This is a genomic window from Streptomyces sp. NPDC006235 (assembly GCF_040613735.1).
Taxonomy (GTDB): domain Bacteria; phylum Actinomycetota; class Actinomycetes; order Streptomycetales; family Streptomycetaceae; genus Streptomyces.
In genome coordinates this window covers 1-56,549 of record NZ_JBEXSR010000053.1, presented here as the reverse complement: position 1 = coordinate 56,549, position 56,549 = coordinate 1, and the positions used below count along the sequence as shown (strand labels likewise).

Genomic DNA, 56,549 nt, shown 5'->3' with positions numbered 1-56,549 from the left:
GGCGGCGGCGCAGGCGCGGCCATGGGCTGCGGCGCCGGGACCGGCGCCGGCTGGGGCATGGGCTGGGGCGCAGGCTGCGGCTGCGGCACAGCCTGCGGCACCGGCTGAGGGACAGGCTGGGGCACAGCCTGCGGCATCTGCTGCTGCCCCATCTGCCCGACGTGGCCCATCTGCCCGGCCTGCCCGACCTGTGCGGCCGCCGGCATCGGCATGCCGGTACCGGGGCCCGGGGCCGACGGCCCCGGGCCCCCCGCACCGACGGCCTGAGCGGCAAGGCCTCGCATACCGGATCCGTTGGTCTCGCTCACCAGACGGTCCACTGCCGCCGTACCCGAGCTGTAGCTGGTCCCGTTGCCCAGCTCGGGTACGGCGGCTCCCCTCCTGGACGTCCCGTAGAGCACCTGTTCCAGGCCGGACACCAGGCGACGCACGTCCACCTGGGGGCGCACGACGAGACGCAGGAAGCGGCTGGACGAACCGATCTTGTTGCCGCACTCGCGGACCAGGATCCGGTGCTCGGTGAGCATCCGGTCCCGGACCACGGTGCCCTCGGCGCCCACGGGGAGGCGCACGAAGAGGAAGTTGCCCTGCGACGGGTAGACCGTCAGCCCGGGCAGGGCCGACAGCTGGCTGGCCATGTCGAGGCGGTCGCGCCGGACCTGCTGGAGGCTCTGCGCGTACTCGGCGCCGTGCTCCTTCAGCATGAAGACGACATGCTCGGCGAAGGAGTTGAGGTTCCACTTGGGCAGCATGGAACGGACGCGCCCGGCGAGCGCCGGGTTGGCGACCAGGTAGCCGAAGCGGATGCCGTGCAGGCCGAAGTTCTTGCCGAGGCTGCGCAGCACGATGACGTTGGGCCGCAGCATCGCCTCCTGCACGACACTCGGCTCGGCCTCGGCGTCCGCGAACTCCAGGAACGACTCGTCGATGACGACCAGGTCGAGGTCGGCCATGGCGTCCATGAACTGGACGATGGCGTGCTTGTGCAGGAAGCCGCCGTCGGGGTTGTTGGGGTTGCAGATGACGGCGACGCGCGTGCCCCGCGCGCGGATGAACTCGGCGTACTGCGCGAGGTCGAGGGCGAAGCCGCTGGACTCCTGGAGCGGGAACATGTCGACCCGCTTGCCGGTCTCCATGGGCTGGTCGGTCCAGCGGCCGAAGGTGGGGACGGGGATGGCGAGCGACTCGCGCACCAGCAGGTGGTCGATCCAGGTGATCAGCTCGGTGGAGCCGTTGCCCATCGCCACGCACTGCGGCGGCAGCTGGAGCAGGCTGCACAGCTCGGCCGTGATGGTGTCGGCGCTGGACGGGTAGTACGTGATGATGTCGCGCAGTCTGGCCGACATGTCGTCGAACATGGCCGGGGTGGGGAAGTACGGGTTGCAGGGGATGCAGAAGTCCACCGGTCCCGCGCCTTCGCCGCCCTCACGTGTCAACGCCGCCATCGACGGGCTGTGCGCCGCGGTGCTGCGGAACAGCGACGTGACGTTGTCGGCCATGGAACCTCCGTATAGGGCGGATCCGCTGGGGACGACCGGACCCGACGTTTAAGGGCGGCCCGCGCGGGGGAGCGCGGGCCGCCCTTAGATACGGAGGCTGCGGTGACACTGTTCAACCACTGAGGTTTCCCTCAGGAAAATGTGTGCCACCTGTGAAGACGGTCAGCAGCCGAACGTGTGGACCGTCGTCGTCCGGTACGTCTGCCCGGGCCGCAGCACCGTCGACGGGAACGACGGCTTGTTCGGCGAGTCCGGGAAGTGCTGCGTCTCCAGGCAGAGCGCGTCACCCTGCCGGTAGGTGCGGCCCGACGGGCCGGTCAGCGTTCCGTCGAGGAAGTTGCCGGAGTAGAACTGCAGGCCCGGCTCGTTCGTGGCGATCTTCATCGTGCGGCCGGAGGCCGGGTCGCGCAGGGTGGCGACGTGCTCGGGCCGGGCGGTGATGCCCTTGTCGAGGACCCAGTTGTGGTCGAAGCCCTTGGCGGTGACCAGCTGCGGGTGGGAGACGCGGATGTCCCGGCCGATCGGCTTGGCCTTGCGGAAGTCGAAGGGCGTGCCCGCGACCTTGGCCAGCTCGCCCGTGGGGATCAGGCCCGCGTCGGTGGGCGTGTAGCGGGAGGCCGCGATCTGCAGCTCGTGGTCCTCGATCGTGCCGCTGCCCTCGCCGGCCAGGTTGAAGTAGACGTGGCTGGTGAGGTTGACGACGGTGGCCTTGTCCGTGGTGGCCTCGTAGTCGACGCGCCACTCGCCGTGCTTGGTGAGGGTGTACGTCACCTTCGTCTTGAGCGTGCCCGGGTAGCCCATCTCGCCGTCGATGCTCGTGTAGTACAGGCGCAGGCCGACGTCCGAGCCCTTGGTGAACGGCTCGATGTCCCACACGCGCTTGTCGAAGCCCTTGGAGCCGCCGTGCAGGCTCTGCTCGCCGTCGTTGACGGAGAGCTGGTAGTTCTTGCCGTCGAGGGTGAACTTCCCCTGGCCGATGCGGTTGCCGTAGCGGCCGATCAGCGCGCCGAAGTACGGGCTCTTGGCGACGTAGTCCTCGATGTTGTCGAAGCCCGCGGAGACGTTGGCGTAGCGGCCGCGGCGGTCGGGGATCTCCAGCGACTGGACGATGCCGCCGTAGGAGAGCACCTTCAGGCGGGTGCCGCCGTTCTCCAGCGACCAGCTGTAGACCTTGGTGCCGTCGGCGAGCTTGCCGAAGAGCTTCTTCACCGGCTTCCTTCCTCCCGTGGCGTGTGCCGTGCCGCCGAGCGTGGTGGCTCCTAAGCCCGCAGCCGCCGCTCCCGCGATGACCGTGCGTCTGTTCAGTTCCATGTGCGGCTCCGCTTCATTGAGAAACTGCGTGGGAAAGAACCGGGCCCCGCCTTCCGACGGGGCCCCGGTCCGACTTACGAACCGACCTTGCGCTTGTTCCACACGTCGAACCCGACCGCCGCCAGGAGCACCAGGCCCTTGATGACCTGCTGCCAGTCGGTGCCGATGCCGACGAGGTTCATGCCGTTGTTCAGCACGCCCAGGACCAGGCCACCGATGATCGCGCCGAGGACGGTGCCGACACCGCCGCTCATCGACGCGCCGCCGATGAACGAGGCCGCGATGGCCTCCAGCTCGAAGTTGAGGCCGGCCTTGGGAGAGGCCGCGTTGAAGCGGGCGGCGAAGACCAGGCCCGCCAGGGCCGCGAGCATGCCCATGTTCAGGAAGACCAGGAAGGTGACCTTCTTGTCCTTCACACCCGACAGCTTGGCCGCCGGGAGGTTGCCGCCGATCGCGTAGATGTGGCGGCCGACGATGGCGTTGCGCATCACGTAGCCGAAACCGACGAGCAGCACACCCAGGACGAGCAGCACGATCGGGGCGCCCTTGTAGCTGGCCAGCAGCATGGTCAGCGTCAGCACGGCGGCGCCGATCGCGACCAGCTTCAGCAGGAACAGCTTGGCGGGCGGGACGTCCAGGTTGAACTCCTGCTGCCGCTTGCGGTCACGGACCTCCTGGAAGATCACGAAGGCGATCATCGCGAAGCCCAGCAGCAGCGTGAGGTTGTGGTAGTTGGTGTTCGGGCCGACCTCGGGCAGGAAGCCGTTGGCCGCCTTCTGCAGGCCCTCCGGGAACGGGCCGAGCGTCTGGCCCTCCAGGAAGATCTCGGTCAGACCGCGGAAGATCAGCATGCCCGCCAGGGTCACGATGAACGACGGTATGCCGCCGTACGCGATGAAGAACCCTTGGACGGCACCCGCGACCGCGCCCACGGCCAGGCACAGCACCACCGCGAGCGGCCAGGGTATGTCCTGTTTGACCATGAACACGGCGGCCATCGAGCCCACGAACGCCGTCAGTGAGCCGACCGACAGGTCGATGTGGCCCGCGATGATGACCAGCATCATGCCGATCGCGAGGATCAGGATGTAGCTGTTCTGGAGGACCAGGTTGGAGACGTTGCGCGGCAGCAGCAGGTCGCCGTCGGTCCACACGGCGAACAGCACCACGATCAGGCCGAGCGCGATCAGCATGCCGTACTGCCGCATGTTGCGGCGCATGCCGTCCAGCACCAGCTGCAGCAGGCCGTCGGCCGCGGCCCCTCCGCTCTTGCCCGGCGGCGCGGGGGCCGGGCTCTTGGCGGTTACGTCCGTGCTCATCGGGTTACCTCTTTGTCCTTCGTCATCTGACGCATCAGCGATTCCTGGGAGGCTTCGGCCCGCGAGAACTCACCGGTCAGCCGCCCCGCGGCCATCGTGTAGATGCGGTCGCACATGCCGAGCAGTTCGGGCAGCTCGGAGGAGATGAAGACGACCGCCTTGCCCTGGGCGGCCAGCTGGTCGATGACCGTGTAGATCTCGTACTTGGCACCGACGTCGATCCCGCGCGTCGGCTCGTCCAGGATCAGCACTTCCGGGCCCGAGAAGATCCACTTGCTGAGGACGACCTTCTGCTGGTTGCCGCCGGACAGCTTCCCCACCGGCTCGAAGACGGTCGGCGCCTTGATGTTCATGGACTTGCGGAAGCCCTCGGCGACCTGCCGCTCCTCGTGCTCGTCGACCACACCGCGCTTGGCGACCTTGCTCAGGGCGGTCAGCGAGATGTTCCGGTTGATGGTGTCGATGAGGTTGAGGCCGTAGTGCTTGCGGTCCTCGGTGACGTACGCGATCCCGTGCTTGACCGCCTCCGGGACGGACTTCGTACGGATCTCCTTGCCGTCCCTGAGGACCGTGCCGCCCGCGTACCGGCCGTACGTCCGCCCGAACACGCTCATCGCGAGCTCGGTGCGGCCGGCGCCCATCAGGCCCGCGATGCCGACGATCTCGCCGCGCCGCACCGTCAGGGAGACGTCGTCGACGACCTTGCGCTGCTGGTCGATCGGGTGGAACACGGTCCAGCCCCGGATCTCCAGGGCGGGCGACACGCCCTCCTCCGGCTCGTGCGGCGACCGCTCCGGGAAGCGGTGCTCCAGGTCGCGGCCGACCATGCCGCTGATGATCCGGTCCTCGGTGGTCTCCGGGGCCTTCACATCGAGGGTCTCGATGGTCTGGCCGTCGCGGAGGATCGTCACCGAGTCGGCGACCTTGCGGATCTCGTTGAGCTTGTGGGAGATGATGATCGAGGTGATGCCCTGCTTCTTCAACTCCAGGATGAGATCCAGGAGTTTGTCGCTGTCCTCGTCGTTCAGGGCCGCGGTCGGCTCATCGAGGATGAGCAGCTTCACCTTCTTCGACAGGGCCTTGGCGATCTCCACGAGCTGCTGCTTGCCCACGCCGATGTCGGCGACGCGGGTGTCGGGGTGGTCGCTGAGCCCGACCCGCCGCAGCAGCTCGCTGGCGTGCCGCAGCGTCTCCCTCCAGTCGATGAACCCGCCCTTGGCGTGCTCGTTGCCGAGGAAGATGTTCTCCGCGAGGGAGAGGTACGGCGACAGCGCCAGTTCCTGGTGGATGATGACGATGCCGCGCTGCTCGCTCGCCCGGATGTCCTTGAACTCACAGACTTCGCCCTCGAAGAGGATGTCCCCCTCGTAGGTGCCGTGCGGGTGGACGCCGGAGAGGACCTTCATCAGGGTCGACTTGCCGGCGCCGTTCTCCCCGCAGATGGCGTGGACCTCGCCCTGCCGGACGGTCAGCGTGACGTCCGACAGCGCCTTGACGCCGGGAAAGGTCTTGACGATCGAGCGCATTTCCAGGACGGGTCCCGCCATGGTCGTGCCTTCCAATCAGAGTGAGCCGGCGGTTACTTGAGGTCGCTTGCCTTGATGTAGCCGGAGTCCACGACTTCCTTCTGGTAGTTGGTCTTGTCGACGGCGACCGGCTCCAGCAGGTAGGCCGGGACGACCTTCGCGCCGTTGTCGTAGGTCTTGGTGTCGTTGACCTCGGGCTTCTTGTCGTTCAGCAGCGCGTCGACCATGTTCGAGGCGACCTTGGCGAGCTGACGGGTGTCCTTGTAGACGGTCATCGACTGCTGGTCGGCGATGATCGACTTCACCGAGGCGAGCTCGGCGTCCTGGCCGGTGACGACCGGCAGCGGCTTGCTCTTGGAGCCGTAGTCGTCCGACTTCAGCGCCGAGAGGATGCCGATGGAGATGCCGTCGTAGGGGGAGAGGACCGCGTCGACCCGCTCGCGCTTGTAGGCCGAGGTCAGGATGTCGTCCATGCGCTTCTGGGCGGTGCCGCCGTCCCAGCGCAGGGTGGTGACCTGGTTGAGCTTGGTCTGGCCGGAGCGGACGACGAGCTGCTTCTTGTCGATGTAGGGCTGCAGGACGTTCATCGCGCCCTGGAAGAAGTAGCGGGTGTTGTTGTCGTCGTTGGAGCCGGCGAACAGCTCGATGTTGAACGGGCCCTTCTTGGAGCCGTCCTTCAGGCCGAGCTTCTCGACGATGTAGGTGCCCTGGAGCTCGCCGACCTTCTCGTTGTCGAAGGACGCGTAGTAGTCGACGTTCTTCGTGCCGAGGATCAGGCGGTCGTAGGAGATGACCGGGATGTTCGCGTCCTTGGCCTGCTGGAGCACGTTGTTCATCGACTTGTTGTCGATGGCCGCGACGATCAGCGCCTTCACACCCTGGGTGATCAGGTTCTCGACCTGCGAGACCTGCTGGTCCGGGTCGTCCTCGCCGTAGACCAGCTGGGTCTTGTAGCCCTTGGACTCCAGGTCCTTCTTGACGTTGTTGCCGTCGGCGATCCAGCGCTCGGAGGACTTGGTCGGCATCGCGATGCCGATGGTGCCGCCCTTGGCGCTGCCCCCGCTCTCCTCGCTGCCGCCCTCGCTGTTCTGCCCGCAGGCGGACAGGGTCAGGGCGAGGGACGCGGCTCCGGCTATGGCGGCGAGAGCGGCTCTGCGGTTACGCATGATCATCATCCTTGATGTGTGGGTGCAGGGCTCGGTCTGGGGTGCGAAGTCGCTCCGGGGGGTCGGGCCGGAAAGACCGAGAAGAGATGTGTCGGATTGTGGTCGGCTGTGTCTTCTTTTGTGAAGGCGAGTAGCCGGAACGTTATGACGAGATTTCGAACCGTTGCAGATCGCCCGGCAGCCGGGACCCGAGCGGGGCCATGTCACCGTCGGCTCCGTGGCGGGCCAGGAGGTCCAGGGCGAGCCGCCCCCGCCGCACGCGTTCCTTGGCCGTGGCCAGGGTCAGCTCCCGCATGTGGTGGCCGTAGGGGTAGATCCCGGGCGCCTTGGAGAGGCCGAACTTCAGGTAGAGCGGTGCGCCGCGCCGGATGAGCTCGGCGACCTCGTACATCCGGACATAGCCGCCGAGGTCGTCGGGGGCCTCGATGTACATGTCCATCGGAGCGCCCGACACCCGGCGGATCTCGGTGAGGTGATCGAGCGTCAGGTCGCTGGGCACGTTGACCGAGTCGGCACCGAGCCGCTCGTACACCGCGTACGCCGCGGGGTTGACCGGCCCGATGAGCGCGCTCACCTTGAGGGTCGTGTCGGCCGGGATGATGCCGGCGGCTCTCGCCCGGTGCAGCGTCCACAGCACGCCCTCGTCGGCGACGAGCAGGCACTTGACGCCCAACTCCGTGGCCCGCACGGCGTCTTCGACACATCCGGCGACGGCGTCGTGGCCGCGGGCGCGCAGTCCGGCCCCCCGCGAGTCGGTGCGCGTGGACCCGCCGATGTCCCACGTGCCGCGCGGGCCGGTGAACAGGCAGAGCTCGATGTCGCGTTCGGCCGTCGACTCGACCATCTCGGTGATCTCGGAATCGGTCAGCATCCACACGCCGCTGCCCTGGCTGATCCGGTGGATCGGCACGTCCAGCCGCGAGGCCTCCTTCAGGACCACCGCCAGCGCCTCGGGCCCCTCGCACGAGGGGATCTCGGTGCGCCAGCGGCCGCCGCCGGGGAAGGAGTGCGGCGAGGCGTCGGCGGGGTCGAGGGCGGGCGCGCTCAGGCCCAGCGTGGTGAGCGCCTGCTCACCGGGCCTGCGGGCTGCCGTGGCGGAAGCGTCGGTCACAGGAATGTCCTTCGGTTCGGTATTTCGGACGAGGTTCGCGGCTCTGGGTAGGACAAGGCTGGGGTACGCCGGTACGGGAGCCGTCAGGTTGCCCCCGTACCGGCGTACGTCTAGGGGCGGAGCAACACCTTGCCCACCTTCGGATCGCCGGCTCCCACCAGCTCGATGGCCTGCGAGAACTCGGCGAGCGGCAGCTCGTGCGTCACCAGCGGCAGCGGGTCGAGCAGCCCGGCGGCGAACACCCGCACCGTGTGCGCCCAGGCGCCTGGCGGAGCACCGAAGACGGTGTGCACCTCCAGCTGCCGTACGACGAGGTCGGTCGGGTCGAGACCGTCGGCGCCCGGCGCCGGGATCCCCGTGAGGACCAGCCGGCCGCCGCGCCGGAGCAGGCCGGCGGAGAGCCGGGCGGCGTCCGCGGAACCGGCCGTCTCGATCACCACGTCGAAGTCGTCCGGGAGCTCCTGGTCCTTCGTGCGGAAGTCCGTCGCGCCGTACTGCCGCGACAGCGCCTCCCGGTCCCGGCGGGTGCCCACGACCAGCAGCTCGGCCGGCGAGTTCGCCTTCAGGAACTGCACGGCGAACATGCCGAGCGTGCCGGTGCCGACCACCGCGACGCGCTCGCCGGGCTGTGCGTTCCCCTTCAGCGCGGCCGCCGCGATACAGGCGGCCGGCTCCAGGAGGGCCGCGGCCGTGAGGTCGCAGTCGTCCGGGAGGGCGTGCAGGAGACGGGCGGGGAGCGTCAGCGTGGCCGCCATCGCGCCCGGCTGCGTGAACCCGGTCTCCTCGTACCCGGCCGTGCACAGGGTCGTGTCGCCCGCGTGGCAGCGGTCGCAGACCTGGCAGTTGCGGAAGCCCTCGCCGACGACCTTGCGGCCGACGAGGGACCCGGGGACACCGGCGCCCACGGCCTCGACCGTCCCGGACCACTCGTGGCCCGGGGTGAGCGGGTAGCGGACATACCCCTCGGGGCGGTTGCCCTGATAGACCTCACGGTCGCTGCCGCAGATCCCGGAGGCGTGGACGCGCACCAGTGCCTCGCCGGCCTCGGGCCGCCGGGGCTCGTGCGGGACGAGGCGGTGCTCGCCCGGGGCGTCGATCACTACCGCGGTGCTCACGTCACTCCTCAGGTTTTCGAAGGTTTCGGTCGCCGGTTCCGGGTTTCCGGGGCCGGGACGGTCACTGGGCGCTCTTGGGCTTGCGCTGCTCCCAGCCGTCCGCCCAGAGGTCGAAGCGGGCCTGCTGCTGCGGGAACTCGGCGGCGGCGTCGACGTCCAGCTCCACGCCGAGACCCGGGGCGTCGGACAGGTGGAAGCAGCCGTCCTCCGGGTTCACCTGCGGCGCGCCCTTCACGACCTTCTTGATCTCCGCGTCCGCGAAGTCGTTGAAGTGCTCGAGGATCTTGAAGTTGGGGGAGGTGAAACCGACCTGGAGGGAGGCGGCGGTCAGGACCGAGCCGCCGACGTTGTGCGGGGCCACCAGCATGTAGTGGGTCTCGGCCGTCGCCGCGAGCTTCCTGGTCTCCCAGATTCCACCGATATGGCCGACGTCCGGCTGGATGATGTCCACGGCCTGGTTCTCGAACAGCTCGCGGAACTCGATCCGGTCGTGGATCCGCTCGCCGGTGGCGACCGGCATGTCGACCTTGGCGGCGACCTTCTCCAGGGCCTTGAGGTTCTCCGGCGGGACCGGCTCCTCCAGCCACGCCGGCTTGAACGGCGCGAGCTCCTTGGCCAGGCGTACGGCCGTGGCGGGGGAGAAGCGGCCGTGCATCTCCAGCATCAGCTCGGCCTCGGGGCCGATGGCGTCCCGGACGGCCTCGATCAGGGAGACGGCGTACAGGGTCTCCTTGTGGTCCAGCTCGAAGTGGCCGGTGCCGAAGGGGTCGATCTTGAGCGCCCGGTAGCCGCGCTCCATGACGCCCTGGGCGGCCTTGTGGTAGGCCTCCGGGGTGCGCTCCGTGGTGTACCAGCCGTTGGCGTACGCCTTGACCTTGTCGGTGACCTTGCCGCCCAGCAACTGCCAGACGGGGACGCCGAGGGCCTTGCCCTTGATGTCCCAGCAGGCCATCTCGATCACGGCGATACCGGACATCACGATCTCGCCGGCGCGGCCGTAGTCGCCGTACTTCATGCGCTTGACGAGGTCCTCGACAGCGAAGGGGTCGGAACCGAGAATGTGGTTGGCCTCAGCCTCCCTCAGATAGCCGAGAAGGGCGTCGGTGTGTCCCAGCATCCGGGTCTCGCCGACTCCGGTGAGCCCCTCGTCGGTGTGCACCTGGACGTACGTCAGGTTGCGCCACGGCGTCCCGACCACGTGTGTGCTGATTCCGGTGATGCGCACGGCGGTTTTCCCTCGCAGCTTCGTCGGCTCGGTCTCTGTCACTCGCTCACTTCGACGTGTTCGAGATTTCGGCACACGTTCGAAATGCTGGCGTGACAGTAAAGACGCGGCGGTGGGAGTGTCAATGGGTCGCGCGCATAACGGTTTCGACAGTTTCGAAACCATGAGGGCGGCGTGTCCCTACAGAACCTTCACAGCTGGATCTAGGAACGTGACCGGCGCGGAACTTAATCTTCCCGCGTCATGGACTACTGCGACCCGTGCCGACGGCACCTCAACGGCGCGCTGGCCTGCCCGGGCTGCGGCACCTCAGCCGATGCACTGCGCTGGCGTGAGCCGGAGTACGGCGGGTATGACGCCGTTCCCGAGGGCGGGGAGGGCCTGCACGACGGCTCGGGTGAATCCGGTGAGCCGGACGAGCGGGATGAGCCGGACGCCTCCGACGGTGAAGACGGCGACGACGGCGAGCCGTTGGGGCGCGCCGCCCGGCGACGCGGGCGTGGGCGCGAGGGTGAGCACGGGCCGGCCGGTGACGGCCCCGGTGGTGGGACGAGCCGGCGGGACCGGAAGGCCGCGGCGCATCGCCGTCGGCGGCGCCGGACGCTGTTCGTCGCGGCGGGGTTCGTGCTGGCGGCGGGCGGCCTGAGCCTCGCGGAGCTCGGCACGGACGCGCCCAAGTCGGCGCCGAAGCCGGCGGCGGCCGGGGGAGAGTCTGCGGACGGCGACGCGTCGGTGGAGGCGGGGGAGACGGGCGGCCAGGGCGAGGCGGCCCGGGCTGAGGGCGCATCAGGAACCCCTTCGCCCAGGGTGTCCGACTCACCGTCGGCTTCCAAGTCCCCGAAGGCCGACAAGTCCGAGGACGCGAAGGACGACGAGACACCGAAGGACTCCGACCCGGCTGCGGCGGATACGCCCCCCGCCCGCCCGACATCGGCCCCGACGGCCGACCGGCCGGACCCGGCCCCGACCCGGGCCCCGGCCCCGACGACAGCACCCCCGAACCCGGAACCGTCCCCCTCGGAGACCTGCAACCGCTTCCTGTGGTGGTGCACGTAGCGCCGAGGTGGGGGCCCCGCGCCATCGTTCCTCGACCCATCGCCGCCGAAGGTTTGCCGAACCGGCAACAGGAGTGGCGGACGCGTGACCCGGTGGGTGACGGTGGGCCCGTGACCGACGACATCGCAGCAGCATCGCCCGCGTCCGGAACCCCCTCGCCTGCCGACGGATACGCCGGAGACCCCGCGGTGCGGGACGAGTGGGACCACCGGTACGCCGACCGGCAACAGTTGTGGAGCGGCCGGCCCAACGGCGCGCTCGTGGCGGAGGCCGCCGGGCTCACACCCGGGCGGGTCCTCGACGTCGGCTGCGGCGAGGGCGCGGACGCCGTCTGGCTCGCGCGCCGCGGCTGGGACGTGACCGCGCTCGAGGTCTCCGGCGTCGCGCTGGAGCGGGCGGCCGGGCACGCGCGGGACGCCGGCCTCACCATTCGCTGGGTCCACGCCGAACTCACCGAGGCGGCGCTCCCGCCGGCCTCCTTCGACCTGGTCTCCGCCCAGTACCCGGCCTTGCTGCGCACCCCCGACGCCGCGGCTGAGCGAGCACTGCTCGCCGCCGTCGCGCCCGGCGGCGTGCTGCTCGTCGTCCACCACGCGGGGATGCACACCCAGCAGGCGGACGACAGCGGGTTTGATCCGGCCGACTACGTCTGGCCCTCGATGGTCGCCGACGCTCTCGACGACGGCTGGGAGGTGGAGGTGGACGAGGAACGGCCACGCGTGGCACCCGACGGCGGCGCCGGCGCGCACCACTCCCACGACCTCGTACTGCGCGTACGCAGGCTGCGCTGAGCTTATGGACCCCTTGACTCGGCATGCTTTGGCCCTGTCCGTCGGACCATGACCGAGGCAGGGTGGGGGGACCTTGAACGTTGTGGAGGTCTCCTTGAGCATCGCGTTCCTGCTGACCACCTTGGTCGTGGTGGTCACCCCCGGCACCGGAGTGGTGTACACCCTGGCCGCCGGGTTGTCCCACGGCCGCCGGGCGAGCGTGGTCGCCGCGCTCGGCTGCACCCTCGGCATCGTGCCGCACCTGGTGGCGACGATCACCGGCCTCGCCGCGCTGCTGCACACCAGCGTCGTCGCCTACGAGGTGGTGAAGTACCTCGGTGTCGCCTACCTCCTGTACATGGCGTGGGCGACGCTTCGCGACAAGGAGGCGCTGTCCGTCGAAGGGGAGGCCGAGCGGCGGCCCGCGGCCCGTGTGATCGCTTCCGGGGTTCTGATCAACCTTCTCAACCCGAAGCTCACGATGTTCTTCGTCGCGTTCCTGCCGCAGTTCGTGCCCGCCGACGAGCCCGGCTCCCTCGGAGCGATGCTCCGGCTCAGTGCCGTCTTCATGGCGATGACCTTCGTCGTCTTCGCCGCGTACGGGATGTGCGCCGCCGCCGTACGGCACCGCGTGCTTGGCAGGCCGAGGGTGATGACCGGCATCCGCCGGGGGTTCGCCGCCTGCTTCGTGGGCCTGAGCGCGTGGCTGGCGGTGGGCTGAGATGCGCTTCCGGCACGCGGACGCGATCTGGTCCGACCACCCCGGGCTCGCCGCTGGTGCGCTGTGGGCCACCGGCGTCGATGCCACCGCCGATGCCGGCGCGCGCGTCGCCCCGTACACGGCCCGTGCCGTGGCGCGGCTGGCCGGGTCCCCCGAGAGCGAGTTCCCCGAAGTCCTGGCCTGGCGGCGGGCGTTCTCCCGGATGGGGCTCAAGCCGACGCAGTACCGCTGCGCCTCGGAGTCGCTGCTGCGGCGGCTGAGGAAGGAGGGAGAACTGCCGCGCATCCATCCGGTGGTCGACCTGTGCAACGCGATCTCGGTCGCCTACGCGGTGCCGGTGGCGGTCCTCGACGCGGACCGCATCGCCGGCCCTCTGCTGGAGGTGCGCCACGCCCGCGGTGACGAGCAGTACACGACCTTCGGTGGCGGCACCGAGCACCCCCGGCCCGGCGAGGTGATCTTCGCCGACTGCGCCGGCCGGGCGCACGCCCGCCGCTGGACCAACCGGCAGAGCGGCCACTCCGCCGTCGGCGAGGGCACCAGCCGGATCCTGGTGGTGGCGGAGGCCATGCACGACGGCGGAGCCGACGTCGTGCCGGAGCTGCTGAAGACGGTGGCCGAGGAACTGGCCGCGCACTGGCCGGTCGACCCCGCGGTGGCCGTTCTCACCCCGTCCGCACCGGAGTTCGTCTTCGGTGATCAGGGCCCTTGGTGAGTGCGCGGCAGCCGCGGTGGCGTATGACACCATCGGCCGGGTGAGGCAGGGGAGACAGGGAGCGGACGGGACGGCCGGCGTACCCGCGGCGGCAGCCGCGTCGGCGGACTGCGGATCCCCGGCCTACGGCTCCGATTTCCTGCAGCTCGACGCCGATGACGCACCCGTCGGCGGCAAGGCGGACTGGCTGGCCCGGCGGCTGCGGCAGGCGATAGCCGACGGCCGGCTGGCGGTGGGCAGCAGGCTGCCGCCGACCCGGGTGCTGGCCGCCGAACTGCGCGTGTCGCGCGGGGTGGTCACCGAGGCGTACCGGCGGCTGGCCGAGGACGGCCACGTCGAGGGGCGGCGGCGCGGTGGGACGGTGGTGGTCGCGGCACCTCCCGCGCAGCCGTCGGCGCCCCGCGGGACCGGGCCGAGCCGGGGCCGGGCGCCGGTCACCGCCGACCGTGCGGTGCCGGCCGCGCTGTTCGCCGGCGAACCCGACGCCGACGTCTTCGACGCGCTGCGCGCTGCCCGTGCGCGCATCGACTTCACCCCCGGCCAGCCCGACCTCACCGCGTTCCCCCGCGCGGCCTGGCTGCGCGCCGAACGGGCCGTGCTCGCCGAGCTGTCCGCCGAGAACCTCGGCTACGGCGACCCCCGCGGAACCCCACGACTGCGCCGCGCCGTCGCGACCTGGCTGGCGACCAGCCGCGGCATCCGGGTGGAGCCGGACGACGTGCTGGTCGTCGCCGGCACCGCGCAGGCCCTCACGCTGCTGCACCCCGTGCTGCGGGCCGACGGTATCGACAGCGTCGCGGTCGAGGACCCCGGCTCGCTCGGCACCCGTCAGCACCTGCGGAACGGGGCCCTGGCCACCCCACCGGTACCGGTCGACGACGGTGGCGTGCGCGTCGACGCACTGCGCGCCACCGGGGCCCCCGCGGTACTGCTCACGCCCGCTCACCAGTTCCCCACCGGCGTGGTGACCAGTGGCGAGCGCCGCCGCGAACTGCTGCTCTGGGCGCAGGACGGCGGGTTGATCCTGGAGGACGACTACGACGCGGAGCACCGCTACGACCGGCCGCCGGTGGCCGCGCTGCGCGCGTTGCTGGCCGACCAGGTGTGCTACATGGGCAGCGTGTCCAAGCTGCTCGCTCCGGCGCTGCGGATCGGCTGGGTGGTACCGCCGCCCCGCCACCTCGACGCGCTGACCGACGCGAAACGCTTCACCGACCTGGGCAATGCCGTGCTGCCGCAGCTGGTGCTCGCCCGGCTCATGGAGTCCGGCGACTTGGAGCGGCACCTGCATCTGCTGCGCGGCCGTCACCGGCGGCGCCGCGACGCCATGATCGACGCCATCGCCGAGCACCTGCCGGGCGCGGTCGTACACGGCGCGGCGGCCGGCCTGCACCTGACCGTCACGTATGCGCCAAAGGTGCCGGACACCGAACTCGCCGCCGCCGCGCTCACCCGGGGCGTGAAGTGCCAGCCGCTGTCGTGGCACCGGCAGCTGCCCGGCCGCCCCGGCCTCGTCCTCGGCTACGCGGCCACGCCGCCGGGGGCCATCGCCGAAGGAGTGGCGGCGCTCGGCGAGGCGCTGCGCGAGCTGGCCTGACGCCGGCACTCCGGCCTCACTCCAGCATCCCCCGCAACGCGTCCCGCAGCGCCACTCTCTCCTCCTCGGAGAGCCCGGCCAACGGTTCCCGGGCGAACCGCAGCGACTCCCGCAGACTCCGGGCCACCCGCCGCCCCTCGGGCGTCGCCGCCGCCACCTTCACCCTCCGGTCGGTCGGATCCGGCTGCCGCTCCACCAGCCCCCGCGCCTCCAGCCGGTCCACGATCCCCGTGACGTTCGACGGCTCGCACTTCAACCGTTGCGCGAGTCTCCGCATCGGCAGCGGCTCCAGGCACAGCAGGCTCAGCAGCCGCGCCTGCGCCCCGGTCAGCGTGTGGTCCGCCGCCGCCGCCTCATAGTCCTCGTGGAACCGCGCCACGACCTCCCCGATGAGCTCGACGACCTCGAGCGTCAGCGGATCGGGGCGGTGGCTGTTCTGGGAGGCGGATGTGGTGGAGGCCATGGAATCGAGGGTACCCGGTTATTTGACAACCTGAAATTTTCAGGAGCATGGTTGTTTCAGGTACTGAAACATTCTCATCGAGTCAACCGAGCCAACCGAGCCAACCGAGCCAGAGGAAAGGCGCATCATGTCCGACACCTCCGCCCTCCCCGCCGTCAGCCGCGAGTGGCACCTGGTCAGCCGCCCCGTCGGCTGGCCGAAGCCCGAGGACTTCGCCTTCGTCGAGGCGGAGGTTCCGCAGCCCGGTGAGGGACAGGTCCTCGTGCGGAACAAGTACCTCTCCGTGGACCCGTACATGCGCGGCCGTATGAGCGACGCGAAGTCCTACGTCGCCCCGTTCGAGCTCGGCAAGGTCATGCAGGGCGGCGCCGTCGGCGAGGTCGTGGCCTCCAACGCCGAGGGGTTCGCCGTGGGCGACCACGTGCTGCACTTCCTCGGGTGGCGCGAGTACGCCGCCGTGGCCGCGAAGAACGCCGTCAAGGTGGACCCGGACGCCGCGCCGCTGTCGACGTACCTCGGTGTGCTGGGCATGACCGGCCTCACCGCCTACGCGGGGCTGCTGCGCACCGCCGCCTTCAAGGAGGGCGACACCGTCTTCGTGTCCGGTGCCGCAGGCGCCGTGGGCGGCCAGGTCGGGCAGCTCGCCAAGCTGAAGGGCGCCTCGCGGGTCATCGGGTCCGCCGGGTCGGCGGAGAAGGTGAAGCTGCTCGTCGACGAGTACGGCTTCGACGCCGCCTTCAACTACAAGGACGGTCCCGTGAGCGAGCAGCTGCGGGCCGCGGCTCCCGACGGGATCGACGTCTACTTCGACAACGTCGGTGGTGATCACCTGGAGGCCGCCATCGGCTCGCTCAACGAGGGCGGGCGGATCGCCGTCTGCGGGATGATCTCCGTGTACAACAACACCGAGCCCGCCCCGGGCCCGAGGAACCTCGCCCGCCTGATCCAGACCCGCGGCCGTATCGAGGGCTTCCTGGTCGGGGACCACTACGACCTTCAGCCGGAGTTCGTGCGCGAGGTCGCCCCCTGGGTCGCCTCCGGCGAGCTGAAGTACCGGGAGACCGTCGTCGAGGGCATCGAGAACAACCTCGAGGCGTTCCTGGGCGTGCTGCGCGGCGACAACACCGGAAAGATGATCGTCAAGCTCTGACGCCTTCTGCTGCCTTCCGGCATGCGGTAAGTTTTTTCCGAATCCGCTCGGCCCGGGCGCGAGCCGCGGCGGACGACCGAAGAGGAACACCACCGCATGCCCATCCAGCAGTCCGACGTCCTGTACACCGCCGTCGCCACCGCCGAGGGCGGGCGCGACGGGCGGGTCGCCACCGACGACGGCACGCTCGACGTCGTCGTCAACCCGCCGAAGGAGATGGGCGGCAGCGGCGCCGGGACCAACCCGGAGCAGCTGTTCGCCGCCGGCTACAGCGCCTGCTTCCAGGGCGCCCTCGGCGTCGTCGCACGCCAGGAGAGGGTCGACCTCACCGGGTCGACCGTCACCGCGAAGGTCGGCCTCGGGAAGAACGGGGACGGTTTCGGGATCATCGTCGAGATTTCCGCCGACATTCCCAAGGTGGACCGGGGGACCGCGCGGTCGCTCGTCGAGAAGGCCCACGACGTGTGCCCCTACTCGAAGGCGACGCGCGGGAACATCACCGTGACGCTGGTCTGACGACAGTCGTTGCGTACGCGCAGGCCGCACCCTTGGACGTGGGGTGCGGCCTGCGCCCGTGCCCGGGACAGGACACGCCCTACAGCGCGAGCGCCGCCGTGTGGATCGCCTTCGCCAGGCGGTCGTTCTCCGGGGCCGCGCCGCCCGGGAAGGCGAAACGGCGGCGCGTGTAGCCGTACGCCAGGCCGCTCCACGGGTCCGCGAAGGCCTGTGAGCCGCCCGCGCCGCTGTGCCCGATCGTCCCGGCGCCGAGGAACGGGTGCGCCACGTCGGCCGTCATCTGGAAGCCGAGGCCGAACGCCCTGTGGGCACGTGACACCAGGTCGTAGCCGACCGAGTGGACCTGGCCGAACTCCGCCACCGTGTCCGGCTTCAGCAGCGGTGCCTGCTCGCCCACCTCGCTGATCGCCGCCGCGTACATCCCGGCCAGGCCCCGCGCCGACGCCACTCCGCCCACCGAGGCCGGGCCCTTGGCGCGCACCAGCGGCATGTTGGGCAGCGAGGCGAGGTCGGTCGGTTCCGCGGCGTTGCGGTTGAAGGCGATCGAGGCGAGCGTGTGCGGACCGGTGGGCGTGGCGTCGAGGAGGGCCTGCTGCTCCGGGGTCGGGGCCATCGGCTGGGTGGTGCGGAAGCGCGGCTCGTGGGGCGCGGGCAGGCCCAGGTGGAAGTCCAGGGCGTACGGGGTGCGGATCCGCTCCTGGTAGACCTCCTGGAGCGTGCGGCCCGTGGCGCGGCGCACGACCTCGCCGACCAGGGCGCCGCTGACCATCGCGTGATAGCCGAACGCCGTGCCGGGGCGCCAGAACGGCCGCTGGTCGGCGAGGCGTTCGGCGAGCTGGCGGTCGTCGGCCAGCTCCGCGAGGGTGAAGCCGGTGTCCGTGCCGACCACACCCGCCCGGTGCGCGAGCAGGTCGCGCAGGGTCAGGGCGCCCTTGCCCTCGGCGGAGAACTCCGGCCAGTAGTACGTCACTTTGCGGTCCAGTTCGAGCGTGCCGTCCTGGACGAGGAGCGCGACGACCAGGTAGGCGGCGCCCTTGGTGGACGAGAACACACCGTAGAGGGCGTCCGCGTCGGTCCCCGCCCACAGGTCCACGACCCTGCGCCCGTGGACGTAGGCGCACAGCTGGCCCTCGTAGTCCGCGCGCTCCCCGGCCACGAACGCGGCGAACTCCTCCCGCACCCCCTCGAAGCCGTCGGCCACCGTGCCGTGGATCTCCTGCGTCATCCGCTCTCCTCAACTGAACCGCTGTGTGCCACTGTGAACAATGCCCTCGCCACCTGCGGGAATTCCCCCTTGGGGTGGTCTCGGAAGAGTGGTTCGGTGCCGAACAGGACCGTCCGGCCGCCGCTGACCACCGAGGCCTGTCCCGCTGCCGCCGCGGGACCGCCGGTGCCGTCCCGCAGCGGGCGCCAGTGCCCGGAGACGAGCGGATTCCCGGTCGCGTACGACTGCTCCACCCGTACGCCGGGGCCGAGGTCGCTGAACCACAGCGGGGCGTAGACGAAGGCGTGCGCCGGCGCGCCGTGCGTGACGCGGCCCGTGTTCCGCGTCCGTACGACGCCGTTCGCGTCCGTGTTGCCCGCGACCGGCTTCACGGCCAGCCGGTCCGCCGCCGCGTTCAGAGCCGCTCCCGTCGCGCCCCGGCCGACCAGGCCGTGCTCGTCGAGGAAGGCGTCGAGGGCCCTGCGGGCGGGGGCGGTCAGGGCGGCGTGGTCCAGGCCGGCGGACACGAACAGCACGTCCGTGCCGGACCAGTCGAAGCCCGCGTTCAGGACGGCCGTCGACACCGGCGTGACGTCGAAGTTCATCTCCCGCAGGGCGAACAGCTCACCCGGCGTGACGGCGGCGGCGACCCGCAGGCGGTGCAGGGGCGTGCCGCCGGTGAGCCGTGTGGCCGCGAAGGAGACGTCGTGCGTACGGGCGGCCGAGACCGCCTGGCGGCGGGCCCGTGCCGGGACGATCGCGCTGCCGTCCAGGCCCCGGCGTACCGGAACGCCCTGCTGGAGAAGGGAGTTGAGGGCCGCGACCTCGCGCGGGTCGGTCAGGCGCAGGAGGAGGTCGCCGTGCGCGGGCACCCGGGCGACCGGTGCGGCCCCGGTGACCGGGCGCAGGGGCGCGCCCCGCAGGCTGCCCGACGGCACCCGTTCGACCGTGGCGCCCCACAGACGGCCCAGGCTCCAGCCCGAGATGTCGTACATCACCGACACCTTGCCGCTGATGTCCCGCCCGTCGGCCAGCAGCGCGTTCGCCATGCCGCGCTTGGGCTGGTGCAGGTCGACGACGTAGGAGCCCTCGGGGTACGTCCGTCCGGCGAGCCGGAAGGGGCGGGTGGCCCGGGTGACGCGGACGTCGTTGGCGAGGAGGTGGTCGACGAGGCGGGCCGCCGCCGGGGCCGAGCGCTGGGTGCGGGAGTCGCCGGGCGGGATGACGTAGGCGCGCGGGAACGTGGTCGTGTAGACGTCCTCCGGACCGATGCCGGGGACGCCGGGGACCGTCTCCGGTGACACCGGCACCTGCGGGGCGCCGGCCGCGCCGCGGCGGAAGACCTCGATCTGGTCGGCGACGAGCGAGGCGCGGTGCTCCCGGACGTGGTTCAGGGTCGCCCGGATCGCCGCGCCCGCCACGGCCGTGTTGACCGCCGAGCGGCGGCGCAGCTCCGGGACGGGCAGTTCGTCGTACTCCTCGTTGTTCACCGCCAGCGGGATCTCCACCGTGTGCGCGGCGACCGTGCCGTGGAAGGCCGCGTACTGCGGGGTGAAGATCGGCGGCCAGTCGTCCCAGCCCTCCTCCTGGTCGCGGAACGGGATCTGGGCCGGTTCGACGCCGTCCTTCGCGGGCGTGTAGTCGAGGGAGTTGACGGCGGACTCCATGCCGAGGGCGTTGGCGTAGCTGTTCTTCAGGAAGAGGTCGTACTCGTAGTTCTCGCCGTGCGGGGGCGTGGTGGGCTCGATGAGGGTGCCGTTGACGTAGCCGTGCAGGTCGAGCAGGACGGCCGGCTGCTTGTCCAGCTCGATCTGCCGCATCGCGCGGGTCTCGGGCTGCGAGGCGGTGACGAAGTCCCGATTCAGGTCGAAGCCGTTGGCGTTGGCGCGGGTGCCGGCGATACGGCCGTCCGGGTTGGCCGTGATGTTGAAGTACAGGCGGCTGTGCGCGAGGAGGTCCCGGGTCTTCGCGTCCTTCGCGGTCGCGAGCTGCTCGACGATCTTCAGGGCGGCGTCCGTGCCCTCCCACTCGTTGCCGTGGATGTTGCCGTTGACGAAGACCGGCGTCTTGTAACCCCGCTTGATCTCCGGGGACTTGGCGGCCGTCGCGGGCGCGTTCTCGATCAGCTCGCGCATGCGCTCCTGGGCGCGGGCCTGTCGGGTGGTCTCCGGGGCGGTGACGGTGACGAGGTAGAGGCGGTGGCCGCCGGCCGAGCGGCCGGCCACCTCCACGCTGACCCGGTCTCCGAGACGTTGCAGGGCGTTCAGCTTCGGGGCGATCCCGTGGTACGGGATGAGACCCAGCTTCAGGGACGTGTCGCCGGGGTTCTCCGGGTCGGGGGAGAGGACCTGGCGGCGGGGGTAGCCGCGGGTGGCCGTGCCGGTGGAGGTCTCTTCGGGAGCGGCCAGTGCGCGCCGGGCCGCGCTCGCGGGAGCCTGCGCCGCGCGGTCGTCCACGGCGGCGCCCTCGCGCGTGACGGGCTTCGGCTCCGCTCCGGCCGCGTCGGGGCCGCCGAGCAGGAGCGAACCCGCCGTGGCGAGGGTGAAGGTGACGATCAGTACAGGTCTCGCAGGAACGGTTCTCGTGGTGCGCACGCGTACCTCCTGAGGGGCTTCCTGAGATCGGTACGGCGAGGTGTACCGGTTCGACTCAACGGCAACAAGGCCGCCTCGGTGTCACCGGTGACCCGTACGGCCCTGTCGGTCAGTGGCGTGGCCTGCCCCGATAGGGTTTTCCCATGAGCGATCTCAGGGTGGGTTTCCGGTACCTGCTGAAGGGCCAGCGGTGGGTGGCCCGGCACGGCAAGCAGTACGGCTTCGGGCTGCTTCCGGGCCTGATCACCCTCGTCCTGTACGCGGCGGCGCTCGTCGCGCTGGCACTGTGGGGCGAGGACGCCGTCGCCTGGGCCACTCCCTTCGCCGACGACTGGTCGAGCCCGTGGCTCGGGCTCTTCCGCGGCTTGCTGACCGCCGTGCTGTTCGCCCTCGCCCTGCTCCTGTCCGTCGTGACGTTCACCGCGGTGACCCTGCTGATCGGGCAGCCCTTCTACGAGAACCTCTCCGAGAAGGTCGACCGGGACGTGTCCCCGGACGGCCACGCCCCCGAGTCGGGCCTGCCGCTCTGGCGGGAGTTGTGGATCTCCGCCCGGGACAGCCTGCGGATCGTCGTCCGGGCCGCCCTGTGGGGCGTGCTGCTGTTCGCGTGCGGTTTCATCCCCGTCGTCGGCCAGACGGCCGTACCGGTGATCGGGTTCTTCGTCACCGGGTTCTTCCTCACCGAGGAACTGACCGCCGTCGCCCTCCAGCGCCGCGGCGTCGAACTGCGCACCCGCCTCGGCCTGCTCCGCTCCCGCAAGACCCTCGTCTGGGGCTTCGGCACGCCGCTGGCCGTGGCCTTCCTGGTGCCGTTCGTCGCGGTGTTCCTGATGCCGGGCGCGGTCGCCGGTGCCACCCTCATGGCGCGGGACCTGCTGGGCGAGGAGAACCGGGAGGACGGCGCGGAGGGCGAAGGGGCCGTCACGACTCCTCCGCAGCCACCCTCAGGATCGTCCTCACCTGCGCGATGATGTCCAGCCGGTTCCGCACGAACTCCGGGTCGGTGACCTCCGTGGTGTTCCCGGCGCCGAACTGGAGCACGGGCGTGTGCACATGGCCGCCCGGCAGCCTGTCGTGCAGCCCCAGCCGGTCCCGCAGCAGCGTCGCCCGGTAGGCGATCTCGTTGGAGAGGTAGTCACCGCCGCCGCCCGCGCGAGCGGTCGACCCGGGCGTCGGTCCGTCCGGGCGGACGACGGGCTCCGTGCCGCCCACCGGGATCTCCGTGACGCTCGTGTTGTCGTACACCGGGAAACGGCCGGTGTCCGCGGCGGTGATCGCCCGGTACGGCAGCGTGGTCGTCGTCCATTGCGGCTGCGAGGCCGGGGCGGTGACGGGGACGGTCTCCGTGCGGCCGACGTTGTCGTTGTCCGCGAAGCCGCCCCGCCAGGCCCCGTTGGTCCGCTCCACGTCGAACCGCCCGACCCGCCCCTGGCTCACGGTCGTGAACAGGTCGACCTTCGGCAGGTACGGCCGCAGTGTCCGCTCCACCGTGCCCTGCGTGAAGTCCCGCCAGCGCACCGGGAAGACGGCCGTCTCGATCCGGGCCGGGCCGTCCGCCGTCTCGATCACGGTGCCGTCGAGGGCGAGCGCCGTGGCGCCGGACGGATTGGAGATACGGATGTCCCGGTCCAGCGTGAACGGGTCGAAGCCGGTGACCAGGATCCGCTTCAGGCCCTTGCCGTGCGGGTAGCCGATGGTCGTCTGGCCACGCGAGGTGCGTTCCAGTTCGTCCAGCAGCGCGGCCCGCTGCCCGTCCGTCAGGCCGAAGGCCGGCTCCCAGCTGCGTACTTCACGCGTCACGGCGAGCCGCGCCCAGTACAGAGGCCGGTCGTCGTCCCGGCTGAGGTCCCCGCCCGCAGGACCCCGCCCCTGCGCCCGGTCGACGGCCCGCCGCCACAGCTCCGTTCCCTCGCGTACGACCGCCCGGCGGGCCTGCGCGTAGGAGCTGGCCCCGTCCAGGGCCCGGGCGAACCTCGGGGCGACGGTGTCGAATCCGGAGCGCCGCAGGATCTCCTGCGGGACGGCCCGGTCGAGCCGCTGTTCCTCGACGGTGGGGGAGGGGACCGCCTCGGCGGCACTCGCGGCCGTCGGGGTGCTGAAGCCGGTCAGCAGGGCCAGACCGAGGACACCTATCCGGATACGCAGGGGAATCAAGGGAGTTGGGCCTTCCGTCGCAGTGGGGTGCGCTGAGTGGTGCCGGACGGCCGCAGTATCGCGTGACGGGAGTGGTCCACGCCATGGGTGGGGCTCGCGTGCGGATCAGGAAGGGACGGCCGCCGCGGCTTCCCGCACCGCCCCCAGGAAGGCCACGGCCGCCGGGGCCAGGGACCGCCCCCGCACGGTCGCCGCGTACACCGCCCGGGCCGGGGCGCCCTCGTCGAGCACCCGCAGCAGCCGGATGTCCGGACGGACGGCCTCGGCGGCGAGCGCCGGCACGAGCGTCACACCGAGCCCGGCGGCGACGTAGCCCTGCTTGGCGGTCCACTCGCCTACGACGTGGGCGACACGCGGGCGAAAGCCCTGGCGCAGGGCCGCGTCCAGGAGGGTGCCCTCGGGCCGCGCGCTGCCGCAGATCCAGTCGGCGTCGGCGAACCGGTCCAGCGGCACGGGGCCCTCGTGACCGGCGAGCGGATGCCCGGCGGGGACGGCGACGTACAGCGGCTCGTCGAGGAGGTGATGCAGTGCGTACGCCTCCAGCGGGGCGCGGCCGGTCGTCGACACGATCGCCAGGTCCAGGTGACCGGCCGTCAGCCGGTCCAGCAGAACGGGGGTGAAGCCCTCCTCGCGGGTCACGCGGACCCGCGGGTGACGGGCGCGGAAGCGGGCCAGGGCGCGCGGCACCAGGGCCGCGTCGGCGGTGGCGAAGGCACCGAACCGGAGCCGTCCGCCGGCCGCCTCGCGCAGGGCGTCGACGTCGTGCCGGGCATCGAGCAGCGCGGCGGCGACCGTCTCGGCGTACGGCACCAGGAGTCGGCCCGCCTCCGTCAGCCGCACTCCGCGCGGCAGCCGGTCGAAGAGCGGGCCGCCGCCCAACGCGGACTCCAGTGAGGCGACTTGGCGGGACACCGCCGACTGGGTCCAGCCGAGCGTCCGCGCGGCCCCGGTGAACGACCCGTGGCGGGCGACCTCCAGGAAGGCCCGCAGCCAGACGGTGGACAGGTCGGGCATCTCGCCATGCGAGTACGGCATGGTGGCCATGCTAGACATTCGCTTGTCGCATCAACGGCCCCCGCCTAGCGTCGAGGGCATGCAGATCACGCTGGACAACCCCGCCTCCGCACCCCAGCCCCTCAGCCCGTACTACTCCCAGGTCGCCCGCGTCGAACACGCCGACGGCAGCGCCCTGTTGTTCGTCTCGGGCCAGATCGCGGAGGGCGACACCCTCGCCGAGCAGACCCGGGGCGTCTTCGAGACCCTGGCCGCCCTGCTGGAGGCACACGGCGCCACCCTGGCCGACGTGATCAGCATCCGCACGTACCTGACCGACATCTCGAAGCTGGACGAATACGGCACCGTGCGACGGCAGTTCCTCACCGGGACCCCGCCGACCAGCATGACCTTCGAGGTGTCCCGGCTCTTCCGGCCGGAGGCCCTCGTCGAGGTGGAGGTCGTGGCCGCCGTCCCCGTCCGCTAGGCCCCGTCGTCGCTCGCGCCGAGCAGGGTCAGGAAGTCCCGGAAGGCGGACGCCATGTCGACCGACTCCGGGTCCAGCAGCCACTGGTACTGCAGCCCGTCCAGGATCGCCACGAGGAGCGGTGCCGCCCGCTCGGGGGTGAGACCGCTGGGCAGCCGGTCACCGTACTCGGCGCGCAGCACCTCGGCCATGCCGGCGCGCACCCCGACATATCGATCCGTGAAGTACGCCCGCGCCGGATGCCCCTCCGTCACGCTCTCGCCGAGCAGCGCCGAGAAGGTCTGGATGAGGGCGGGACGCATCGCGTTGTACTCGACGAGCGAGGCCAGCAGGTCCAGCCGGAGCCGGCCGGCGGGCATGGCGTCCCAGCGGTCCCGGTCCTGGAGCACCGCGACCAGCAGTGCCTCCTTGGTCGGGAAGTGGTGCAGCAGCCCCTGCTGGGTGAGCCCGACCCGCTCGGCGACCGCGGCCAGGCTCGCCCCCCGGTAACCGCGCTCGGCGATCACCTCCAGAGCGGCCCGCACGATCTCCGCGCGCCGTTCCTCGCTTCTCGTCCTGGCCCTCATGGCGTCACCGTACGACATGTCGAACCACTCGCCATCACGAGGAGGTAACGAAACCTACCGCATGACAGGCAATCCGGGCACGATGGTGACATCCAGCGGCTTTCGACGTGGAGGTGCCGACGTGGCGGAGACAGCAGAGGTGCGGCGCGAGGCGGCGGTCGAGGCCGCGCTCGGCAAACTCGACCTGGACACCAAGACCCGGCTGCTGGCCGGCCAGGACATGTGGAGCCTGCCCGCCCTGCCGGAGGCCGGACTGGACTCCCTGGTCATGTCCGACGGCCCGATCGGCGTCCGCGGCGTGCACTGGAGCACCGACGACCCCTCCGTCGCCCTGCCCTCACCGACCGCCCTCGCCGCCACGTGGGACCCGGGGCTCGCCCACCGGGCCGGCGTGCTGCTGGCGCAGGAGGCCCGCCGCAAGGGCGTCCACGTCCTGCTCGCCCCCACGGTCAACCTGCACCGCTCCCCGCTCGGCGGCCGCCACTTCGAGGCCTACAGCGAGGACCCGTACCTCACGGGCCGGATCGGCGCCGCCTACGTCCAGGGTGTCCAGTCCGGCGGCGTCGGCACCACCGTCAAGCACTTCGTCGCCAACGACGCCGAGACCGACCGCCTCACCGTGAACAACCTCGTCAGCGAACGCGCCCTGCGCGAGCTGTACCTGGCCCCCTTCGAGGCGATCGTCGAGAACGCCCACCCCTGGGGCATCATGACCGCCTACAACACGGTCAATGGCACGACGATGACCGAGCACCACTACCTGGTCAACGAGGTCCTGCGCGGCGAGTGGGGCTTCGACGGGATCAACGTCTCCGACTGGACCGCCGCCCGCTCCACCACCGGCGCCCTCGCCGGCGGCCTCGACATCGCCATGCCCGGCCCGCAGACCGTCTACGGCGAGGCCCTCGCCCAGGCCGTTCGGGACGGCCGGGCCGACGAGACCCAGGTCGACGAGGCGGTCCGCAGGGTCCTGCGCCTGGCCGCCCGGGCCGGCATCCTGGAGGGCGCGGAACCGGCCGTCACCGACCTGCCCGAGCCCGTCCACGGCGAGGCGCTCGCCCGCGAGATCGCCCGCCGCTCCTTCGTCCTCGTCCGCAACGAGAACGGCACGCTGCCGCTGAAGCCCGGCAGGATCGCGCTGATCGGCGCCGCGGCCCGTGACGCCCGCGTCCTCGGCGGCGGCTCCGCCACCGTCTTCCCCGCCCGGACCGTCTCCCCGCTCGAAGGCCTCACCGCCGCCCTCCCCGACGACAGCCTCACCTACGCCCTCGGCGCCGACCCCAACACCGAACTCCCCGTCGCCGGCCAGGGCTTCGCACTGCGCGCCGTCTGCCGCGACAGCGAGGGCACCGTCATCGGCACCCGCTCGGCCGCCGGCGGCCACATCCAGTGGATGGGCGACGACCTCCCGGACGGCGTCACCCACGACACCCTGGCGACCGTCGAGCTGACGGGCACCTTCACCCCGCGTGAGACGGGCACGCACACCTTCGGCATCAAGGGCCTCGGACCCTTCCGCCTGACCGTCGCGGGCACCACGTACTTCGACGACGTCCAGCGCCCCGCCGAGGACGGCGACCCCTTCGCGGCGTTCTTCGGATCCCCGGTGCCCCACGCCCGGGTCGACCTGACCACGGGCGAACCGGTCGAGGTCTCCCTGACCTACACCGTCCCGCCGCCCAGTGACCACCCCATGCGGACCATCGGCTTCACGCTCGCCCACCAGGACCCGCAGCGCGACCCCGACGAGCTGATCGCCGAGGCCGCCGCGGCCGCCCGGGCCGCCGACACGGCCGTCGTCGTCATCGCCACCACCGACCGCGTCGAATCGGAGGGCTTCGACCGCACGGACCTGCGCCTGCCCGGCCGCCAGGACGACCTGGTCCGCGCCGTCGCCGCCGCCAACCCGGACACCGTCGTGGTCGTCAACGCCGGCTCCCCGGTGGAGATGCCGTGGCGCGACGACGTCGCCGCCGTGCTCCTCACCTGGTTCCCGGGCCAGGAGGGCGGCGCGGCCCTCGCCGACGTCCTCACCGGCGCCCACGAACCCGGCGGCCGCCTGCCCACCACCTGGGGCTCCCTCGCCGACGCCCCGGTCACCCGGGTCGTCCCCGAGGGCGGCGAACTCCCCTACGACGAGGACGTCTTCATCGGCTACCGCGCCTGGGAGAAGCAGGGCCGCACCCCCGCCTACCCCTTCGGCCACGGCCTCGGCTACACCGACTGGACCTACGAGTCGGTCGAGGTCGAAGGCGCGGCCGACACCACCACGGTGAAGGTCCGCCTCCGCAACACCGGCGACCGCCCCGGCCACGAGGTCGTCCAGCTCTACCTCGCCCCGAGCGAGCCCGACCCCGCCCGCCCGGCGCGCTGGCTGGCCGGATTCGCGGGAGTGGACGCCGGCCCCGGCGAGAGCGTCGAGGCGACCGTCGAACTGCCGCGCCGGGCCTTCGAGATCTGGGACGAGACGACCATGTCGTGGTCGTGTGTGAAGGGTTCGTACGAGATCCAGGTCGGGCGCTCGATCACGGACCGCAGAATCACCGCGACGATTAACGTCTGATCCGGGACAAGTTCCCCACAGAGCAGCCCCGGTCCGGGACCTGACCCCTGGACCGGGGCTCGTGGTCTCTCGAGAGCCCCGACACCCTCTAGCGGATGCCGAACCCGTACACCGTCTCCGAGCGGTACGCCCCGCCCGGCCGCAGCACCGTGCCCGGGAACTCCGGCCGGTTCGGGGAGTCGGGGAAGTGCTGGGTCTCCAGCGCGATGCCGTCGCCGGGCGCGAAGGGCTCGCCCAGATGGTCGGCGGTGTACAGCTGGAGCCCGGGCTCGGTGGTCGCCACCGTCAGCACCCGCCCGGACGCCGGGTCGTGCAGCTCGGCGACCTGTTCCGGAACGTCCGTCACGCCCTTGTCGAGCACGAAGTTGTGGTCGTAGCCGGCGCCGACCTTGCGGGCCTCGCGGAAGTCGAAGCGCGTGCCGGTCACGTCGTCCAGGCTGCCGGTCGGGATCAGGTCCGCGTCCACCGGCGTGTACCGGGAGGCGGCCAGGCGCAGCTCATGGCCGCCCGCGTCACCGGAACCGGCCAGGTTGAAGTAGCTGTGGTTCGTCAGGTTCACCACGGTCGGCGCGTCCGTCACCGCCTCGTAGGCGATCCGCAGCGCGCCGCTCTCCTTGAGCGTGTACGTCGCCGAGACCTCCAGCCGGCCCGGGAAGCCCTCCTCCCCGTGCGGACTGACCCGCGCGAGCCGCACCCCGTGCTCGACGGGCGTCCCCGCCCACACCCGCTTGTCGAAGCCACGCAGGCCACCGTGCAGCGCGTTCGGCCCGTTGTTCGGTTCGAGCGCGTACGTCCGCCCGTCCAGCGGGAACCGGGCCCCGGCGATCCGGTTGGCGTACCGCCCGACCAGGGCGCCGAGATACGGCTCCGGGTGCGTGAGATAGCCGTCGAGGCCGGGAAACCCCAGCACCACGTCCCCGGCCCGCCCCTCCCGGTCCGGCACCTCGACGGACTGCACGATTCCGCCGTACGACAGGATCCGCACCCGGACGCCCGCCCGCTCCAGGGTCCAGCGGTGCACCGGCGTGCCGTCGGAAAGTGTGCCGAAGAGTTCGTTCATGTGCGGAACTCTAAGTCAGGCCCCGGGTCAGGGCCGCTCCGCGGTGACGGTCCGGTAGGCGATCTCCGCCAACCGGGCCTGTCCGTTCACGCTCGGGTGGAAGTAGTCCCAGCGGCTCAACTGGGCGGTGCCGAAGCGGTAGTCGTACACCGCGCCCCCGTCGTAACGGCACCGCTTGTCCTTGGCGCAGACCTCCTCGAGGACCTTGTTGTAGTCCTCCACCCGCTTCTGCACCGTGTTCCGCCGCAGGGTGGCCGCCGAGTCCAGGGCGTCCGCGTCACCCAGCATCGACGGGCAGATGCCCAGCTGCCAGATCTGCTTGCCCATCGGGCTGCTGCGGCCCTCGGACCACAGCCGCTTCAGGTTCGGCACGCTCGCCACGAACACCTGGGCCTTGGGCAGCACCTTGCGCAGGGAGCGCAGGGAGTCCTCGAAGTCGGCACGGAACTCGCTGACCGGGGTCATCGCCGAGGGGGTGGCCCGGCAGGCGTCGTTGGCCCCCACCATCACCGTCACCAGCTGCGGCTTCCGCCGTACCGCCTGGGCGATCTGCCCGGGCAGGTCCGCCATCCGCGCCCCGGTCACGGCGTAGTTCCAGCTCCGCTTCGCGGCTCCCGTCCGGCCCAGCAGCCGGACGGCGAGGGAGTCGACCTCGGGGCTCGCGCCGGTCGCCCAGGACGCCTCCGGGCAGTCCGACAGCACGTCACAGGCGTCGAAACCCCGCGTGATGGAATCGCCCACGGCCGCGACGGAACTCGGGCTGCGGTCCCAGAGGGGCGTGGGCCTGGGGGACGGCTTGGCGGTGGCGGACGGGGCGGGGGAGTCGCCCCCGACGGCGTCACACCCGGCGGCACCCAGGGCTGCCGCCACGGCCACGGCAAGAACGACGCGCGAGCGGTGGCTTCGCTTCCGCATCCCTGGTCCATCCCCTCGCCGCGCCGTGCCTGTCTCCCCAACCAATAACAACGCACGAGGGTTCCCGACCGATCAGGTGCAACGGCTCACACCCGTACAAGCGTCCCCCTGGGTGAATGGCGGGCGTTTCCCGGCACCGGGACCGACCGTACGTCACACTCCTTGCGTCACCGCACGGTAGCCTCGCCATCAACGTGACCCGCCCGGTCACAGCCGTTCCGCCCGTTTCCAAGATGTCCCGCTCTGCCCGGAGGTTCCGGTGACGACACGTGGAGTTCTGTACGTGCACTCGGCGCCGCGCGCGCTGTGCCCGCACGTCGAGTGGGCCGTCGCCGGGGTGCTCGGTACGCGCGTCAGCCTGGACTGGATCCGTCAGCCCGCCGCCCCGGGCACCTGGCGCTCGGAGTTCTCCTGGCAGGGCCAGGTGGGCACGGCGTCCAAGCTCGCCTCCGCGCTGCGCGGCTGGCACCTGCTCCGCTTCGAGGTCACCGCGGAACCCTGCCCCACCGCCGAGGGTGAGCGCTACAGCTGCACCCCCGACCTGGGCATCTTCCACGCCGTCACCGGCATCCACGGCGACATCCTCATCCCCGAGGACCGCCTGCGCGCGGCGCTGCAACGCAGCCAGCGCGGCGAAACGGACCTGGAGGCCGAGCTCAACAAGCTGCTCGGCAAGCCCTGGGACGACGAACTGGAACCCTTCCGCTACGCAGGAGAAGGCGCCCCGGTCCGCTGGCTCCACCAGGTGGTGTGAGGCTCTTCTTTTAGGGGCGCGGGGAACTGCGCGAACAACCCCCACCGACCCGCACCCGGCCCACAACGCGAAACAAAACGGCGAGTGGCCCGAACTCACGAAGAGTCCGGGCCACTCGCCGTAACGCAGGATCAAACCGTCCGGAACGCCAGCACCACGTTGTGCCCACCGAACCCGAACGAGTCGTTCAACGCGGCGATCCGCCCATCGACCGGCAGCTTCCGGGCCTCACCCCGCACCACGTCCGCGTTCGCCTCGGCCTCGGGGTCGAGGTTCTCCACGTTGATCGTCGGCGGAGCCACCCGGTGGTACAGCGCGAGCACCGTCGCCACCGTCTCGACACCACCCGCGCCACCCAGCAGATGCCCGGTCATCGACTTCGTCGCGGACACGGCGATGTGGTCGGTGTCGTCACCGAACACCTTCCGCAGCGCCTTCAGCTCGGCGATGTCACCGGCCGGCGTCGACGTCGCGTGCGCGTTGACGTGCACGATCTCCGCCGGGTCCAGGTCGGTGCGCTCCAGCAGGTTCTGCAGGGCCATCGAGATGCCCCGCCCCTCCGGCTCCGGCTGCACGATGTCGTGGCTGTCGGCGGAGATGCCCTGCCCGACCGCCTCGGCGTACACCCGGGCCCCGCGCCTCGCGGCGTGCTCGGCGGACTCCAGGACGACGACACCGGCGCCCTCGCCGAGGACGAAGCCGTCGCGGGCCACGTCGTAGGGACGCGACGCGCCCTGCGGGTCGTCGTTGTTCTTGGACATCGCCATCATGTTGCCGAAGGCGGCGATGGGCAGCGGGTGGATCGCCGCCTCCGTACCACCCGCGACGACGACGTCGGCGCGGCCGGTGCGGATCATCTCGATGGCGTAGCCGATGGCCTCGGCGCCGGAGGCACAGGCGGAGACCGGTGTGTGCACGCCCGCCCGGGCACCCACGGCCAACCCGACGTTGGCCGACGGGCTGTTGGGCATCAGCATGGGAACGGTGTGCGGGGAGACGCGGCGGACGCCCTTCTCCTTGAGCACGTCGTACTGGTCGAGGAGCGTCGTCACGCCGCCGATACCGGAGGCGATGACCGCGCCGAGCCGGTCGGGGTCGACGGCCGGGTCCTCGCCGGCCTTCGCCTCGAAACCGGCGTCCGCCCAGGCCTCCTTGGCCGCGACCAGCGCGAACTGCGCCGAGCGGTCGAGTCGGCGGGCCTGCGGCCGGGGGATGACCTCGGTCGGCTCCACGGCGACGGGGGCGGCGATCTTGACCGCCTGATCGGCGGCCCAGTCCTGCTCCAGGGGCTTGACGCCGGAACGTCCGGCGATCAGGCCCTCCCAGGTAGAGGCTACGTCGCCACCCAGCGGTGTGGTTGCGCCGATACCGGTGACGACCACGGTGCGATTGGTCGAGCTCACGGGAATTCTTTCTCCAACGGATCCGAGGATTAAGCGGCGCCACCGCCGGGTGGCGGGGCAGTCAGCCCAAAGGCCTGATCGGCCGATCAGCCCTGGTGCTTGAGGATGTAGTTCGTCGCGTCGCCGACGGTCTTGAGGTTCTTGACGTCCTCGTCCGGGATCTTGACGTCGAAGCGCTCTTCGGCGGCGACGACGACCTCGACCATGGACAGCGAGTCGACGTCCAGGTCGTCGGTGAAGGACTTGTCCAGCTGGACGTCCTCAACCGGGATGCCGGCGATCTCGTTCACGATCTCGGCGAGACCGGCGACGATCTCTTCCTGAGTGGCGGCCATGTCGGCGCTCCTTCGTAGATGTTCCAGAGGGTGTGGCAGGTGTTTCTCCTGTACCGGACCGCATGATCCGGCACAGCGTGCCTAGGGGAGGGTAACGACAGTCGCGGCGTAGACGAGACCCGCCCCGAAGCCGATGACGAGCGCGGTGTCGCCGCTCTTCGCCTCACCGGTCGCCAGGAGCCGCTCCATCGCGAGCGGGATCGAGGCGGCCGAGGTGTTGCCGGTGGTGCGGATGTCACGGGCGACCGTGACGTGCTCCGGCAGTTTCAGTGTCTTCACCATCGAGTCGATGATCCGCACGTTGGCCTGGTGCGGGATGAAGACGTCCAGGTCGTCCACGGTGATCCCGGCCGCGTCCAGCGCCTGCTGGGCGACCTTCGCCATCTCGAACACGGCCCAGCGGAACACCGCCTGGCCTTCCTGGGTGATCGCGGGGAACTTCTCGACCGTCCCGTCGCGGTAGTCCGTCCACGGCACGGTCTGCTTGATGGTGTCGGACTTGTCGCCCTCCGAGCCCCACACGGTCGGGCCGATCGCGGGCTCCTGGGCCGGGCCGACCACGACCGCGCCGGCACCGTCGCCGAACAGGAAGGCCGTCGCGCGGTCCTCCAGGTCGGTCAGGTCGCTCAGCCGCTCGACACCGATCACCAGGACGTACTCCGCCGAGCCCTCGACGATCATGCCCTTGGCGAGCGTGAGGCCGTAGCCGAAGCCCGCGCAGCCCGCCGAGATGTCGAAGGCGGCGGCCCGGTCGGTGCCCAGCTTGTCGGCGATCTCGGTGGCGACGGCCGGAGTCTGCTTGAAGTGCGAGACGGTGGAGACGATCACGCCGCCGATCTGCTCGACGGAGATGCCGGCGTCGGCGATGGCCTTGCCGGACGCCTCGATCGACATCGCGGCGACGGTCTCCTCGTCGGAGGCCCAGTGCCGCGTCTCGATGCCGGAGCGCGAGCGGATCCACTCGTCGGACGACTCGATCGTCTCCAGGATCACCTCGTTCGGCACGACCCGCGTCGGGCGGTAGCCGCCGACGCCGAGGATCCGCGCGTACGGGGCGCCCTTGCTGGGCTTGATCTTCGCCATGCTCTCGGGCTCCTTCTAGGCACTCTGCTCGGCGATGAGCTCGCGAGCCGCGTCGAGGTCGGCGGGGGACTTCAGGGCCAGCGTCTTCACCCCGGGCAGGGCACGCCTGGCCAGGCCGGTGAGGGTCCCGCCGGGGCACACCTCGATCAGGGCCGTGACACCGAGCTCCTTGAAGGTCTCCATGCACAGGTCCCAGCGGACGGGGTTGGCGACCTGGCCGACCAGACGGTCCAGCACCTCGGTGCCGGTGGCGACCGCCTGCCCGTCCTTGTTCGAGACGTAGGTGACCTCCGGGTCGCCGGGCGTCAGGGCCTCGGCGGCCTTCGCCAGCGTGTCGACCGCGGGGGCCATGTGATGCGTGTGGAAGGCGCCGGCCACCTTCAGCGCGATGACCTTGCGCACGCCCTCGGGCTTGTCCGCCTCCAGCGCGGCCAGCTGCTCCTTGGTGCCGGCCGCGACGATCTGGCCCGCGCCGTTGATGTTCGCAGGGGTCAGGCCGAGCTTCTCCAGGTGCGGAACCGTCACTTCGGGCTCGCCGCCGAGGAGCGCGGCCATGCCGGTCTCGGTGACGGCGGCGGCCTCGGCCATGGCGAGCCCGCGGGTGCGGACCAGGCGGAGCGCCTCCTCGTGGGGGAGCACCCCGGCGAGCGAGGCCGCGGTGATCTCACCGACGCTGTGACCGGCGAGGGCACCGACCTTGCGCGGCAGCTCGGCCGGGTCGTCGAAGAGCATGTACGCGGACGCCAGTCCGGCCGCGACCAGCAGCGGCTGTGCCACCGCGGTGTCGCGGATCTCCTCCGCGTCGGCCTCGGTGCCGTAACGGATCAGGTCGAGTCCCACGGCGTCCGACCAGGCCTCGAGGGCACCGCGGACACCGGGGAAGTCGAGCCATGCTGACAGGAAGCCGGGCGTCTGGGCGCCCTGGCCGGGAGCGACGAGTACGAGCACTCTCACACTCTCTCTTGGGGACGGGCACGGCCGCCCGTGGGGACAGGGACGAAGAACACGAGGGGGTTTTGTCGAGCCCCGACAAAACCTTAGGGCTGGAGATCTCCATCGACCAGACGCCCCAGGATCAGCGCGATCCGCAGGGTGAACGCAGAGCGTACATCGGAGGGTGACCAGCCGGTGACGTCAGTCACACGTCGAAGCCGGTAGCGGACGGTGTTGGGGTGCACGAACAGCATCCGAGCGGCCCCTTCGAGGCTGCTCGCCTGTTCGAGATAGACGCTGAGGGTCTCCAGGAGCGCGGCCCCGGCCTCCTCCAGCGGTCTGTAGATCTCCTCCACCAGTTGGTCGCGGGCCGAGGGGTCACCGGCCATCGCCCGCTCCGGGAGCAGGTCGTCCGCCAGGACCGGGCGCGGGGCGTCCTGCCAGGCGGAACACGCCTTGAGACCCGCAGCGGCGGCCTGCGCGGACCGGGTCGCGGCCTGGAGGTCGGGCACCACGGGGCCCGCCACGACCGGCCCGGCCGCGAACGGGCCGATGAGCGACTTCGCGACGGCCAGCGGGTTGTCGCTGCCGCCCGCGATGACGACCAGCCGGTCCCCGAGCACCCCGGTGAGCACCTGGAGCTTGGCGTGCCGCGCCGCGCGCCGTATGGCCTCGACGGTCAGCTCGCTGTCCCCGTCGGGCGCGGTGCCGAGCACGACGCACACGTGCTCGGGCGAGTTCCACCCGAGGGCGGCGGCCCGCGAGACGGCGCCCTCGTCGGCCTCGCCGCTGAGCACGGCGTTCACGACCAGGGACTCCAGGCGGGCGTCCCAGGCACCGCGTGCCTCGGCGGCCTGTGCGTACACCTGGGCGGTGGCGAAGGCGATCTCCCGGGCGTACACGAGCAGGGCCTCGCGCAGCACCCGCTCGTCGCCCGGGGCCGCGACCTCGTCGATCGCGGACTCCATGACCTCGATGGTGGTGCGCACCATCTCCACGGTCTGGCGCAGCGTGATCGCCCGGGTCAGCTCGCGCGGCGCGGTTCCGAACACGTCGGTGGAGATGGCCTGCGGGGCGTCAGGATGCCGGAACCACTCGGTGAAGGCGGCGATACCCGCCTGCGCGACGAGACCGATCCAGGAACGGTTCTCCGGGGGCATGGCCCGGTACCAGGGCAGCGTCTCGTCCATCCGCGCGATGGCCTGCGCGGCGAGCGATCCGGACGACTTCTCCAGCCGCTTCAGCGTCGCGGCATGCGGATGGACGTCGTGGGCTGCGGCCTGGTGCTTGCTGGTTTCGGGTTCGGGCACGGGACAAGACTGCCTTATCCGGACGGGAAGGTGCGTCGCCGGGTCTACGGTGGACTCCGTGATGGACATTCGGCGCGCCGAAGAGCGCTACCAGGGCGGTGACCCGGCGGCCGGAATCGAGAGCCGGCACGCCTTCTCCTTCGGGCCCCACTACGACCCGGACAACCTCCGTTTCGGCGCGGTGATCGCCTGCAACGAGGAGCACCTGGCGCCCGGCGCCGGCTTCGACGAGCATCCGCACAGCCACACCGAGATCGTGACCTGGGTGGTCGAGGGCGAGCTGACGCACCGGGACTCCACCGGGCACGAGTCGGTGGTGCGCCACGGGGACGTCCAGCGGCTCAGCTCGGCGGGCGGGGTGCGGCACGTGGAGCGCAACGACGGCCCCGGCCCCCTCACCTTCGTCCAGATGTGGCTGGCCCCGCTCCGCCCCGGCGGCGACCCGTACTACGAGGTCGTCCACGGCATCGCCGACTCGACGCCCTATGCGGTCCCGGAGGCCGGAGCGATGCTGCACGTCCGGCGCCTGGGCGCGGGGGAGCGGACGGCCGTACCGGACGCGGCGTTCGCGTACGTGCACGTCGTACGCGGGGACGTACGCCTGGACGGCGAGACGCTCGGCACCGGCGACGCGGCCCGGATCACCGACGCCAAGGGCCTGGAGGCCGAGGGCGTGACGGAGGCGGAGCTGCTCGTCTGGGAGATGAACTAGAGCTCCGCCAGCACCGCGTCCGTGAACGCCGGCCACGCCTCGATCGCCCACGGCCCGAACGCCCGGTCCGTCAGCGCCACGCACGCGGCCCGCGCGTCGGGGTCGATCCACAGGAAGGTGCCCGACTGCCCGAAGTGACCGAACGTGCGGGGCGAGGACGAAGAGCCCGTCCAGTGCGGGGACTTGGAGTCGCGGATCTCGAAGCCGAGCCCCCAGTCGTTGGGGTTCTGGTGCCCGTACCCCGGCAGGACGCCCTTCGTGCCCGGGTAGTGCACGGTCATCGCCTCGGCGACCGTACGGGGGTCCAGCAGCCGCGGAGCCTGCACCTCGGCCGCGAACCGCAGCAGGTCCTCGACCGTGGACACGCCGTCCTTGGCGGGAGAGCCGTCCAGGGTCGTCGAGGTCATCCCCAGCGGCTCCAGCACGGCCTGCCGCAGATACTCCCCGAACGGGATGTCGGTCGCCTTCGCGAGGTGGTCGCCGAGCTGCTCGAAGCCGGCGTTGGAGTACAGCCGCCGCTCCCCGGGCGGGGACGTGACCTTGTGCTCGTCGAAGGCGAGGCCCGAGGTGTGCGCGAGCAGGTGCCGCACCGTCGACCCGGCCGGACCGGCGGGCTCGTCGAGCTCGACGGCCCCCTCCTCGTAGGCGACGAGCACCGCGTAGGCGGCGAGCGGCTTGGTCACCGACGCGAGCGGGAACCGCTGTCCGGCCGGTCCGTGGGTGCCCAGCAACGTGCCGTCCGCCCGTACGACACCCGCCGCGGCGGTGGGAACCGGCCAGTTCTCGATCAACGCGAGGCTCTTCAGCGACATGCGTTCGAGCCTATGCGCTCAGAGCGTCAGCTCCAGCAAGGGGTCGGGCTTGGGCCGGAAGCCGAGGGAGACGTACAGCGGCTCGGCCTCCGGCGAGGCGGTGAGCTGCACGCGCCGGGCACCGCGCTCGCGGAACCACTCCAGCAGCGTCGTCATGCACGCGCGCGCGTATCCACGGCGCCGGGCGGACGGGTCGGTGGCGACGCTGAAGACGAAGCCCACCATGCCCCGCGGGTCGCCAGGCTTCCCGATGCGGTAGTCGATCGTCCCGGCGACCAGCGACGCCAGCGCCCCCGGCCGCTCCGGGTGGTCCACGACGAACGCCGTGAAGTCCCCGTCCGGCTCGCCCAGTTTGGCCCTCAGCGTGGGGAGCGACTCCCCGTGCCAGACGGCGGAGGGATCACCGAACAACGAGTCGATCATGATCTGGCGCAGGCGGAGGACTTCCTCGGCGTCCTCGGGCAGGGCGCGGCGTACGGCACTCATGGCGCCCTACGCTAACCAGCCGGATCAGGAAGCGTCCTGCCGATTTCTTACCGTCCGCGCTTGCTTGGAGTGCACTCCAAGGTTCTAGCGTTGGGGTCATGACGGTGATGGAGACCACGGGTGCCAGGGCCGACAGCTGCGCCGGCCCGCCCCAGCAGAACCGGCGTCCGGACGGCGAGGACCGCTACACGATCAGCGAGGTCGTCGCCCTGACCGGCCTGACCGCGCACACCCTGCGCTGGTACGAGCGCATCGGCCTGATGCCGCACATCGACCGGTCCCACACCGGCCAGCGACGCTACACCAACCGCGACCTCGACTGGCTCGACCTCGTCGGCAAGCTCCGCCTGACGGGCATGCCGGTCGCCGACATGGTCAGGTACGCCGAACTCGTGCGTGAGGGCGACCACACCTACGGCGAGCGCTTCGAGCTGCTGAAGACGACCCGCGAGGACGTGCTGGCCAGGATCGACGAACTCCGGGGCACGCTCGCCGTGCTCGACCGGAAGATCAGTTTCTACGCGGACGCCGGGCGGGCCCTGGCGTCGGAGAGGTCCCGATGACGGACGGCAGGATCACGACGGCGAAGCTCGGCGACAACGGCCCGGAGGTGGGCGCCCAGGGCCTCGGCTGCATGGGCATGAGCTTCGGCTACGGCCCCGCGGACGCGGACGCGTCCCGGGCCACCCTCGAACGGGCGCTCGAACTGGGCGTCACCTTCTACGACACGGCCGACGCGTACGGCGCCGGCGAGAACGAGCGGTTCCTGTCACCGTTCTTCAAGGCACACCGCGACGAGGTCGTCATCGCGACCAAGTTCGCCCTGTCGATCCCCCCGGACGACCCGACCCGCCGCATCATCCGCAACGACCCGCCCTACATCCGCCAGGCCGTCGAGGAGAGCCTGAAGCGCCTCGACGTCGACGTCATCGACCTCTACTACATGCACCGGCGCGATGTGAACGTGCCGATCGAGGAGAGCGTCGGCACCATGGCCGACCTGGTCCGCGAGGGCAAGGTCAAGCACCTGGGCCTGAGCGAGGTCACGGCGGACGAACTGCGCGCCGCCCACGCGGTGCACCCCATCACGGCCGTGCAGTCGGAGTGGTCGCTGTTCAGCCGTGACATCGAGCCGCACGTCGTCCCGGCGGCCCGCGAGCTGGGCGTGGCCCTGGTCCCCTACTCCCCGCTCGGCCGCGGCTTCCTCACGGGCTCCTTCGCCAAGGCCGAGGACCTGACCCCCGACGACTTCCGCCGCCAGCAGCCCCGCTTCACGGGGGACAACGCGGCGCGCAACGCCGCCCTGCTGGAGCCGATCCGCACGATCGCCTCGTCCCACGGCGCCACCCCGGGCCAGATCGCCCTGGCCTGGGTCCAGCAGCAGGCGGCGGTCCACGACCTCCCGGTCATCCCGATCCCCGGCACCCGCAAGCCCACGCGGGTCGAGGAGAACACGGCGGCAACCAGGATCGTCCTGACGGACGAGGAACTGTCCCAACTGGACGGCATCGCGACCCAGGTAGCAGGTAACCGCTACGCGGACATGGCGTTCACCTCTGCAGGCAGGGAGTAGAGGAACGCCTCAAGGGGCGCGGGGACCTGCGCGACCGGCCACGAAGCACCCGCACCCGCCGGCGCGCAGCACCCCGCAGACGCTAAAGCTCCGCCAGCAATTCCGCCTTTTTGACCGAAAACTCCTCATCGGTCACCAACCCGGCCTGATGCAACTCCCCAAGGTGCCGAATCCGCTCGGCGATATCCGCAGGATCACGCCGCGGCCCGCCCGCGGACACAGCCGCCACCGGACTCGACGCCCGCACCGCCGCCAACACCGCCGCGGCGAACGGCAACGACTCGTGCACCGGCCCGTACCCCAGCCCGAACACCACCGCGGCAGGATCCTGGTCGGCCTGCGCAACGACCCCGGCCCCCGACTCGTCGCGCCGCAACAACCGCAGATGCCCCTCGAAGACCTCGGGCGAGCGCCACTCCACCCCGTGCAGCTCCCCGACGGGGAAGCTCTGGTCCCCGGCCTTCCACTTCGCCGACGACGCCCCGGTCCAGAACCACCGGAAGTTCACGGTCCGCCCGTCGAACGAGGCCTTCCCGTCGTACGCCTTGAACGACAGCGGTCCCTTCGGCGGCTCCACGAGGAACCGATCCGCCGGCCCGGAGTCCGACTCCCTCAGCAGCGACCGCAACTCGTCGGTGTAGTACTCCGCGAGGACCTCCCGCTCGGCGGGCAGCACCAGCCGGTAGGGGTCGCCGCTGTCCTTCAGCTGTCCGGCGGCGGCCTCCATCAACGGATCCGCACCGGGCCGCGGCTCGACGCGCAGCACCACCGTGCCGCGCTTGCCGCGCGTCAGTGTCACCCCGGCGATCGCGTCCAGGGGCACACGGCGTTCCCCCAGTGCCTGGAAGAGCTTGGGTGTTCGGATCCCCCGTTCGTAGCGGATGAGCACGGAGTCGGACTCGAACTCCCAGGCGGCATGAAATCCGGCCAGTACGTCACCCATGCGGCTCATCGTATGCGGCACGCGCTCCTCCGTCCCCCTCCCGAGCAGACCGCAGTTTCTTCGCCTCTACGCGCGTCAGGCCGCGGCCGTGCCGGACAAACCGGTCCGGCAGACGCCGTCTTCATGCGCGCAGTGCACCGAGCGGTATGCGCCAACGCCGATCTCTGCGAAATTCATCAGACTTGCCGTACCCGGCTCGAAGTAGCCGGCGTGACCCTTCGCACCCTGCGCCGACAGCACCCGCGCACCGAACCCGGTGGACACCGGATCGGCCCCGTGGCCGAGCCCGCCGAACTCCAGGTAGGGCACGTCCTGGATCCAGTCGTCGGCGTCCCGCATCGCCCACACCCGGGCGGTGGTGTGCAGCTGGGCGGCCTTCTGCGCGCGCATGCCGGGGCTGCCGGCCACCGCGATGTCGGACACCCGGCCCGGCAGCGAGTGCGCGGCGACCCCGCACACCACGGAGCCGTAGCTGTGGCAGAACAACGAGACCGGCGAACTGCCCGGCAGCGCCCGCACCAGCGCGTTCAGCCGTACGGCGCCCTCCTCGGCCCGCATCGCCGTGGCCGAGTCGATGCCGAGTCCGCTGGGTGCCGTGTAGTCGGCCCAGGCGATCACGGCCGTACGGGTCGAGGGGCTCGCCGTCCGCTCGGCCGCGTACAGGGACTCGGCCATGCCGACGGGCGCCGCGTACTTGCGCTGGGTGCGCTGGAAGGTGAGCAGGTTGGTGTCCACGCCGGGCACGACGACCGAGACCCGCTCCGCCTTGCGCAGGTCGCCGAAGACCTCCGCCACCCGCCCCGAACCCTCGGGGTCGAAGGCGAGGATGTGGCGGCCCTTCTCCATGAGGTCTTCGAAGCGGTGCATCCGGCGGCGCGCCTCATGTTTCCCGGACGGGGTGAGACGGCTGTCGTGCATGCGCTCCCGCTCGACCTCACGTGCCTGGCCGAGCGCGACGCGATTGGCGCGGTAGCGCAGTTCGACCGGGGCGCCGTTCATGTTGCCGATCGCGAGCGGGTACTTGCGGACCAGGCTCGCGCGGTCCCGCTCGGTGAGCGAGGAGAAGAAGCGGGCCAGCTTCGCCGGCTGGGACTGCGGGTCCGGCAGCCGGTAGCCGCCGATCCGGCCGTCCTCCCAGGCGGAGAGCGAGGCCTGGAGTGGCGTGTCGCCCCGCTGGTTGCGCAGGGCGGTCCAGCCGGTGGTCGCCAGCATCACGAACACGACGGCCAGAGCGAGCAGTGCGCGCCAGACGTTCAGCTGCGGGGTGGTGTCGAAGGAAGTCACTGAAAGGACACACTAGGAGAACGAGAGGGTCTCGCGTTAACCAAGTGACCGGGATCACGTTTCGGGGGATGTGCTAAGGGGACTGCCCTGTACGCCAGTTCCCGGCCAGGGCCGGGCCCACCTGATCGAGGTAGGTGGTGGTGAGTTGGCGCATTCCTTCCAAGGTGAGGTCGTCCCCCGCGGACCACAGTCGCTCGGTGACGCGAATCACTCCGGCGAAGAGGGCCACGATGATGCGGGGCCGCGGATCCGTGTCCACGTCGAGCCCCTCGCGCTCGGCGATGATGCGTGCGAGCTCCTCCTCCAGTTCCGCCGACCGCCGCAGATGGGCGGCGAGCAGCGCCGGCGTGGACTCGATCACCCGGTAGACGCGCAGGTGGAGCTCGACCGGCACGATCTCCTCGATCGTCTCGTTGATCGTGTCCCAGCTCTCCAGCACGGCCCGGCGCAGCGCCTCCAGCGGCGCCTCGCCCGGCGGGCGGGCCCGTACAGCCTCGACCACCTGGGTCTCCGCGAGCCGCGGCACGTAGAACGCCGTCTCCTCCTTGCCCGCGAAGTAGCGGAAGAAGGTGCGCTGCGAGACGTCGACGGCGGCGGCGATGTCGTCGACGGTCGTCTCCTCGTACCCGCGCGTGGCGAACAGTTCCAGGGCGGCTCGCAGCAGCGCGTCCCGGGTGCGCCGTTTCTTGCGTTCGCGCAGGTTCAAAGAGGTGCCTCTCTCTTCGGTGTTTGCCCAGTTCAGGCTATAGGGAGGGTGTCGTGTCAGTTACCGGCTTGTGAATTGGTTTGTCAATTGTCAGTGGCTGTCATTAGCCTCGAAGCATGACTAGTCAGACCACCATCGACACGACGGGGTCGGGGGGCAAGGCACCGGCGACGCCGTCGGACGCGACGCCGGGCAAGGGGCTGCGAGGGCACCCCTGGCTCACCCTCATCACCGTCGCAGTGGGGGTCATGATGGTGGCCCTCGACGGCACCATCGTGGCCATAGCCAACCCCGCGATACAGAAGGACCTGGGCGCCAGCTTCGCCCAGGTCCAGTGGATCACCAACGGATACTTCCTCGCCCTCGCGGTCTCCCTGATCACCGCGGGCAAGCTCGGCGACCGCTTCGGTCACCGGCAGACCTTCCTCATCGGCGTCGTCGGCTTCGCCGCCGCCTCGGGGGCTATCGGTCTGTCCGACAGCATCGCGCTGGTCGTCACCTTCCGCGTTCTTCAGGGCCTCTTCGGCGCGCTGCTGATGCCGGCCGCGCTCGGCCTGCTGCGGGCCACCTTCCCGGCCGAGAAGCTGAACATGGCGATCGGCATCTGGGGCATGGTCATCGGCGCGTCCACCGCCGGCGGCCCGATCCTCGGCGGCGTGCTCGTCGAGCACGTCAACTGGCAGTCGGTGTTCTTCATCAACGTGCCGGTCGGTGTCCTCGCCGTCGTCCTCGGCGTCTGGATCCTCCTCGACCACCGCGCCGAGAACGCCCCGCGCTCCTTCGACATCCTGGGCATCGCCCTGCTGTCCACGTCCGTGTTCTGCCTGGTGTGGGCGCTCATCAAGGCCCCGCCGTCCGAGTGGGGCTGGGGCGACGCCAAGACGCTGGCGTTCCTCGGCGCCTCCGTGCTGGGCTTCGCGCTGTTCGCCTTCTGGGAGACGAAGGTGAAGGAGCCGCTGATCCCGCTCGCGCTGTTCCGCTCCGTGGCGCTGTCCGCGGGCGTCGTGCTGATGGTCCTGATGGCCATCGCCTTCATGGGCGGCTTGTTCTTCGTGACGTTCTACCTCCAGAACGTGCACGGCATGGGCCCGGTCGACGCCGGTCTGCACCTGCTGCCGCTCACCGGCATGATGATCGTCGGCTCGCCGCTCGCCGGCGCGATGATCACCAAGTTCGGCCCCCGCGTCCCGCTCGCGGGCGGCATGGCGCTCACCGCGATCGCCATGTACGGGATGTCGACGCTGGAGACGGACACCGGCAGCGGCATCATGTCGCTCTGGTTCGCCCTGCTCGGCCTCGGCCTCGCCCCGGTCATGGTCGGCGCGACCGAAGTCATCGTCGGCAACGCCCCGATGGAGCTGTCGGGCGTCGCGGGCGGTCTCCAGCAGGCCGCCATGCAGATCGGCGGCAGCCTCGGTACGGCCGTGCTGGGCGCCGTGATGGCCTCCAAGGTCAACAGTGACCTCACGGGCAACTGGACGAAGGCGGGGCTCCCGCCGCTCACGCCGGAGCAGGAGCACCAGGCGTCCGAGGCCGTCCAGGTCGGTGTCCCGCCGGTGGCGCCGGGGACGCCGGACGCGATCGCCGCGAAGATCACGGGCGTCGCGCACGACACGTTCATCTCCGGCATGAGCGCGGCGTCCCTCGTCGCCTGCGGTGTCGCCGTGGTGGCGGTGCTGGTGGCGTTCCTCACGAAGCGCGGGGAGAACGCGGGCGCCGGCGCGGGCGCCGCGCACATCTGACGGTCGAATCCCGGGTGTTCGCCTATCCGGGTGAACAAAACCGCCGACCCCTCCCCTCCGGCGGGCATCGCAGGTCACAGTGGGTCAAGTCCTCCGCAGGGCATGGAGGACGGACGCTGCGGCGCGCTGCCGGAGGGGGGCAGCGCGCAAGCAGCGGGATTGAGACCCGCATCGGGGGTACTCGCCATGTCGTACCCGAACCGAACCCCAACCGACTGAGGGTTTACGGGAGTTGATGATGGCGAGCTTCGGACACGGTACGCGCAGGCACCCCCGCTCACGTGGCCGGACGTGGTCACGGACCGGGCCGGATCGCGCGACGCTCGGAATCATCGGAGTCATCTGCGCGGTCGCCGGATTCTTCGTGCTGGGGATCATCCTCGGCCCCGTGGCGATCGTCTGCGGCTGGCTCGCCATGGGCCGCACGTGGGCGGGCTCCCGCCCGGCCACGGCCGTGGTCGCGCTGGTATTGGGCGCTATCGACACGCTCCTGGCCATCCTCTGGCTGGCAGGAGCGGCAACCCCGGGCAATGGCATGCTGTTCTGACCCGGGGAAGTGGGGGAGGGCCTCCGGCGGTTGAGCCGGAGGCTGTTCTCTTGCCCAGCTGCGGGCGGTCGCGAGCCGCTTAGCTGCGGGCAATCGTGCCGCTAAGGGCGGCACGGGTGGGCGCAGCGGCACCCCGCTCCGCCGGGCTGCGCACCCACCCGCCCCGGGCACGAACCCCGAGCCCCACTCAACGGTCGTCACTCAACAGGCGTCCCCTTCAACGCCGCCACTTCCCCCCGCAAGGCCCGAACCTCCTCCGTCAGCTCCCGTATCGCCTCCGTCTGCCGCCGCTCCTCCATATCGTCCTTCTCGAACCGCGCGATGAACCACGCCGCGATGTTCGCCGTCACCACACCCAGCAGGGCGATCCCGGACAGCATCAGCCCGACCGCGAGCATCCGCCCCAGCCCGGTCGTCGGCGCGTGATCCCCGTACCCCACGGTCGTCATCGTCGTGAACGACCACCACACCGCATCACCCAGCGTCCGGATGTTCCCGTCCGGCGAGTCCCGCTCCACCGACAGCACCGCCAGCGACCCGAACATCAGCAGCCCGACCACCGCACCGACGACATACGTCGTGAGCCTTATCTGCGAGGCCATCCGCGCCCGCTGCCCGACCAGCAGCAGCGTCGACACCAGCCGCAGCAACCGCATCGGCTGCAGCATCGGCAGCAACACCGCGCCCAGGTCGAGCCAGTGTGTCCGGACGAACACCAGCCGCTGCTCGGCGAGCACGAGCCGTATGACGTAGTCGAGCGCGAACGCACCCCACACCACCCACTCGACGGCCGTGCACACCTCCACCACGTCCCGGCTCGCGTCGGGCCGGACGATCGGCACGGCGTAGGCGACGGCGAAGGCCAGGGCCAGACCGAAGAGGGGCCGCTGTGTGCGCTGTTCCCAACGGAGTTGGGCCGACTGCTGCTGCATGGCCGAATCGTAGGAAAGGTGAAGGGGTGGTGTGCCCACGGTGTACCCGTGAGGCTCACCACCCCTTGACAACCCCGTCGTGTTACGCGTCGCCGCCCGCGACCCCCGGGTCGGCCGCCGACACGTCGAGCAGCTGGTACCGGTCGATGGCCTGCTTGAGCACCGACCGGTCGACCTTGCCCTCACGGGCCAGCTCGGTCAGCACCCCCACCACGATCGACTGCGCGTCGATGTGGAAGAAGCGGCGGGCCGCACCCCGCGTGTCGGCGAAGCCGAAGCCGTCCGCGCCGAGCGACTGGTACGTCTGCGGCACCCAGCGCGCGATCTGGTCCGGAACCGACCGCATCCAGTCGGACACGGCCACGACCGGGCCCTCCGCGCCCGCCAGCTTCCGCGTCACGTACGGCACCCGCTGCTCCTCCTCGGGGTGCAGCAGGTTGTGCTCCTCGCAGGCCACGGCCTCGCGCCGCAGCTCGTTCCAGGAGGTCGCCGACCAGACGTCGGCCTTGACGTTCCACTCCTCCGCGAGGATCTTCTGCGCCTCGACCGCCCACGGCACCGCGACACCCGACGCCATGATCTGCGCCGGGATCGAGCCGCCCGTGCCCTCGCTGAAGCGGTAGACGCCCTTGAGGATGCCCTCGACGTCCACGTTCTCGGGCTCGGCCGGGTGCTGGATCGGCTCGTTGTAGACGGTCAGGTAGTAGAAGACGTCCTCGCCGTGCGGGTGCTCCTCGGAGGCGCCGTACATCCGGCGCAGGCCGTCCTTCACGATGTGCGCGATCTCGAAGCCGAACGCCGGGTCGTACGCCACGCAGCCGGGGTTCGTGGAGGCCAGCAGCTGCGAGTGACCGTCGGCGTGCTGGAGGCCCTCACCGGTCAGCGTCGTCCGGCCGGCGGTCGCGCCCAGGACGAAGCCGCGCGCCAGCTGGTCGGACATCTGCCAGAACTGGTCGCCGGTGCGCTGGAAACCGAACATCGAGTAGAAGACATAGACGGGGATCAGCGGCTCGCCGTGGGTCGCGTAGGCCGAGCCGGCGGCGATCAGGGACGCCGTGCAGCCCGCCTCCGAGATGCCGTCGTGCAGCATCTGGCCGTTCGGCGCCTCCTTGTAGGCGAGCAGCAGGTCGCGGTCGACCGACTCGTACTGCTGGCCGAGCGGGTTGTAGATCTTCGCGCTCGGGAAGAACGAGTCCATGCCGAACGTGCGGTACTCGTCCGGCGCGATCAGCACGAACCGCTTGCCGATCTCCTTGTCCCGCATGAGGTCCTTGAGCAGGCGCACGAAGGCCATCGTCGTGGCGATCGACTGCTGGCCCGAGCCCTTCTTCACGGTCGCGTACGTCTTGTCCTCGGGCAGCGGCAGCGGCTTGGACCGCACGACGCGCGTGGGGACGTAACCGCCGAGACCCCTGCGGCGGTCGTGCATGTACTGGATCTCCTCCGAGTCCGGGCCCGGGTGGTAGTACGGCGGGGCGCCGGACTCCAGCTCCTTGTCGGAGATCGGCAGGTGCAGACGGTCGCGGAAGCGCTTGAGGTCGTCGACCGTCAGCTTCTTCATCTGGTGCGTGGCGTTGCGGCCCTCGAAGTTCGGGCCCAGCGTCCAGCCCTTGATCGTCTTGGCGAGGATCACCGTCGGCTGGCCCTTGTGCTCCACGGCCGCCTTGTACGCCGCGAAGATCTTCCGGTGGTCGTGACCGCCGCGGCCCAGGTGCAGGATCTGGTCGTCGGTCATGTTCTCGACCATCGCCCGCAGCCGGTGGTCGTCGCCGAAGAAGTGGTCGCGGATGTACGCGCCGGTCTCCGTGGCGTACGTCTGGAACTGTCCGTCCGGCGTGGTGTTCATCTTGTTGACCAGCACGCCGTCGCGGTCCTGGGCGAGCAGCGGGTCCCAGGTGCGGTCCCAGACCAGCTTGATCACGTTCCAGCCGGCGCCGCGGAAGATCGACTCCAGCTCCTGGATGATCTTCCCGTTGCCGCGCACCGGTCCGTCGAGGCGCTGGAGGTTGCAGTTGACGACGAACGTGAGGTTGTCCAGGCCCTCGCGGGCGGCGATGGACAGCTGGCCCAGCGACTCCGGCTCGTCCATCTCGCCGTCGCCGAGGAACGCCCACACGTGCGACTTCGAGGTGTCGGCGATCCCGCGCGCGTGCATGTAGCGGTTCATCCGCGCCTGGTAGATCGCGCCGATCGGGCCGAGGCCCATCGACACCGTCGGGAACTCCCAGAAGTCCGGCATGAGCCGGGGGTGCGGGTACGACGACAGGCCGTAGGGCGCCTTCGACTTCTCCTGGCGGAAGCCGTCCAGGTGCTGCTCGCTGAGCCGGTCCAGCAGGAAGGCGCGGGCGTAGATGCCCGGCGAGGCGTGTCCCTGGAAGAAGACCTGGTCGCCGCCGTCGCCCTCGTCCTTGCCGCGGAAGAAGTGGTTGAAGCCGACGTCGTAGAGGGAGGCGGAGGACGCGAACGTGGCGATGTGGCCGCCGACGCCGATGCCGGGGCGCTGGGCCCGGGAGACCATCACCGCCGCGTTCCAGCGGGTCGCGTTGAGGATCTTCCGCTCGATCTCCTCGTTGCCCGGGAAGAACGGCTCGCTCTTGGTGGGGATGGTGTTGACGTAGTCCGTGCTGCGCATCTCCGGCACGGCCACGCGCTTCTCGCGGGCCCGCTCGATCAGCCGCAGCATCAGATAGCGGGCGCGCTCACGGCCGCGCTCGTCCACAGCGGCGTCGAGCGAGTCGAGCCACTCCTGCGTCTCTTCGGGATCGAAGTCAGGAACCTGACTCGGAAGGCCGCCAATGATGATCGGGTTGCGATCGGATGCGGAAGCCACGCTGTTCCTTACCTGTCAGAGGGCCTGCGAGGGCCGCTGTTTCGCTGTCGTCGCCGGGCGTTGTCGCTCAGGGGCCCCTAGGGCCGCGCCGCTCCCCATGGTCCACCTCGGGGCCGTAAACGTCATCTCTACCCAGCGGTAACCCGGGCGTGGGACCGGCCCCGTGACGTATGGGGTGAATACCTTCGAGTCTCGTACCCCCAGACGATTCCCAAACGCCCAAACAGGGCAGAAAGGTGTGGTGTGCGTCACCTCGGGCCATGATGGTGTGCCTGGAGTTGCGGTGACACCGCCAGGATCGTCACCGTTTCGGCGGTCTGAACGGCCGGGTACTTGCGCGATCCGCCCCGCCCGTGTGGACTACGGCCAATGCTTCGCGCACGCGCGTGGCTGAGATTCCCCCGAGCTCACAGGAGCAGGGGGTTCCGACATCCCAAGAAATGATCAGGAGGCAACCCGTGAGCGCGACCGCGGACCACGCGGAGGAGCGGACGAACCCTGCCGCCAGGCTGGGGTTCCAGCCCGGGCAGGTGGTCCAGGAGATCGGCTACGACGACGACGTGGACCAGGAACTCCGCGAGGCCATCGAGGGCATCGTCGAGGGCGACCTGGTGGACGAGGACTACGACGACGTGGCCGACGCCGTTGTGCTGTGGTTCCGTGACGACGACGGCGACCTGACGGATGCGCTGGTCGATGCCACCACGTACATCGAAGAGGGCGGTGCGATCCTGCTCCTCACGCCGAAGACCGGCCGTTCGGGCTATGTGGAGCCGAGCGACATCTCGGAAGCCGCCACCACGGCGGGTCTGACGGCGTCCAAGAGCGTCAGTGTCGGCAAGGACTGGAGCGGCAGCCGGCTGGCGACGCCGAAAGCCGCCAAGTCGAAGCGTTAGCCGTACGGCACGTCCGCACGTCAGCCGTTCGGAAGGGCGGGCCGGCATCGTCGGCCCGCCCACCGGTCTGCGCCCGTCCCTGCGTAGGGTGGGGCCCGTTCGAGAAGCCCCACGAAGGGACACCCACAACGATGGCGATCCAGGTCGGCGAGAAGGCCCCCGACTTCGAGCTCAAGGACAACCACGGCGCGAGCGTGAAGCTGTCCGACTTCCGCGGTCGGAAGAACGTGGTGCTGCTCTTCTACCCCTTCGCCTTCACCGGCGTGTGCACGGGTGAGCTGTGCGCGCTGCGCGACAACCTGCCGCAGTTCTCCGACCGCGACACCCAGCTGCTCGCCGTCTCCAACGACTCCATCCACACCCTGCGCGTCTTCGCCGAGCAGGAGGGCCTGGAGTACCCGCTGCTGTCGGACTTCTGGCCGCACGGCAACGTCTCGCGCGCCTACGGCGTCTTCGACGAGGACAAGGGCTGCGCCGTGCGCGGCACCTTCGTCATCGACAAGGAGGGCGTCGTGCGCTGGACGGTCGTCAACGGCCTGCCGGACGCGCGCGACCTGAACGACTACGTGAAGGCGCTCGACACCCTGTGACGCCGGTCGGGCGTCATGCGCTCGACACCCGCTGAATTGTCGGCTTCAGGGCCTGCGTGGGGCGGGAACCCGTCACTAGGATCGACTCGTTGATCCGACATCCGAGCACAACGGGGCATCCCGCCCCCGGACACCAATGGAGGACTCGTGGGAGTCAGCCTCAGCAAGGGCGGCAACGTATCGCTGACCAAGGAGGCGCCGGGCCTGACCGCGGTCATCGTCGGTCTGGGGTGGGACGTCCGCACCACGACCGGCACCGACTTCGACCTGGACGCCAGCGCGCTGCTGCTGAACAACTCCGGCAAGGTCGCCAGCGACCAGCACTTCGTCTTCTTCAACAACCTCAAGAGCCCCGACGGCTCCGTCGAGCACACCGGCGACAACCTCACCGGTGAGGGCGAGGGCGACGACGAGCAGATCAAGGTCAACCTGGCCACGGTCCCGGCCGACGTCGAGAAGATCGTCTTCCCGGTCTCCATCTACGACGCCGAGACCCGCCAGCAGTCCTTCGGCCAGGTCCGCAACGCGTTCATCCGCGTGGTGAACCAGGCCGGCGGCGCCGAGATCGCCCGCTACGACCTCAGCGAGGACGCCTCCACCGAGACCGCCATGGTCTTCGGTGAGCTCTACCGGCACGGCGCGGAGTGGAAGTTCCGCGCCATCGGCCAGGGCTACGCCTCGGGCCTGCGCGGCATCGCGCAGGACTTCGGCGTGAACGTCTGAGCCATCTGACGGGCCCTGGCGACAGGGCCCCCAGGTCTTCCTGTCCGGCGCCGCACGGTTTACGTGCGGCGCCGGACGTGCAGGACCACCCTGAGAAACACCACCCGGGGAGGGACAGCATCATGGGCGTCACGCTCGCCAAAGGGGGCAACGTCTCCCTGTCCAAAGCCGCACCGAACCTCACTCAGGTGATGATCGGGCTCGGCTGGGACGCGCGCTCCACCACCGGAGCCCCGTTCGACCTCGACGCCAGCGCGCTGATGTGCAGCGGCGGCCGCGTGCTCGGGGACGAGTGGTTCGTGTTCTACAACCAGCTCAAGAGTCCGGACGGTTCCGTGGAGCACACCGGTGACAACCTCACCGGTGAGGGCGACGGCGACGACGAGTCGCTCCTGATCGACCTCTCCAAGGTGCCGCCCCAGTGCGACAAGATCGTCTTTCCTGTCTCCATCCACATGGCCGACGAGCGGAACCAGACCTTCGGCCAGGTCAGCAATGCCTTCATCCGCGTGGTGAACCAGGCGGACGGCCAGGAACTCGCCCGCTACGACCTCAGCGAGGACGCCTCCACCGAGACCGCGATGATCTTCGGTGAGGTCTATCGCTACCAGGGCGAATGGAAGTTCAGGGCCGTCGGGCAGGGGTACGCGTCGGGACTGCGGGGGATCGCACTGGACTTCGGGGTCAACGTCACGTAACGCGATATGAGCAAAACCCGGGGCCCCGTGGGGTGCGGAGGGGGGCCGACTAGACTTCGGCTTCAAAAGTTCGTAAAGCCGGGTACGGCACGGGAGAGACCCGTACACACACGATTGGGTAGCCAGTGCTTCTGAAAACCTTCGGGTGGTCGTTCGCGGTCACCGCGCTCGGCCTGGTCGCAGCGGTCCTCTACGGAGGGTGGGCCGCCCTCGGGCTCGTAGCGATCCTGTCCGTCCTCGAGATCTCGCTGTCCTTCGACAACGCGGTGGTCAACGCCGGAATCCTGAAGAAGATGAGTGCCTTCTGGCAGAAAATCTTCCTCACGATCGGCATCCTGATCGCCGTGTTCGGCATGCGGCTGGTCTTCCCCGTCGTGATCGTCGCTCTCAGCGCACAGCTCGGGCCGATCGAGGCCGTCGACCTCGCGCTCACCGACAAGGACCAGTACCAGCAGCTCGTGACGGACGCCCACCCGGCGATCGCCGCCTTCGGCGGTATGTTCCTGCTGATGATCTTCCTGGACTTCATCTTCGAGGACCGGGACATCAAGTGGCTCGGGTGGCTGGAGCGCCCGCTGGCCAAGCTCGGCAAGGTCGACATGCTGTCGGTCTGCATCGCGCTGATCGTCCTGCTGATCTCGGCGATGACCTTCGCGACCCACGCCCACCAGCACGGCGGCACGCATGTCGACAAGGCGGAGACGGTTCTGCTCTCCGGTATCGGCGGCCTGATCACCTACATGATCGTCGGCGGTCTCTCCGGCTACTTCGAGGACAAGCTCGAAGAGGAGGAGGAACGCGAACACGAGCAGGAGGAAGAGGCCGCCCGCTCCGGCAAGCCGCGCTCCGCGGTCGTCGTCGCCGGTAAAGCCGCGTTCTTCATGTTCCTCTACCTGGAGGTCCTGGACGCGTCCTTCTCCTTCGACGGCGTCATCGGCGCCTTCGCCATCACCAACGACATCGTCCTGATGGCCCTCGGCCTCGGCATCGGTGCCATGTACGTCCGGTCGCTCACGGTCTACCTCGTCCGCGAGGGCACCCTCGACGACTACGTCTACCTGGAGCACGGCGCGCACTACGCGATCGGCGCGCTCGCCATGATCCTGCTCGTCACCATCCGGTACGAGATCAACGAGTTCATCACCGGCTCGGTCGGCGTCATCCTGATCGCCTGGTCCTTCTGGTCCTCCGTCCGCCGCAACAGGGCACTGGCGGCGGCCGAGGGCAATGCCGGCTCGGACGAGAAGACTGAGGTCTCGTCCGGGGTGTGACACCCCTCCGGGTGAGGAACGCTCTGTGCGGGGCGGCCACCGAGGTGACTCCTCGGGGCCGCCCCGTCGGTCGTCAAGGGCCGCGGGTACGGCGAGGACCCGCGGTCACCAAGGGAACGTGGGGGCGGAATGGGCCTGTTCGACGGACTCCGGCGTGGGCGCGATGTGCAGTTCGACTCGGGGCACGCGGCAACCAACGCGATCGAGCTGACCAAGCGGCGCGCGCAGATATCACTCACCAAACAGGGCGCGGCCACCGGCCATCTCCGGGTCAACCTGAGCTGGCGGATGCGCACCTCCGACATCGGCGGCCCGCAGCGCGAGAGCCTGCTGCGGCACCCCTTCAGGGCCCTCAAACCGCCCGAGGTCATCGGCCACAGCCAGAGCGTGGTCAACGTCGACCTCGACCTGGGCTGTCTGTACGAGCTGCAGGACGGCAGCAAGGGCGTCGTCCAGCCCCTCGGCGGCTACTTCGGCGACGTCAACGCCGCGCCGTACGTCAAGCTCAGCGGCGACGACCGCTTCGGCTCCGCGTCCGGCGAGACGATGTACATCAACCTCGACCACCGCGACAGCATCAAGCGGCTCCTGGTCTTCGTCTACATCTACGACGCGACACCCGCCTTCGACCGCGCCCACGCCATCGTCACCCTCTACCCGAGCAACGGCCCCCGCATCGAGATCCACCTCGACGAACGCCAGCCACAGGCCCGCTCCTGCGCCGTCGTCATGATCGAAAAGGTCAAGGACGAGATCATCGTGCGCCGCGAGGCGAAGTTCGTCTACGGCTTCCAGGCCGAGCTGGACCGGTTGTACGGGTGGGGGCTCCAGTGGGGCCGGGGCTACAAGACGAAGGTCGAGCGCTAGGCAAGCCCCCTCAAGGACTGGCCCTGCCTAGCGTCCGATGAACTGCGGGCCCTGCGGGGGCAGGCGGAAGTCCGGGTCGGGGGCCGCGGCCGCGACCGGCTCCGGGTAGCCGTAGCCGGACTGCGCGCCCGTGACGCCCGCGGTCGCCGGTGCCTGCGGGTAGCCGTAGGCGGGCTGGCTGGTGGGCTGCGGGTAGCCGTACGCCGGCTGGGTCGCCGGGGGCTGCTGGGGCGGATAGCCGTACGCGGGCTGCGGGGGCACCACGGTCGGCTGCTCCGGCGGCAGCGGCCGGGACACCTCGGGGGCGGGCGGGGCCGCGGTCGCGGGCTGCTGGGTCGTGGCCGGGGGCTGCTGGGTCGTGGCGGAGGTCGTGGGCTGTGCCGGGTCGGCGGTCGCCGGCTGCCTGTCCGTCTCCTCCATCGCCTCCGACTCGTCCACGGAGATGCCGTAGTCGGTCGCGAGCCCCTGAAGCCCATTCGAATAGCCCTCGCCCAGCGCCCGGAACTTCCAGCCCTCCCCGCGCCGGTACAGCTCACCGCAGATCAGCGCGGTCTCCTGGCCCGTCTCCGGCTTGACGTCGAAGTACGCCAGAGCCTCCGCGCCGGTGCCCGCCGCGTCGTACAGCAGAATGCGCAGTTCCCGTACGCGGTCGAACGTGACGCCGTCCGCCGAAGCGACCAGCAGAATCCGGCTGACTCCCGCCTCGACACCGGCGAGATCTGTCTGGATCGTGTCGGTCAGGCCCTCGGTGACCCGCTTCTTGCCGAGCCGCCACACCTTCCCGGAAGGGTGCCGGGGCTGGTTGTAGAACACGAAGTCCTCGTCGGAGCGCACATGACCGTCGGGGCCGAGGAGCAGCGCGGAGGCGTCGACGTCCGGAACCCCCTGCCCGGGTGTCCAGCGCAGCACGGCGCGCACCGTGGTGGCTTCCAGCGGGACGTTCGACCCCTTCAGCATCGCGTGCGTCATGCGGTCATCCTGCCTTCTCGGTCCTGCTCACGACAACGCGGGGCCCGAGGTGCCCCGAGCGGCGCCGACGGCCCCCGGGGACTACCGTCGTCATGGCCGGGCCTGGCTGTGCTTGCCCGCGTTACCTGAAATTCATGCCTGATGGGAACCTCTGCCATGGACTTCTACGTACTATTACCGGCCAGCTTTCGACGATTCGCAGGTCGCACAACCACCACGGGGGAGTTCCATGCGGCATTTCGGGCACATCGCCCCTGAGGTTCGGAAGCGTCTCTTCTACCGCGAGCCGTGTACGTTCACCGCGGATTCGCCGGCCTGGCTGCTCTCGGCCGCCCTCGGCGCCACGCTCTACAGCCCGGCCACCCGGACGCGCCTCGCCGACGACATCCTCAAGCAGGCCGGTCGCGGCGTGGTCTCCATGGTCCTGTGCCTGGAGGACTCGATCGACGACGCGGAGGTCGGCCCGGGCGAGGAGAACCTCGTCCGCCAGCTCACGGCCCTCGCCGACCGCCCGGGCGCGGACCTGCCGCTGCTCTTCATCCGGGTCCGCGCACCCGAGCAGATACCGGACCTGGTGCGACGCCTCGGGCCCGCCGTCCGGCTGCTGTCCGGATTCGTACTGCCGAAGTTCACCGAGGAACGCGGCATCCCCTTCCTGGAGGCGCTGGCGAGAGCCGAGGCCGAAGGCGGCCGTCGCCTTTTCGCCATGCCGGTGCTGGAGTCGCCGGAGCTGCTCTACCGCGAGTCGCGCGTGGCGACCCTGGAGGGCATCTTCCGGGCGGTCGACAAGTACCGCGACCGCGTCCTCGCCCTGCGCCTCGGCGTGACGGACTTCTGCTCCTCGTACGGGCTGCGCAGAGGCCCCGACATGACGGCCTACGACGTGCAGATCGTCGCCTCCGTGATCGCCGACGTGGTGAACATGCTGGGCCGCGCCGACGGGACCGGCTTCACCGTGACCGGGCCGGTGTGGGAGTACTTCCGGGTCCAGGAGCGCATGTTCAAGCCGCAGCTGCGGCAGAGCCCCTTCCTTGAGGTGCAGGCCGCGGAACTGCGCGAGAAGCTGATTGAGCACGCCATGGACGGCCTGCTCAGGGAGATCTCCCTGGACCAGGCCAACGGACTGCTGGGCAAGACCTGCATCCACCCCTCGCACGTGCTGCCCGTGCACGCCCTGTCGGTCGTCAGCCACGAGGAGTTCTCGGACGCCGAGGACATCCTGCGCCCCGAGCGCGGCGGCGGGGGTGTGCTGAGGTCGGCGTACACGAACAAGATGAACGAGGTGAAGCCGCATCGGGCCTGGGCCGAGCGGACCCTGTTGCGTGCCGAGGTTTTCGGCGTGGCGAACGAGGACATCGGCTTCGTGGAGCTGCTGGCGGCCGGTCTGCTCGACTGAAGGCACGGCATCCGAGGAACGCAGGCTCGCCGGGGAGACCGGCGACATCGACGCAGGGAATTCATGGAGAAGGCAGTGAACGTGGGGGTGCGCGACCAGGTGCGCGACGGCGATGGCGACGGTGTCTGGTCGGGCAGCTGGGTCGCCGAGCGGCTCGGCGTCGAGCTCATCGGCGACGACCGGCTGACCGGCCTGCTCGGGCTGGCACTGCGCCGCAACCCCAAGCGGGCCCACCTGCTGGTGTCGAACGTCCTCGGCAAGCACGTCCCGCAGTCGCCGTCCGTGGTCTACGGCTACGGCTTCGAACTGGGCCGCCGGGTGCGTGAACTGCTCGGCGCCGACGAGGCCCGCCGCGCGGTCGTCCTCGGCTACGCGGAGACCGCGACCGGCCTCGGCCACTCAGTCGCCGACGGTCTGGGCCTCGCCCCCTACCTGCACTCCACCCGCCGCCCCGTCGCCGGCGTCGCCCGCGCAGGTGGCTTCGAGGAGTCCCACTCCCACGCCACGTCCCATCTGCTGCTGCCGGAGGATCCGGCCCTGCTGGCCGGCGACGGGCCGCTGGTCCTGGTCGACGACGAGTTCTCCACGGGGAACACGGTGCTGAACACCGTCCGGGATCTTCATGAGCGGTATCCGCGGCGGCGGTACGTCGTGGTGGCGCTGGTGGACATGCGGTCCGCGGTCGACGCGGGGCGCCTCGCGGAGTTCGCCGGGGAGATCGGCGCGCGGGTGGATCTCGTGGCAGCGGCATCGGGGACCGTGCGGCTGCCCGAGGGGGTGCTGGAGAAGGGGCAGGAGCTGGTGGCGCGGTACGAGGCGGAGAGTGCCGCGTCAGGTGAGCGGTCGTCTGCGGCAGCGTCGTGGCCGGTCGCGCAGTTCCCCGCGCCCCTGGGGCAACGCCCCCGCGCCGAGCAACATCAAGTGTGACGACGCCTCGGGCCAGGTCCTCGCCGACGGC

At 70.6% G+C, this 56,549-nt stretch carries 52 protein-coding genes and 1 pseudogene; 24 read left to right on the top strand and 29 right to left on the bottom strand.

Annotated elements, in window-relative coordinates; translation table 11 throughout:
• The 8 genes from ABZ192_RS38555 to ABZ192_RS38520 form a co-directional block, all read right to left on the bottom strand.
• A partial coding sequence (locus ABZ192_RS38555; protein ID WP_356929120.1) for a histidinol-phosphate transaminase occupies positions 1-1,499 on the bottom strand: 1,499 nt, incomplete at its 3' end.
• Between the two features lie 162 nt (positions 1,500-1,661).
• Complete coding sequence (locus ABZ192_RS38550) at positions 1,662-2,810, bottom strand: aldose epimerase family protein (RefSeq protein ID WP_356929119.1); 1,149 nt, start codon at positions 2,808-2,810, stop codon at positions 1,662-1,664.
• A gap of 74 nt (positions 2,811-2,884) precedes the next feature.
• Positions 2,885-4,129, bottom strand: coding sequence for a multiple monosaccharide ABC transporter permease (gene mmsB / locus ABZ192_RS38545; RefSeq protein ID WP_356929118.1), 1,245 nt, complete (start codon positions 4,127-4,129; stop codon positions 2,885-2,887).
• Positions 4,126-5,676: a multiple monosaccharide ABC transporter ATP-binding protein gene (gene mmsA, locus ABZ192_RS38540; RefSeq protein WP_356929117.1), complete on the bottom strand. Its 1,551-nt coding sequence runs from the start codon at positions 5,674-5,676 to the stop codon at positions 4,126-4,128. Before mmsA ends, mmsB begins: the two co-directional genes overlap by 4 nt.
• 32 nt (positions 5,677-5,708) lie before the next feature.
• A complete protein-coding gene (gene chvE / locus ABZ192_RS38535; RefSeq protein ID WP_356929116.1) occupies positions 5,709-6,821 on the bottom strand; it encodes a multiple monosaccharide ABC transporter substrate-binding protein in 1,113 nt (370 codons plus the stop codon).
• Between the two features lie 142 nt (positions 6,822-6,963).
• Positions 6,964-7,932 carry a hypothetical protein gene (locus ABZ192_RS38530; protein WP_356929115.1) on the bottom strand — a complete coding sequence of 323 codons (969 nt, stop codon included), beginning with the start codon at positions 7,930-7,932 and terminating at the stop codon, positions 6,964-6,966.
• A gap of 110 nt (positions 7,933-8,042) precedes the next feature.
• The gene (locus ABZ192_RS38525; protein ID WP_356929114.1) at positions 8,043-9,047 is read right to left on the bottom strand and encodes an alcohol dehydrogenase catalytic domain-containing protein; all 1,005 of its coding nucleotides are present in this window, start codon (positions 9,045-9,047) and stop codon (positions 8,043-8,045) included.
• 61 nt (positions 9,048-9,108) lie between these two features.
• A complete protein-coding gene (locus ABZ192_RS38520) occupies positions 9,109-10,272 on the bottom strand; it encodes a mandelate racemase/muconate lactonizing enzyme family protein (RefSeq protein ID WP_356929113.1) in 1,164 nt (387 codons plus the stop codon).
• 243 nt (positions 10,273-10,515) lie between these two features.
• On the opposite strand from ABZ192_RS38520, the gene ABZ192_RS38515 reads away from it, so the two are divergent.
• The 5 genes from ABZ192_RS38515 to ABZ192_RS38495 all read left to right on the top strand — a co-directional run bounded on the left by ABZ192_RS38515 (position 10,516) and on the right by ABZ192_RS38495 (position 15,131).
• Positions 10,516-11,328, top strand: a complete 813-nt coding sequence (locus tag ABZ192_RS38515) for a hypothetical protein (RefSeq protein ID WP_356929112.1) — start codon at positions 10,516-10,518, stop codon at positions 11,326-11,328.
• A gap of 110 nt (positions 11,329-11,438) precedes the next feature.
• Positions 11,439-12,119, top strand: coding sequence for a class I SAM-dependent methyltransferase (locus tag ABZ192_RS38510; RefSeq protein ID WP_356929111.1), 681 nt, complete (start codon positions 11,439-11,441; stop codon positions 12,117-12,119).
• 94 nt (positions 12,120-12,213) lie between these two features.
• Positions 12,214-12,819 (top strand): LysE family translocator, encoded by a 606-nt coding sequence (locus tag ABZ192_RS38505; protein ID WP_356929110.1) that lies wholly within the window; start codon positions 12,214-12,216, stop codon positions 12,817-12,819.
• 1 nt (position 12,820) lies between these two features.
• Positions 12,821-13,534, top strand: coding sequence for a phenylalanine--tRNA ligase beta subunit-related protein (locus ABZ192_RS38500; RefSeq protein WP_356929109.1), 714 nt, complete (start codon positions 12,821-12,823; stop codon positions 13,532-13,534).
• 139 nt (positions 13,535-13,673) lie between these two features.
• Positions 13,674-15,131, top strand: a complete 1,458-nt coding sequence (locus tag ABZ192_RS38495; RefSeq protein WP_356929124.1) for a PLP-dependent aminotransferase family protein — start codon at positions 13,674-13,676, stop codon at positions 15,129-15,131.
• A gap of 16 nt (positions 15,132-15,147) precedes the next feature.
• On the opposite strand, the gene ABZ192_RS38490 is transcribed toward ABZ192_RS38495, so the two are convergent.
• Complete coding sequence (locus ABZ192_RS38490; RefSeq protein WP_356929108.1) at positions 15,148-15,594, bottom strand: MarR family transcriptional regulator; 447 nt, start codon at positions 15,592-15,594, stop codon at positions 15,148-15,150.
• Between the two features lie 127 nt (positions 15,595-15,721).
• Here ABZ192_RS38490 and ABZ192_RS38485 point away from each other — a divergent pair, with 127 nt between their 5' ends.
• Positions 15,722-16,744 (top strand): NADP-dependent oxidoreductase, encoded by a 1,023-nt coding sequence (locus tag ABZ192_RS38485; protein WP_356929107.1) that lies wholly within the window; start codon positions 15,722-15,724, stop codon positions 16,742-16,744.
• 96 nt (positions 16,745-16,840) lie between these two features.
• A complete protein-coding gene (locus ABZ192_RS38480; RefSeq protein ID WP_356929106.1) occupies positions 16,841-17,260 on the top strand; it encodes an organic hydroperoxide resistance protein in 420 nt (139 codons plus the stop codon).
• 79 nt (positions 17,261-17,339) lie between these two features.
• Here the strand turns inward: ABZ192_RS38480 and ABZ192_RS38475 are convergent, their stop codons facing one another.
• Positions 17,340-18,485 carry a serine hydrolase domain-containing protein gene (locus ABZ192_RS38475; RefSeq protein ID WP_356929105.1) on the bottom strand — a complete coding sequence of 382 codons (1,146 nt, stop codon included), beginning with the start codon at positions 18,483-18,485 and terminating at the stop codon, positions 17,340-17,342.
• Complete coding sequence (locus tag ABZ192_RS38470) at positions 18,482-21,058, bottom strand: M14 family zinc carboxypeptidase (protein WP_356929104.1); 2,577 nt, start codon at positions 21,056-21,058, stop codon at positions 18,482-18,484. Before ABZ192_RS38470 ends, ABZ192_RS38475 begins: the two co-directional genes overlap by 4 nt.
• A 143-nt stretch (positions 21,059-21,201) precedes the next feature.
• On the opposite strand from ABZ192_RS38470, the gene ABZ192_RS38465 reads away from it, so the two are divergent.
• On the top strand, positions 21,202-22,029 hold the full coding sequence (locus ABZ192_RS38465; RefSeq protein ID WP_356929103.1) for an EI24 domain-containing protein: 828 nt from the start codon (positions 21,202-21,204) through the stop codon (positions 22,027-22,029).
• On the opposite strand, the gene ABZ192_RS38460 is transcribed toward ABZ192_RS38465, so the two are convergent.
• Positions 21,980-23,212, bottom strand: coding sequence for a pyroglutamyl peptidase (locus tag ABZ192_RS38460; protein ID WP_356929102.1), 1,233 nt, complete (start codon positions 23,210-23,212; stop codon positions 21,980-21,982). The genes ABZ192_RS38465 and ABZ192_RS38460 overlap by 50 nt on opposite strands.
• Before the next feature lie 105 nt (positions 23,213-23,317).
• Positions 23,318-24,247 carry a LysR family transcriptional regulator gene (locus tag ABZ192_RS38455; RefSeq protein ID WP_356929101.1) on the bottom strand — a complete coding sequence of 310 codons (930 nt, stop codon included), beginning with the start codon at positions 24,245-24,247 and terminating at the stop codon, positions 23,318-23,320.
• A gap of 58 nt (positions 24,248-24,305) precedes the next feature.
• Here ABZ192_RS38455 and ABZ192_RS38450 point away from each other — a divergent pair, with 58 nt between their 5' ends.
• The gene (locus ABZ192_RS38450) at positions 24,306-24,692 is read left to right on the top strand and encodes a RidA family protein (RefSeq protein WP_356929100.1); all 387 of its coding nucleotides are present in this window, start codon (positions 24,306-24,308) and stop codon (positions 24,690-24,692) included.
• On the opposite strand, the gene ABZ192_RS38445 is transcribed toward ABZ192_RS38450, so the two are convergent.
• Positions 24,689-25,276, bottom strand: coding sequence for a TetR/AcrR family transcriptional regulator (locus ABZ192_RS38445; RefSeq protein WP_356929099.1), 588 nt, complete (start codon positions 25,274-25,276; stop codon positions 24,689-24,691). The two genes, ABZ192_RS38450 and ABZ192_RS38445, sit on opposite strands and share 4 nt — an antisense overlap.
• A 64-nt stretch (positions 25,277-25,340) precedes the next feature.
• On the opposite strand from ABZ192_RS38445, the gene ABZ192_RS38440 reads away from it, so the two are divergent.
• A complete protein-coding gene (locus ABZ192_RS38440) occupies positions 25,341-27,821 on the top strand; it encodes a glycoside hydrolase family 3 C-terminal domain-containing protein (protein WP_356929123.1) in 2,481 nt (826 codons plus the stop codon).
• A gap of 88 nt (positions 27,822-27,909) precedes the next feature.
• Here the strand turns inward: ABZ192_RS38440 and ABZ192_RS38435 are convergent, their stop codons facing one another.
• Together ABZ192_RS38435 and ABZ192_RS38430 are read right to left on the bottom strand one after the other, a co-directional pair.
• Entirely contained in the window at positions 27,910-28,881 is a 972-nt protein-coding gene (locus ABZ192_RS38435) for an aldose epimerase family protein (protein WP_356929098.1), read from the bottom strand.
• Positions 28,882-28,908: 27 nt separating this feature from the next.
• Positions 28,909-29,796: an SGNH/GDSL hydrolase family protein gene (locus tag ABZ192_RS38430; protein WP_356929097.1), complete on the bottom strand. Its 888-nt coding sequence runs from the start codon at positions 29,794-29,796 to the stop codon at positions 28,909-28,911.
• A 259-nt stretch (positions 29,797-30,055) separates the two neighbouring features.
• Between ABZ192_RS38430 and ABZ192_RS38425 the strand changes: the two genes are divergently transcribed.
• Entirely contained in the window at positions 30,056-30,550 is a 495-nt protein-coding gene (locus ABZ192_RS38425; RefSeq protein ID WP_059420918.1) for a DUF3145 domain-containing protein, read from the top strand.
• 131 nt (positions 30,551-30,681) lie between these two features.
• Here the strand turns inward: ABZ192_RS38425 and fabF are convergent, their stop codons facing one another.
• The 5 genes from fabF to fasR all read right to left on the bottom strand — a co-directional run bounded on the left by fabF (position 30,682) and on the right by fasR (position 35,614).
• On the bottom strand, positions 30,682-31,953 hold the full coding sequence (gene fabF, locus ABZ192_RS38420) for a beta-ketoacyl-ACP synthase II (protein ID WP_356929096.1): 1,272 nt from the start codon (positions 31,951-31,953) through the stop codon (positions 30,682-30,684).
• 86 nt (positions 31,954-32,039) lie between these two features.
• On the bottom strand, positions 32,040-32,288 hold the full coding sequence (locus ABZ192_RS38415) for an acyl carrier protein (protein WP_031131297.1): 249 nt from the start codon (positions 32,286-32,288) through the stop codon (positions 32,040-32,042).
• An 81-nt stretch (positions 32,289-32,369) separates the two neighbouring features.
• Positions 32,370-33,371, bottom strand: a complete 1,002-nt coding sequence (locus ABZ192_RS38410; protein WP_356929095.1) for a ketoacyl-ACP synthase III — start codon at positions 33,369-33,371, stop codon at positions 32,370-32,372.
• A gap of 15 nt (positions 33,372-33,386) precedes the next feature.
• Positions 33,387-34,319, bottom strand: coding sequence for an ACP S-malonyltransferase (locus tag ABZ192_RS38405; protein WP_356929094.1), 933 nt, complete (start codon positions 34,317-34,319; stop codon positions 33,387-33,389).
• An 89-nt stretch (positions 34,320-34,408) separates the two neighbouring features.
• Positions 34,409-35,614 (bottom strand): fatty acid biosynthesis transcriptional regulator FasR, encoded by a 1,206-nt coding sequence (gene fasR, locus ABZ192_RS38400; protein WP_356929093.1) that lies wholly within the window; start codon positions 35,612-35,614, stop codon positions 34,409-34,411.
• Positions 35,615-35,675: 61 nt separating this feature from the next.
• Between fasR and ABZ192_RS38395 the strand changes: the two genes are divergently transcribed.
• Positions 35,676-36,326, top strand: coding sequence for a pirin family protein (locus ABZ192_RS38395; RefSeq protein ID WP_356929122.1), 651 nt, complete (start codon positions 35,676-35,678; stop codon positions 36,324-36,326).
• On the opposite strand, the gene ABZ192_RS38390 is transcribed toward ABZ192_RS38395, so the two are convergent.
• Complete coding sequence (locus ABZ192_RS38390; RefSeq protein ID WP_356929092.1) at positions 36,323-37,138, bottom strand: serine hydrolase domain-containing protein; 816 nt, start codon at positions 37,136-37,138, stop codon at positions 36,323-36,325. The two genes, ABZ192_RS38395 and ABZ192_RS38390, sit on opposite strands and share 4 nt — an antisense overlap.
• Positions 37,139-37,156: 18 nt before the next feature.
• A complete protein-coding gene (locus tag ABZ192_RS38385; protein ID WP_356929091.1) occupies positions 37,157-37,624 on the bottom strand; it encodes a GNAT family N-acetyltransferase in 468 nt (155 codons plus the stop codon).
• A gap of 98 nt (positions 37,625-37,722) precedes the next feature.
• Here ABZ192_RS38385 and ABZ192_RS38380 point away from each other — a divergent pair, with 98 nt between their 5' ends.
• Positions 37,723-38,187, top strand: a complete 465-nt coding sequence (locus ABZ192_RS38380) for a MerR family transcriptional regulator (RefSeq protein WP_356929090.1) — start codon at positions 37,723-37,725, stop codon at positions 38,185-38,187.
• On the top strand, positions 38,184-39,197 hold the full coding sequence (locus ABZ192_RS38375; protein WP_356929089.1) for an aldo/keto reductase: 1,014 nt from the start codon (positions 38,184-38,186) through the stop codon (positions 39,195-39,197). The genes ABZ192_RS38380 and ABZ192_RS38375 overlap by 4 nt, the downstream gene beginning before the upstream one ends.
• An 82-nt stretch (positions 39,198-39,279) precedes the next feature.
• Here the strand turns inward: ABZ192_RS38375 and ABZ192_RS38370 are convergent, their stop codons facing one another.
• From ABZ192_RS38370 to ABZ192_RS38360, 3 genes are all read right to left on the bottom strand, one after another.
• On the bottom strand, positions 39,280-40,149 hold the full coding sequence (locus ABZ192_RS38370) for a DUF4429 domain-containing protein (protein ID WP_356929121.1): 870 nt from the start codon (positions 40,147-40,149) through the stop codon (positions 39,280-39,282).
• Positions 40,150-40,215: 66 nt separating this feature from the next.
• Positions 40,216-41,424 carry an alpha/beta hydrolase family protein gene (locus ABZ192_RS38365; protein ID WP_356929088.1) on the bottom strand — a complete coding sequence of 403 codons (1,209 nt, stop codon included), beginning with the start codon at positions 41,422-41,424 and terminating at the stop codon, positions 40,216-40,218.
• Between the two features lie 73 nt (positions 41,425-41,497).
• Positions 41,498-42,130 (bottom strand): TetR family transcriptional regulator, encoded by a 633-nt coding sequence (locus tag ABZ192_RS38360; protein WP_356929087.1) that lies wholly within the window; start codon positions 42,128-42,130, stop codon positions 41,498-41,500.
• A 116-nt stretch (positions 42,131-42,246) separates the two neighbouring features.
• Here ABZ192_RS38360 and ABZ192_RS38355 point away from each other — a divergent pair, with 116 nt between their 5' ends.
• Complete coding sequence (locus ABZ192_RS38355; protein WP_356929086.1) at positions 42,247-43,872, top strand: MFS transporter; 1,626 nt, start codon at positions 42,247-42,249, stop codon at positions 43,870-43,872.
• A gap of 235 nt (positions 43,873-44,107) precedes the next feature.
• Entirely contained in the window at positions 44,108-44,419 is a 312-nt protein-coding gene (locus ABZ192_RS38350) for a small hydrophobic protein (RefSeq protein WP_356929085.1), read from the top strand.
• A 197-nt stretch (positions 44,420-44,616) separates the two neighbouring features.
• Here the strand turns inward: ABZ192_RS38350 and ABZ192_RS38345 are convergent, their stop codons facing one another.
• Both ABZ192_RS38345 and aceE read right to left on the bottom strand, forming a co-directional pair.
• A complete protein-coding gene (locus tag ABZ192_RS38345) occupies positions 44,617-45,351 on the bottom strand; it encodes a potassium channel family protein (RefSeq protein ID WP_356929084.1) in 735 nt (244 codons plus the stop codon).
• 82 nt (positions 45,352-45,433) lie between these two features.
• Positions 45,434-48,181, bottom strand: coding sequence for a pyruvate dehydrogenase (acetyl-transferring), homodimeric type (gene aceE / locus ABZ192_RS38340; protein ID WP_356929083.1), 2,748 nt, complete (start codon positions 48,179-48,181; stop codon positions 45,434-45,436).
• 458 nt (positions 48,182-48,639) lie between these two features.
• Between aceE and ABZ192_RS38335 the strand changes: the two genes are divergently transcribed.
• The 6 genes from ABZ192_RS38335 to ABZ192_RS38310 all read left to right on the top strand — a co-directional run bounded on the left by ABZ192_RS38335 (position 48,640) and on the right by ABZ192_RS38310 (position 53,226).
• Complete coding sequence (locus tag ABZ192_RS38335) at positions 48,640-49,077, top strand: DUF3052 domain-containing protein (RefSeq protein ID WP_010048512.1); 438 nt, start codon at positions 48,640-48,642, stop codon at positions 49,075-49,077.
• A gap of 131 nt (positions 49,078-49,208) precedes the next feature.
• A complete protein-coding gene (locus tag ABZ192_RS38330; RefSeq protein WP_356929082.1) occupies positions 49,209-49,667 on the top strand; it encodes a peroxiredoxin in 459 nt (152 codons plus the stop codon).
• A gap of 147 nt (positions 49,668-49,814) precedes the next feature.
• Complete coding sequence (locus tag ABZ192_RS38325) at positions 49,815-50,390, top strand: calcium homeostasis/redox stress adaptation protein (RefSeq protein WP_356929081.1); 576 nt, start codon at positions 49,815-49,817, stop codon at positions 50,388-50,390.
• A gap of 122 nt (positions 50,391-50,512) precedes the next feature.
• Entirely contained in the window at positions 50,513-51,088 is a 576-nt protein-coding gene (locus ABZ192_RS38320) for a TerD family protein (RefSeq protein ID WP_356929080.1), read from the top strand.
• Positions 51,089-51,213: 125 nt separating this feature from the next.
• The gene (locus tag ABZ192_RS38315) at positions 51,214-52,359 is read left to right on the top strand and encodes a DUF475 domain-containing protein (RefSeq protein WP_356929079.1); all 1,146 of its coding nucleotides are present in this window, start codon (positions 51,214-51,216) and stop codon (positions 52,357-52,359) included.
• Between the two features lie 129 nt (positions 52,360-52,488).
• Positions 52,489-53,226 (top strand): Tellurium resistance, encoded by a 738-nt coding sequence (locus ABZ192_RS38310; RefSeq protein ID WP_356929078.1) that lies wholly within the window; start codon positions 52,489-52,491, stop codon positions 53,224-53,226.
• 27 nt (positions 53,227-53,253) lie between these two features.
• Here ABZ192_RS38310 and ABZ192_RS38305 read toward each other — a convergent pair whose 3' ends face one another.
• On the bottom strand, positions 53,254-54,195 hold the full coding sequence (locus ABZ192_RS38305; RefSeq protein ID WP_356929077.1) for a TerD family protein: 942 nt from the start codon (positions 54,193-54,195) through the stop codon (positions 53,254-53,256).
• A 229-nt stretch (positions 54,196-54,424) separates the two neighbouring features.
• On the opposite strand from ABZ192_RS38305, the gene ABZ192_RS38300 reads away from it, so the two are divergent.
• Both ABZ192_RS38300 and ABZ192_RS38295 read left to right on the top strand, forming a co-directional pair.
• Positions 54,425-55,591 carry an HpcH/HpaI aldolase/citrate lyase family protein gene (locus ABZ192_RS38300; protein WP_356929076.1) on the top strand — a complete coding sequence of 389 codons (1,167 nt, stop codon included), beginning with the start codon at positions 54,425-54,427 and terminating at the stop codon, positions 55,589-55,591.
• Positions 55,592-55,654: 63 nt separating this feature from the next.
• A pseudogene (locus tag ABZ192_RS38295) lies at positions 55,655-56,443 on the top strand (phosphoribosyltransferase domain-containing protein); the annotation flags it as partial.
• Positions 56,444-56,549 lie beyond the last annotated feature (106 nt).

What these genes read in the sequence shown, in the direction of transcription:
- ABZ192_RS38550 (WP_356929119.1), bottom strand. Translation starts at nt 2,810, where the DNA reads ATGGAACTGAACAGACGCACGGTCATCGCGGGAGCGGCGGCTGCGGGC.
- mmsB (WP_356929118.1), bottom strand. Translation starts at nt 4,129, where the DNA reads ATGAGCACGGACGTAACCGCCAAGAGCCCGGCCCCCGCGCCGCCGGGC.
- mmsA (WP_356929117.1), bottom strand. Translation starts at nt 5,676, where the DNA reads ATGGCGGGACCCGTCCTGGAAATGCGCTCGATCGTCAAGACCTTTCCC.
- chvE (WP_356929116.1), bottom strand. Translation starts at nt 6,821, where the DNA reads ATGCGTAACCGCAGAGCCGCTCTCGCCGCCATAGCCGGAGCCGCGTCC.
- ABZ192_RS38515 (WP_356929112.1), top strand. Translation starts at nt 10,516, where the DNA reads ATGGACTACTGCGACCCGTGCCGACGGCACCTCAACGGCGCGCTGGCC.
- ABZ192_RS38500 (WP_356929109.1), top strand. Translation starts at nt 12,821, where the DNA reads ATGCGCTTCCGGCACGCGGACGCGATCTGGTCCGACCACCCCGGGCTC.
- ABZ192_RS38490 (WP_356929108.1), bottom strand. Translation starts at nt 15,594, where the DNA reads ATGGCCTCCACCACATCCGCCTCCCAGAACAGCCACCGCCCCGATCCG.
- ABZ192_RS38485 (WP_356929107.1), top strand. Translation starts at nt 15,722, where the DNA reads ATGTCCGACACCTCCGCCCTCCCCGCCGTCAGCCGCGAGTGGCACCTG.
- ABZ192_RS38480 (WP_356929106.1), top strand. Translation starts at nt 16,841, where the DNA reads ATGCCCATCCAGCAGTCCGACGTCCTGTACACCGCCGTCGCCACCGCC.
- ABZ192_RS38475 (WP_356929105.1), bottom strand. Translation starts at nt 18,485, where the DNA reads ATGACGCAGGAGATCCACGGCACGGTGGCCGACGGCTTCGAGGGGGTG.
- ABZ192_RS38465 (WP_356929103.1), top strand. Translation starts at nt 21,202, where the DNA reads ATGAGCGATCTCAGGGTGGGTTTCCGGTACCTGCTGAAGGGCCAGCGG.
- ABZ192_RS38455 (WP_356929101.1), bottom strand. Translation starts at nt 24,247, where the DNA reads ATGCCGTACTCGCATGGCGAGATGCCCGACCTGTCCACCGTCTGGCTG.
- ABZ192_RS38450 (WP_356929100.1), top strand. Translation starts at nt 24,306, where the DNA reads ATGCAGATCACGCTGGACAACCCCGCCTCCGCACCCCAGCCCCTCAGC.
- ABZ192_RS38445 (WP_356929099.1), bottom strand. Translation starts at nt 25,276, where the DNA reads ATGTCGTACGGTGACGCCATGAGGGCCAGGACGAGAAGCGAGGAACGG.
- ABZ192_RS38440 (WP_356929123.1), top strand. Translation starts at nt 25,341, where the DNA reads ATGGTGACATCCAGCGGCTTTCGACGTGGAGGTGCCGACGTGGCGGAG.
- ABZ192_RS38435 (WP_356929098.1), bottom strand. Translation starts at nt 28,881, where the DNA reads ATGAACGAACTCTTCGGCACACTTTCCGACGGCACGCCGGTGCACCGC.
- ABZ192_RS38430 (WP_356929097.1), bottom strand. Translation starts at nt 29,796, where the DNA reads ATGCGGAAGCGAAGCCACCGCTCGCGCGTCGTTCTTGCCGTGGCCGTG.
- ABZ192_RS38415 (WP_031131297.1), bottom strand. Translation starts at nt 32,288, where the DNA reads ATGGCCGCCACTCAGGAAGAGATCGTCGCCGGTCTCGCCGAGATCGTG.
- ABZ192_RS38410 (WP_356929095.1), bottom strand. Translation starts at nt 33,371, where the DNA reads ATGGCGAAGATCAAGCCCAGCAAGGGCGCCCCGTACGCGCGGATCCTC.
- ABZ192_RS38395 (WP_356929122.1), top strand. Translation starts at nt 35,676, where the DNA reads ATGGACATTCGGCGCGCCGAAGAGCGCTACCAGGGCGGTGACCCGGCG.
- ABZ192_RS38390 (WP_356929092.1), bottom strand. Translation starts at nt 37,138, where the DNA reads ATGTCGCTGAAGAGCCTCGCGTTGATCGAGAACTGGCCGGTTCCCACC.
- ABZ192_RS38385 (WP_356929091.1), bottom strand. Translation starts at nt 37,624, where the DNA reads ATGAGTGCCGTACGCCGCGCCCTGCCCGAGGACGCCGAGGAAGTCCTC.
- ABZ192_RS38380 (WP_356929090.1), top strand. Translation starts at nt 37,723, where the DNA reads ATGACGGTGATGGAGACCACGGGTGCCAGGGCCGACAGCTGCGCCGGC.
- ABZ192_RS38375 (WP_356929089.1), top strand. Translation starts at nt 38,184, where the DNA reads ATGACGGACGGCAGGATCACGACGGCGAAGCTCGGCGACAACGGCCCG.
- ABZ192_RS38370 (WP_356929121.1), bottom strand. Translation starts at nt 40,149, where the DNA reads ATGAGCCGCATGGGTGACGTACTGGCCGGATTTCATGCCGCCTGGGAG.
- ABZ192_RS38355 (WP_356929086.1), top strand. Translation starts at nt 42,247, where the DNA reads ATGACTAGTCAGACCACCATCGACACGACGGGGTCGGGGGGCAAGGCA.
- ABZ192_RS38350 (WP_356929085.1), top strand. Translation starts at nt 44,108, where the DNA reads ATGATGGCGAGCTTCGGACACGGTACGCGCAGGCACCCCCGCTCACGT.
- ABZ192_RS38345 (WP_356929084.1), bottom strand. Translation starts at nt 45,351, where the DNA reads ATGCAGCAGCAGTCGGCCCAACTCCGTTGGGAACAGCGCACACAGCGG.
- ABZ192_RS38330 (WP_356929082.1), top strand. Translation starts at nt 49,209, where the DNA reads ATGGCGATCCAGGTCGGCGAGAAGGCCCCCGACTTCGAGCTCAAGGAC.
- ABZ192_RS38320 (WP_356929080.1), top strand. Translation starts at nt 50,513, where the DNA reads ATGGGCGTCACGCTCGCCAAAGGGGGCAACGTCTCCCTGTCCAAAGCC.
- ABZ192_RS38310 (WP_356929078.1), top strand. Translation starts at nt 52,489, where the DNA reads ATGGGCCTGTTCGACGGACTCCGGCGTGGGCGCGATGTGCAGTTCGAC.
- ABZ192_RS38305 (WP_356929077.1), bottom strand. Translation starts at nt 54,195, where the DNA reads ATGACGCACGCGATGCTGAAGGGGTCGAACGTCCCGCTGGAAGCCACC.
- ABZ192_RS38300 (WP_356929076.1), top strand. Translation starts at nt 54,425, where the DNA reads ATGCGGCATTTCGGGCACATCGCCCCTGAGGTTCGGAAGCGTCTCTTC.